Origin of the sequence: Photobacterium kagoshimensis (assembly GCF_050337045.1) — a bacterium.
Lineage (GTDB): Bacteria > Pseudomonadota > Gammaproteobacteria > Enterobacterales > Vibrionaceae > Photobacterium > Photobacterium kagoshimensis.
The window spans coordinates 230,686-288,356 of the sequence record NZ_JAKJSO010000014.1 but is presented as its reverse complement, the minus strand read 5'-3'; the positions used below and the strand labels follow the sequence as shown (position 1 = coordinate 288,356).

Below are 57,671 nucleotides of genomic sequence, written 5' to 3'. Positions count from 1 at the left end.
AGGCTCAACGCGCCTAGCCAATAGTCGGTTTACGCATAGAGGGCTTAATTAAAGACCCCAATTCAACACCCGCTAAAAATATTACAAGCGGCATATTATGAAAGTTATTTACTTACGGAGAAAGGAAGCATGAAACGATTATTTGCTACTTTATTAGCAATGTGTGCGCTCATAATGAGTACACAAACATTCGCTGCAGATAAAAGCACCTTGGTCGAGATAAAGGAACGCGGCACACTTCGTGTTGGGTTATCAACCTTCGTCCCTTGGGCGATGCGTGATAAACAAGGCGAGTTGATCGGCTTTGAAGTGGATGTTGCTCGCCGCTTAGCGAAAGATGCTGGACTAAAAGTCGAATTTATTCCTACAGCATGGGATGGCATCATCCCTGCTCTGCTTGCAGGTAAATTTGATGTCATCATCGGTGGCTTATCAATTACACCGCAACGTAATATGAGCGTGCTGTTTACCGCACCATATGCCCATTCTGGGGTACAACTTGCTGCAAACAAAACAAAAACGGAAGGTAAATCGGCTATTGCAGATTTCAACAAGCGCAGCGTAACGTTAGCGGTTCGTCGTGGTGCGTTCACAGTGCAAACCGCGAAAAAATACTTCCCCAAAGCCAAGCTTCGCCAATTTGATGATGACGCACAAGCATTCCAAGAAGTCTTAAACGGTAATGCCCATGCCGTACTCGCCTCTTCACCAAAGCCAGAGCAAATGGCGATTCAATACAATGAGAAGCTTTATATCCCATTAACTGATCGTTTGGATCGTGGATCAGAAGCGTTTGCGATTCGTCATGGTGAATTCGATCTGCTGAACTTCTTTAATAACTGGATCCTACTGCGTACCGAAGACGGCTGGCTAAAAGAGCGTCACGATTACTGGTTCACCACGCTAGATTGGCAAAACGCAGTTGCTAAAGGACAATAACGTTGGCAATGATGCAATCTAATCACATACCGGCACCTCGCGTGCCTGTATGGCAAAAACTCAATAAACTCGATATTACGCTGCTAACGCTGTTAGCGGCTTTCTTTGCGTGGATCGCTTACCGCTCCTCAATTGGCATTCATTACCAATGGAATTGGCCACGTGCGTTTGAACTCATTTTCACATCAGGTAAAAGCGGTGAACTGCCCTACTTCTTCCAAGGGTTCATCGCTACATTACGTTTGAGTCTTTGGGGTATTTTGTTTGCCGGTATTCTTGGTTTACTACTCGGTCTAGCCAGACGTTCCTCATTTACGTTATTACGATTACCGGCTCAAGCCTATATTCAACTAGTTAGGAATATTCCGCCGTTAGTTTTTGTATTCATCTTTTACTTTTTCATCTCTAGCCAGCTTGTCCCTGCTATTGGCCTTGCCGACGTACTACGCCATCACGATGGTGATATTAATGCCTTTCAAGCCTTTCTGTTTGGCCCTGCCGCCTTATGGGAAAATGTCTTTTCTGGGGTATTGTGCGTGGGTTTAATTTCAGCCGCTTACATTGCTGAGATTGTGCGTTCTGGGATTGATAATATTGCCAAAGGACAATGGGAAGCCGCGAACTCACTCGGATTAACGGGCTGGGATCGCTTCCGTTATGTCATTTTCCCACAGGCACTAACAGGCATAGTGCCGCCACTTGCGGGACAGTTTATTTCGCTGGTTAAAGACTCGTCGATCATTTCATTAATTTCGATTCAAGAGCTCACTTTTGTGGGTAGTGAAATAGCCAATTCATCTGGGCTTATCTTTGAAATTTGGCTACTCGTTGGCGCAGGGTATCTCATTTTATGTCTTGGCTTATCTCTCATGTTTGCTCACCTAGAAACACGCAGTCAACGCCACCTCCAACGATAAGAAAGCCATAATAGTCGGCTCTAATTTCCTTCTAGCAGCGTAAGCTCAAATATCTTACGCTGCTTACCCACTCTATTTCCCCCCTTCATCTCCTATCCTATCCTATCCTTGCCTTGCCTTGCCTTGCCTTGCCTTGCCTTGCCTTGCCTTTGATAACTTTAATCTATCAATACAATAAATTAATACGAATATCTTTATTAACGCGTCCCTTCTATTCTAAAACCATAGATTTTCAATGGAACAAAGCAATGAGCAAAAGTGCGTTAATCGTAGAAGGTGGGGCTATGCGAGGTATCTTCGCCAGTGGTGTGTTAGACGCCTTCATGAAAGAAGATTTTTTACCCTACGATTTTGCTATCGGTGTATCTGCTGGAGCTTCAAACCTTGTTGGCTACTTATCTCACGCACCGCTGCGCAGCTTTAATGTCATTACCACCATGGCTACGGACAAAGCTTTCTTTAGCCCTGCTCGTTTTGCCAAGGGTGGCAACCTAGTGGATGTGAAATGGCTTTGGGAGGAATCGAACAACCGATACCCTCTTGATAACGAAAAACTTTTCTCAACTATCCCCCTATATGCAGCCGTTACCAATATTGACACAGGCAATGCCGATTATTATCAGGTAAAGCCAAATACACTGTCGAAAATCATCGAAGCAACAACAGCACTGCCTATAGCCTACCGTGAAACGCCTTGCTTTTCAGGTGGCTGTTATACCGATGGCGGTGTCGCTGATTCTATTCCAGTGAAAGAAGCATACCGACAAGGTGCTCGAGATATTACGGTGATCTTGTCACACCCACTGAGCTATGAAATGAAGCCAGCAAAATACCCTTGGTTACTGAAAAAGTTGCTATCTCGCTACCCTAATATTGCTGAATCCATGGCGGTGAGAGCAAGTAACTATAATCAATCTCTGAACTTCATTCGCAATCCACCCAGTGATGCGCAAATCCGTGTTATCGCACCACCTGAAGATTTTGCCATCAAGCGACTCACGATGGATAAAGCATTGCTTAACACAGGGTATCAGATGGGTAAAAAAGCAGGCGAAGAACACCTTGCGATTCAAAGAGGCCGCTATGGCTTACATGATGAAAACTGCCATTTCTGTTTCTAACGAACGTAGTTCATACACTGAAAAATCACGAGTCATTTTTCATAAGAAATAACAATTACATTCATTAGCAAAACGTACAGTCGTTAGCATCATAAGCAATACGATATAACGCCAAAGTCCCCTACAAATAGAAGGAATTAGTCATGAGTAAAAAATTAACAACAGCGGCGGGTTGCCCTGTCGCCCATAACCAAAACGTGCAAACAGCAGGGAAAAGAGGCCCACAGCTGTTACAAGATGTGTGGTTTTTAGAAAAACTCGCACACTTTGATCGTGAAGTGATCCCTGAGCGTCGCATGCACGCAAAAGGCTCAGGTGCCTACGGGACATTCACGGTAACGCATGACATTACTCAGTATACTAAAGCCAAGATTTTCTCTGAAATTGGGAAGAAAACCGATCTTTTCGCTCGCTTTACCACAGTAGCTGGTGAACGTGGTGCCGCTGATGCTGAGCGCGATATACGTGGATTTGCCCTCAAGTTTTACACTGAGGAAGGTAACTGGGATCTTGTGGGTAATAACACGCCAGTGTTCTTTTTGCGTGATCCACTGAAATTTCCAGATCTTAACCACGCTGTTAAACGCGATCCACGTACCAATATGCGTAGCGCCAAAAACAATTGGGATTTCTGGACATCGCTACCTGAAGCGTTACACCAAATCACCATTGTGATGAGTGACCGTGGTATTCCAGCCACTTACCGCCATATGCACGGTTTTGGTAGCCATACCTTTAGCTTCATCAATAGTGACAATGAACGTTTCTGGGTTAAATTCCACTTTAAGTCTCAGCAAGGTATTAAAAACTTATCTGACGCTGAAGCCGAAAAAATCATTGGTCAAGACCGCGAAAGCCACCACCGTGACTTACTTGAGAGCATCGATAATCAAGATTTTCCTAAATGGACATTACACGTTCAGATCATGCCAGAAGATGATGCTTCTAAGGTGCCATATAACCCATTCGATCTAACTAAAATATGGCCGCATAAAGACTACCCATTAATTGAAGTCGGTGAGCTTGAGCTAAACAGAAACCCTGAAAACTTCTTCGCTGAAGTGGAACAATCTGCGTTCAACCCTGCCAGTGTGGTTCCTGGTATCAGCTTCTCACCCGACAAAATGCTACAAGGGCGTTTATTCTCCTACGGCGATGCGCAACGTTACCGTTTAGGTGTTAACCACCACAGCATCCCAGTGAACGCACCACGCTGCCCTGTTCATAGCTATCACCGTGATGGTGCAATGCGTGTCGATGGTAACCATGGTGGTACATTAGGTTATGAGCCAAACGATCAAGGTGAATGGGCTGAACAACCCGACTTTTCTGAGCCGCCGCTAAGTTTAGACGGCTCAGCTGCCCACTGGGATCACCGCGAAGATGATGATTACTTTAGCCAACCGGGTGATTTGTTCCGCTTAATGACGCCAGAGAAACAAGCGATTCTGTTCGATAACACAGCGCGTAATCTACAAGGTGTACCCGAAGAGATTCAAATCCGTCACCTTATCCACTGCTTTAAGGCCGACCCGGCTTATGGTGATGGCATTGCTAAATTACTGGGGATTGAGGCAAGTAAATACCAAGGTAAGTAGTAAAACACGTCCTTCGCGTTAGTCACCATAACGCCTTGGTAAAATAAAATATTGGCAGCTAGATTTGGCTGCCAATGCTTCCCAAGATTCACTAAATCACCGTTATTCGATCCCCATTTCTACTCTTGCCTCTCGAGAGGCATCATTCCGATACCACATAAACACCCAGCACAATACGCATAGGAATGAGACTGCGCGCCCATAATTAGAATTGTCGTATAAAGATCATACTGCGCTGTCATACAAATTTAGTTAGCCATCACAATTTTCGTCACGCAAATTATCTATATTGCACCAGAATTAGACCTAAAATGAAAACCAAACCAGATTGGTGCTAAAAATGAATAAAACACTTCTTGCCCTAGCCTTAGGTGGCTTACTTAGCTTTTCCTCTACGACTGTTATTGCATCGCAACAAGAGAGTATTCAATCAGATGTTGAGTACAGCCAGTTCACCTCTAAACGCCAAGTTGTTGATCAACTATTAAGTGACGCTGTCACTGCATTTAAGTCACCAGCACGTATTTCACATGCAGGCTTTACCGCCAAAATGCCCAGTAATATGGAAGTGGTTACCAACCGCTTACTTGAGGCCTATCAACTTGAACCTTACCGCACAGATTTATTGATCTCTGCCGCGAATGCTCAGATTTATAACAAGAACGCGGATCGTGCTATTGCCCTATTTGAACAAGTGTTAGATGTGGCACCGCAAGATGTCGATGCGCACAGTTATCTTGCAGTATGGCAACACTTCAATGGCAATGAAGCTGAATCGCAAAAACACATGCAAACCCTAATATCATTAAACGAAGGCCGCGCTGCTGATATCCAACGTATTTTTGATACTGTAAACCGCATCGTTGCTACACCGCTTAAAGAAACCTTAGGTAAAGAACATAAAGGCAATACGGCCATTATCACGCTAGGTTATGCGCTTAACCCAGATGGCAGCATGCATGAAATTTTGATCCAGCGCTTAGAGAAAACATTAGAATTTGCGAAGAAACAACCTAACTCAATGATTGTACTGACAGGTGGCGTACCGAAAAACCACAAAACTGAAGGCAAGTTAATGGCAGATTGGTTGGTTGATCACGGTATTGCGCGCGACCGTATTATTGAAGACAACTATGCTCGCAGCACAGTTGAAAATGCCCTTTACAGTAGCTACGCGCTGGCGCGTCATAACATAGACCACGCCACTATCATCAGCTCAGCAAGCCATGTTCGTCGTGGGCAGACATTGTTTGAAATTGCGAGTTGGCAAACTGGTCCACAGGACATTACGTTCGATACGGTATCCGCCGCTGATAAACCGCTGGATGATTTAAAAGTGCCAAGCCAAGGTGAGTTGTTAGGCATTTACCGCGACGCATTACGCACCTATGGCATGTGGAGTTACCGCTCGTACCCATTAGAGCAACGATAAATAGTGTTGGTTAGCGCCCCTCGCTAATCCGCTGCTAAATTGACAATCAGCTCGACAAGCAGGTCGACGATAAATCATAAAAAAGCCTCGCATCAATCTATTGATGCGAGGCTTTATAATGACATGCTACTACACAATGTTAACTCATCATAAACGATGTGCTGTTAGTAGTTTTTGCTTAATGCTGAATCAAACTTATCCGCCCACTCTGGCCATAACTTACCAAGGTCCATGTACTGCTCTAGCGTGTCAGCCACACGATCAATGCCTTGTTCGCGCATTGCATCAAAATCAGGGGTTTGCGTCGCTTCTAAACCTGCCCACGACAAAATCGCATCACAGGCTTCTTGCTGCTCAAAAATGCCGTGAAGGTAAGTACCAAAGACTTGCTTATCTACACCAAATTGCCCATCAGGACCATCCGTTAACTGGACAGGCGCATCGTCAGCAACCCCAGAAGTAACACCTGCATGAATTTCATAACCTCGGACTGGCACCGTTGGCTGAGCTGGCATGGTTAACGTACCTGTTGTTTGCTTCAACTGCTTATTTTTAGCCAATATAGTCTGTGTGGCTAAGTACCCCAGTCCATTACTCTCGCCTGCTGGCCCTTCAATACCCTCAGGATCGGCAATCTGTTCACCCAGCATCTGGTAACCACCACAGATTCCCATAACTTTACCGCCTAAGCGTAAGTGACGTTCAATGTTTTTATCCCAGCCTTGCTCACGCAAAAACGCCAGATCGCTACGCACACTTTTAGTGCCAGGAATAATAATTAAATCAGCAGCAGGGAATGGCTGGCCTTTACCGACAAACTGTAAATTCACTTGCGGGTGCATACGAAGCGGATCAAAGTCAGTATGGTTACTCACGCGGGTTAACACAGGCACAACCACATTGAGCTGCTGATCAGCAGCTTCGACTTGTTGGCTGTTAATCGCATCTTCTGCTTCAAGCATTAAACCATGAAGGTAAGGTAATACACCCAATACAGGCTTACCCGTTTTATCTTCAAGCCAGTCTAAACCCGACTCTAATAGCTTCACATCGCCACGAAAACGGTTGATCACAAAACCTTTTACTCGCGCTTGCTCTGATTCAGAAAGCAGGGCTAACGTGCCATATAGATGGGCGAACACACCGCCACGATCAATATCGGCAATGATAATCACAGGAATATCCGCTTCTTCGGCAAATCCCATGTTCGCGATATCATTTTCACGCAGATTAATTTCAGCAGGGCTGCCAGCCCCTTCAATCACAATGGTCTCATGCTCTTTTTGTAAAATAGCAAAAGACTCCATCACCGAGCTCATCACCACTTTTTTATAACCGTGGTAACTCACCGCATCCATATCTGTAATGGCTTTACCTTGGACAATAATTTGCGCACCAATATCGGTGTTTGGCTTTAGCAGTACAGGGTTCATATGAACTGTTGGCTCAATACGGCATGCTTGCGCTTGTACGGCTTGCGCTCGACCAATCTCACCACCATCTTTGGTTACTGCACTGTTTAACGCCATATTCTGCGATTTAAATGGCGCAACATTGATCCCTTTTCGCGCCAATACACGGCATAGACCAGCGGCTAAGACACTCTTACCTGCATCTGACGTAGTGCCTTGTACCATTACCGCTTTAATTGTGGGTTGCATTGTTTATCCTTGTTTTGTGCCTGATCTATCGCTCAGCACAGGTGCTACTGCTATGCGTAGCAGTTAATCATTTCAGCCTCTAAATAGAGACGTACATTCATTTAATGCGTTTACTCACGATGGAGCAAACTGTTGGCTGACAGGCCAATGCAATTGCGGCCAATCTTCATTGTTTTCATCATGAAAAATCGTAATTCGATAACGCGCAGCATAAGGTAATTGCAAGCGTTGTAAATACCGAGCGGTTTGTGGCATTTCTAAAATATGGCGAAGTAGTTGGCGCATAACCCCAGCATGGGTTACCAACAAAATCTTTTTACCTTTATGTTCACTCAATAAACGCTGCCATGCCTGAATAACCCTAAGATCGAACTCAGGCAAGGTTTCCCCCTGATGAGGCGTATGCTGCCAAGGATCTCGCCAGAACATATCCAATTCTTGCTGGTAGGTTTGCCACAGTGTTTTATGCGGCTGACCATCCCAAACCCCGAAATTCAGCTCTTTCCACTGTTCATCAAGGCCTAATGGCGCAGACATTAACGATGAAAGCCCACGGGCAAAATCACTGCAACGTTGCAATGGAGAGCTAACAATTTGGTCAACACTTGCTATATCCGCAATGGCTTGATGCATCTGCTCCAAGCCCGTTGGCGTAATCGCAAAATCAGTATGACCACGCAGACAACCATCCCCTTCAGGCAGGCCATGACGTAATACGTCTACTTGTGTCATCATTGTTTTGGCTTTAGTCGCTGACATTGTTATCTCTTTATCTTATGGCTTAAACTGTGCTGTCTTTGAGCACTTGCGGTAAGCCTGCAATCACAAATACCACTTTACCTGCTACTGCCGCTATTTCTTGATGTAGCCAACCACTTTCATCAACAAATCGTCTGGAAACTTCCCCCATAGGAACAACACCTTGCCCGACTTCATTACTGACCATAATAATACGTCCAGGCGCTTCGGCCAGCGCTGCCATAAAATCAGACTTCCTATCTTGCCAAGAAATGACATTATTTGGATCAAATAAGCAGTTTGTTAACCAAAGCGTTAAGCAATCCACCAGCAAACAATTATCTAGCTGGCTATATTGGCGAATAGCCGCAGCAAGGTCTAACGGCTCTTCAACTGTCATCCACTCAGAGGGCCGTTGCTGTTGATGGCGTGCAATACGTTCAGACATTTCATCATCACCCGCCCCTGCTGTCGCAATATAGATAACCTCTTGACCTGAAGCTAACGATTGGCTTTCTGCATAGCGACTCTTTCCTGAGCGCGCCCCACCCAATACAAGCTCTACCCCATTAAAGGCCTTTACCTTAGTCACTGTTCGCCAACATTATTTATTTCAAGTCGTGTGATTATTGTATTGATTTAACGATGAATGAGAAGCTAGACACGGCTAATGCCGTTAAAAAAAGAGAAAAAAGCCTTATATGAACGAAATCTGAATAGCCATCTCATCATTAATTCAGTTTGACTGTTGTTTAATAGGTACATCAACCAAGGAGAATGAATAATGAAAATTACAAAAAACACCCTACAGAAAACAGTTATCGCTATCAGTGCCGCACTTATCCTTGCACCAACAGCCGCTTTAGCCGATAGTCATGACAAAAATACGACCATCAATTACACCGGCCCTGTCGATACTGTGACAGTTTCAGAACTGCTAAGTGACACAGGTATGTTCACCGAGCGTAAAGCGGTTGTTGAAGGTGTACTTCTTCGTCAAATCAATGCCGACACTTACATCTTCAGTGACGGTACCAAAGAAATCCAAGTTGAGCTTGATGATGACATTCACTTGCCACAAGCCATCAATGCAGAAACCAAGTTACGCTTATACGGTGAATACGAAGGTGGTAATACCCCTGAAATCGAAGTTGACCGTATTCAGGTCATCTAACGAATCACAGAACAACAGTGTCTATTATTGCTAGAAAATACATTCTTTGCTTCAGGAAGACACGCACAAGCAGCTCCGAGTCCCCCTCGATTTTGCCACCTCACAATGAGGTGGCAAAACCTTTTAGCAGTAAAGCACTGACTGTCAGTTTTCTTTACAACATAAGCCATCATTGCTCCCCAATATTTCCTTTGTACTTTAATTACTTGATTTTACTTCTCTATTTTTATGGCACCACACTTGCAGTACAAGCAACAAGGGCAATAAGGGGCTTACGAAATTCGTATTGTGCAGCTACTTCGAAATGGTATAGAGCCCAGATGATATATTGATGCTTCTACAATCAGTCTTAACTATAAGTCAGCAAAGATACTATTGAAGGTTACACTTAAATCAGAATAACGAACCATACAGCGAACAGGAGTTCATTTTTCATGGAGTTACAGCTGTCAACTTCGTAACAAACTGTTTTATCGGGGGATTAATGTTCAAGTTATTATTCATTTTAGTGCTTAATACGCTTCCGATCTTGCTGTTTTTTACAAATTTACTACCGATTGAGTGCAGTTCATCAATGAACAGCCTACTAAATACATTTTCCGTTCAAGATACCACTTGGTTTTGCGAGCAAAACGCACAGCACAGCATCCAAAAACCATCATTTGATAATCCATTTAAAGAGACTCCATAGTATTATCCGCTACATTTTAGCCTCTCACGCACCAATCAAACACTCCGTTTAAGTATGTTCTGATGAGCATGTGACTTTATTTGTCTATGATAAATAAAGGGTGCCATCAACCAAGACCCACTCAAGCAGTCTAACTTCACTCTCGTATCATCAATGCAAGGACGCGTATTGTGAATATTCTCGTTAGCAATCTAGGCTTTGCCTTTTCAGGTATTGGGTTTATTTTCCTTTCCCTTTTATTACTTACAACCAAAAAACAGAGCCTACAGAAGAAATTACTCTTTCTGATCTGCTTATGTGGCGTACTATGGAGCCTGACCTCCTATAGTCAATTTACAGCTCAGTGGGGAATTGCCCCCGTACTGCTAACTGAATCATGCTTAAATATTGCTTTTTTCCTACTGTTAACGTCGAGCCTTTCTAATCATCAAACACTTCGACACGTTATCACCTCATCGCTTCATAAAGGGCTATTAATAGCACTTATTATCATGGCCTCTTTGGCCGCCATTCGAATATTTTCACCCATTTTGAACCTAAAATTATTCTTACTATTTCACCTTACTCAAGCCATCATCGGCTTATGGGCAACAGAGCAGCTGTATCGACGTACCCACCGTAGCGAAACATGGGCCATAAAACCTCTTTGCTTAGGCTTAGGTGTTTTCTTTGCTTTTCACTTTGCACTCTACTCCGACGCCTTATTAACCAGTTCTATAGAACGCGGTTTTTGGGTAGGCCGAGGGTGGGTAGCGCTGCTCACTATTCCACTCATATTATTAACGGCCAGGCGGGTTTCAAGCTGGGCCAGCCGTATGTATGTATCGCGTGAAGTGATTTATCACAGTACTTTATTATTGGCTGCTGGTGGTTACCTATTAGTCATGGCAATTGTGGGTTATTACCTTAAATTACAAGGGCAAGTATGGGGTTCTCTTGCTCAAAGTTTATTTTTTGCCTTAAGCGGTATTGTGTTTGCTAGCCTGTTCTTATCTGAATCATTTCGTAATAACGTTAAGGTATTTATTACTAAACACTTCTTTGCCAATAAATATGAATACCGCGTTGAATGGATGAAAGTCGCTGAGTTACTCGATGCACAAGAAAATGCCCCCTACGACAGTGCACTTCAAGCAATGGTTCGTCCATTCGGGTGTGAACAAGCATTATTAGCCATACAAGAAAATAATAAGTTTAAAATTAAAGCCGATTACCAAACCACCCAGTATCACCATGAGGCACAACAATTGCTCCATTTATTAGCCAACCATGCTGTTGAGCACCAATGGATCATTGATATTACCCAACTAAAAAATGGCGGAGAGAAAACCCCTTTCGAAATTAACACCCAGTTAGTACCTAGCGACCATCCGTTTTGTTATGTCGTTCCCCTTACATGCTCGACTGGCGTTAAGGGTGTTTACCTCTTATCTAAACCTAGCTCCACTGATCAATTAAATTGGGAAGACCGCGATCTGATGCGTGCAATCAGTATGCAGCTCTCGGTTTACCTCAACGTTTACCACACTAACCAAAAACTGGCAGAGAGCCGTCAGTTTGATACTTTCAATCGCATGTCGGCATTCTTAGTACATGATTTAAAAAATGTTGTCGCCCAACTTCAACTCATCAATAAAAATGCCATTAAGCATAAGCACAACCCTGAATTTATTGATGATGCTTTTGAAACAGTTGAATCTGCGGTTGGCCGCTTGAATAAAGTGCTTCACCAACTCAATAATAAGCGCCTAGATAAGCAGCAAACTCAATCACTTAACATCATCAGCATATTGCAAGCGGTATGTGAACATCGTGCCGTATCCTCGCCTAAGCCAGAGCTACAAATAAAACCTATCACTGATCGTTCAATCTCTAATTACCATCTGTCTGCTGATGCCGATCGCTTAAGTAACATCCTTGGCCATCTGATTCAAAATGCACAAGATGCACAAGATGCAACACAGCAAGACGGAAAAGTCTGCGTGAGCCTCGAATTATTACAAGATTATTTTGTCATTACCATTGAGGATAATGGTACAGGGATGTCGCAAGATTTTATTGAATCTCGGCTATTTAAACCCTTCGATACCACTAAAGGTAACGCGGGAATGGGAATTGGCGCATACGACGCCAAACAATTCATTGAAGACCTTGGTGGGTATATCGATGTTGAATCTACCGTAGGTAAAGGCACGCGTTTTCTGGTTCATTTTCCAGTAATAAAACAAAATCAAACCGTCATTGAAAAATAACTCACTATACTTTTAGTACCATCACATTTTAACATCGCCACTGATTTTCAGGGAGTGCTGAATGGAATCATTACTTGTCATTGAAGACGATCTCGGTATTCAAAAGCAATTAAAATGGTGTTTCACTGATTATAATGTTGTTACCGCAGGGGATAAGAAAAGTGCTATTGCCGCACTTCGTCGCCATGAACCCAAGGTAATCACACTCGATTTAGGACTACCACCTGATGAAACTAACGCCTCTGAAGGCTTAACGACCTTACAAGAAATCCTCTCTTTGTGCCCCCACGCTAAAGTTATCGTTATTACCGGAAACGATGACAAAGCCAATGCTTTAAAAGCCATTGAATTAGGCGCACATGACTTTTACCAAAAGCCGATTGATGATGAAATCCTGAATATCATTGTACAACGTGCTTTTATCATCGCCCAGCTTGAAGCTGAAAATGCAGCACTGAAAAGTACCTCACTTGACGCCAATGGTTTCATTGGGACTAGCCCTCAAATTCAGCAAGTTTGTCGAATGGTCGAACGCATTGCACCAACAGAAATTACAACATTACTGCTAGGTGAAAGTGGTACAGGTAAAGAGGTGATCGCTCAAGCTTTACACCAAAAAGGATCAAGAAATGATAAGCCTTTCATTGCCATAAACTGTGCATCCATTCCTGAAACGCTATTAGAAAGTGAACTTTTTGGCTTTGAAAAAGGGGCGTTTACAGGCGCGCATAAAACCACAAAAGGTAAAATTGAGTGTGCAAATGGTGGAACATTATTTTTAGATGAAATTGGTGATATGCCCTACCCGCTACAAGCTAAAATTCTGCGATTCTTACAAGAGAAAGTGATTGAGCGTGTGGGAGGACGGCAAGAAATCCCCGTCGATGTAAAAATTGTCTGTGCAACTCATCAGAACCTACAAGGTATGGTGTCTGACAAAACGTTTCGTGAAGATTTATTCTACCGTATCAGTGAAATTACCATAAATATTCCCCCGCTACGTGAGCGAGGTGAAGATGTATTGTTACTCGCAAGGTACTTTTTACATATAGCTAATCAGCACACTCAACGTACTATTTCAGGCTATACCGATGAAGCCATCGACGCGTTAATAACCCACCATTGGCCAGGTAATATTCGTGAACTACAAAATAAGGTCAAATCCGCTGTTATTATGGCAGATGGAAAAATGATCACAGCCGACGATCTTGCCCTCTTTACATTAAATGAAGAAAAGGTTGCCCTTAATCTTCGTCAAATAAGAGAAGAGGCCGAACGGGCAGCGGTTCATCGCGCACTGTCTATGAGTAACGGTAATATGTCCAATACCGCCAGTATGCTGGGTATCACTCGCCCAACCTTATATTCATTAATGGATAAATACACCATTCAAAAATGAAATCGATTGCTTTAACTTGAAGAACCACTTTTTGTAGTCTTTACTTACAGTAACTATTTGCGTTGTTAATAACAAAAAATATCAATTGCACCTATTGTAATTTTGGGATCGACAATTAACTCAAACCGCTCAGCGGACGTTCGGGGGATGTTATGGATAATGAGCATCAAGCTAGTAATAATACCGATGCTAACCACAAAGATTCAGCGGCAACTTTACATACCATATCTTCTGAAGAAGAGTGTTCACGCTTTTCACGTCGACGGTTTCTCCGTACATCTGCGGCTGTGTCCCCCGTACTCCTATCGCTAAAAAGCCCTACGGCTTGGGCCAATGGAATGGGCGGACAAAACTGCAGTATCATGATGTCTGGTAATGCGTCTAACCCGCAGAACTGCGTTACAGAACCACTCGCCCCTCGCGAATGGGAAGATATTTTAAGCTCTCGCCGAGATTCACCACAATACCCACTACGTCAATCCTTAAAAAGCGGTGGGATTAATGGTAACTCGCCATTCAATGGCAAATTTTTACGACCATTAAATCAATGGCGATACTCACCAACAAAAGGTTGGATGTTCAAAGTTTCTTTCCGTAAATGTAGCAATCCAAAGTTTAAGCAAACATTAAGAAACGCAGCAAATGCCAAATATAAGATCGCCCTGTCGTTCAAATCAACCTCAAGAGAGAAAGGCAAACAAAAGGATGACTTTACTATCATTCTTGAGCCACCTCGCTTTCATAATACCGTTGTGACAGCCTATCTTAATAGCTACTTTGCCCCGAGCTTAATCAGCTATAGTTATTACCCTGAACAAGTAGAAACATCAGTTATTCAAACCATAATGACAAGTGCTAACCTGATTATGGATGAGTTAAATAAAGGTAATAAACCAAAGAAAAATCTCGCCAGCATATACCACCCTTTTACTCAGTTAGTACGTGATTTAAAACGCTGGACGTAATACTCAGTAAAGCAGTAGCAAGGAATGCTATGACAGAAGCTAGGCAGCCAATACATAACGTTTGTTTTCACCCCATGTTTACCAGCCATGATTGCACTTTTAATGATGGTATTAATGGGGTGATTTTTAGCCCAGCCACATCAGAAACATTGCTGTGTGAATGCTCGGTGCTTGATTACATTCACACAATCGAGTCTTATTTTTGTCATCATACAATCTTACCTGCCGCCAACTTAGCACTAAACGATGAGCAAAGCATTATCATTGAAAAGCTGCTTAACATGCGGATTTTAATCACCTCTGACCATGTCGACACTCTCACTTTCGACAATAAACATGAAAACAACCTAACCCACTTCTCAGTTTTTGACGAGGAGTAACCATGTCCATTCTAGGTTTAATAAGAAAAGTCATACCAAATAAAAACAAACACTATACGGTTGCAACTGGCCCATTCATCATGGCTATCTCTAGCCCAATACCCAGTGTACAGCGTTATATTGAAAGCCATTATGCCAATAATCTAATGACAGAAAGTGACTCAGTTTTTATCGACTTTGCCATTCACATTGGCTTTGGAAAAGGGTTAAGACGTTGGTTTCGACAACAAGCTACGTTCATGTTTAATCATCATGAACCTTTTAAACCCCTCCCCCTCGCACAGGCCAACGCCATGTTGGAATGGGGGATGAATTGGGTTATTTCCAGTCATGCCCATCAGTATTTAATCATCCACGCTGCTACACTAGAAAAAGATGGGAAAGGCATAATTATCTCAGCACCATCGGGGTCAGGTAAAAGCACGCTATGTGCTTATTTAGCAGCAAACGGCTGGCAACTACTCTCAGATGAGTTAGCACTAATCGATCCTGAAAGCCTACAGCTATATGGATTAGGCCGCCCGATTAATCTGAAAAATCAATCTGTTGATTTAATGCGCAACTATTATGCACCGTCTGAATTTAGTTCTATTATTCAAGATACGCACAAAGGCAAAATCGGGTTAGTTAAAGCGCCTGTTGTATCTGAACTATCGGCTAAAGATGTTAGAAATACGGAAAAACGCTCTCAATTAGTCGCAATTCCAGAGCTGTTAATCTTTGTCAACTACGATCCATCTGAACCCTGTTATGTTGAGCAAGTAACACAAAGCCATGCACTTACGGAGATCATTCAAAATAGCTTCAATTTTGGCTTACTCAACCAGCAAGGTTTTACAACGGCAAAAAAACTGGTAGAGCAAACAAAAGCCATATTTATTGAATATCATAACTTTCAAGATTGTGAATCTGTTATCAAGGAGTACTTGAATGAGCGAAGCAGTAGCCCAAGCGAGCCAAGTGGAAACACTGCTTCTAGTGAATGTGCTCACATCACCTGAAAAGTTGATTCATGCCTCCCCACGTATACAAGCACAAGTTATTGCAGAGGCGCGGTATTTTAATATGCTGGCGCAATTAAAGTATGTGTGTGAACAAGCCAATATCTGGTATCAGCTCCCTCTTCGTGTAAAACAACACATTCAATCAGCGGAACACTCATTCAAGAACCAAAAACGTCAGCTTGAAATTGAACATGAAGCCATTAAAGAAGCACTAAAAGACATACCTTGCACTTGGGTATATTTAAAGGGCGCTGCTTATCAAATGTTAGCCTTGCCTGCTTTTTATGGCAGGCTGATGAACGACGTTGATATATTAGTACCTGAAGATCAGCTAACGGCTATAGAGGCGGCACTTTCAGAACACGGCTGGGTTCATAAAACACTGACGGACTATGACGAAAAGTTTTACCGTGAATGGTCCCAAGAGATCCCGCCATTACGACACTTTTCACGTCAAACCGAGCTCGATGTCCACTTCAATATTTTACCTAAACGTTTAAGCCAATCTCCAGAGTCGGCCTTTCTACTCGCTCAAACGCAACAGCTTAAAGGAGAAGATAAAGCCGCGACACTCACTCCAGCGGCATTATTACTTCATAGCGCCATCCACTTGTTCTACGAAAGTGAATATCATAAAGGTATCCGAGACCTCTTTGACATACACTTATTAATTAACGAATTTGGTAATAACAACGCGTTTTGGAATCAACTAACTCTATTGCAAGACCAACTCGGAAATGCTGAGTGTACTTTTTACGCCCTACATTTTAGTGAAGCTATTTATCACACAGCGATACCTGAGCATATAAAGACCTATTACTTAGATCATAAACCCAACATCTTAGCCTTCACACTGACTGAACCCGCTTTTCATTATGCTTTTACCTCCATGTATCCTCTTCACCATCATGCTGGCCATCATCGCGCCCTTTCAACCTTGTATATACGCGGTCATTATAAGCGTCTACCTATTTATAAATTAATTCCTCACCTTATAAAAAAATCCCTTTTCAAGCTGCTTCCAGAGAAGAAAGAAGCAAACATGTTTGACTAAGAACAACATTCCCTCCGTTTATATCATTTTTATTAAAAATAATTCACTGCACATTAACTTGTTAACGCAATCCGTTCTGCACAAACAAATCAAAAGCGTAAACCATTGAAACAAATAAAGATATAAATTTAGATATCCGCACCAAGCAATATTCATCATGTTACTCATAATAACTTATATGTCAGCAACTCCCAATCAAACAGTGATTTTTATTTTGACATTCGAAACCAAACCAGTATGATTCAACGCAAAACCAAATACCTAAACATTTAAAGGTCAGATAATGAAAAAGGTTCTTTCTGTAGCAGCAGTAGCTCTAGCACTTTCAGCAACAGCAGTACAAGCAAACGAAGGCGTTTACGTTGGTGCTAACTACCAGTTCAACAAAATCACAGCAACAGAGCTTAACGACGTTTTTAAAAACGACACGAATACTCTAAACTTCATCGCAGGCTACGACTTCAATGAATTCTTTGCTGTTGAAGGTAACATTGGCTTAGGTATGAGTAGCAACTCAGAACCTTTTGACACTGGTACATTCAAAGAATCAATTTCTGGTAAAAATCAAGACGTTCGCTTTAAAGGCAAAATTGGTAACAAACAAGGCATGTCGTACGGTATTCATGCAGTAGGCAAACTTCCAGTTCACGAAATGTTTGGTTTATTTGCAAAAGTTGGTTACTCAAGCATGAGTTACGAAACAAACATTTCTGCTAAAGAAACCTTCTCTGATACAAATCTAGGCAAAGGCACAGAAAAAACTAACATTGGCGGCCTAAGCTATGCTATCGGCGCTGAGTTCAATGTAATGCCTGAGCTTGCAATTACTGCAGAGTACGGCGCATTCGGCGAATCTAAAGAAGTTCTACCAAAAACCAAATTCAAAGCATCTGGCTTCAACATTGGTATGAAGTACAAGTTCTAATTTGAACTTAACTTTCTCGGCACTATGCTGAGCAGATGTAAAAAAGCCGCTGCGTATGACGTAGCGGCTTTTTGTTATTCGTGATGAGTGCGCTACATGCAGTTACGCGTAGACTCTATCTAAGAAGTGCTCAATTTTTTCTGTCACAAGCTCTGGTTGCTCTAGGTTACTAATATGTCCGGCTTTCGGGATCACGAAGTAACTACTGCCCTTAATTGTGTCATGCATTAACTGTGATTCTAATGGTGTACGCGGCTTATCTTCTGCACCTACCATGATCAGCGTCGGTAGCGTGAACGTCTCAAGATCGTCAAATGCATCACGGCGGCCAAAGACTTTTCTTCCGATAGTCGCAACATCAACAGCACGCTGCCCAGTTAAACTTGATAGATGTTCACGGAAATGTGCAACTAATTCTGGTGAGTCATTTTCTGCGTTATTGGCAAAAAATAGTGGTACAACAGCATCAAGAATCGGTGCAGGCACAGATTGAGCAGCCGTGATAGCGTCTAGCATACCAAAGTACTTCGCGTGAGTAACTTCAGGTTCAAAACCAACAAAGGTGTCCATCAACACTAATGACGTTACACGCTGTGGTGCTAACGCCACTAAATCTGCGCCCCACATACCACCAACGGACAAACCAATTATCGAGAATGTGTCGATTTCAAGGTGATCCATTAAGGCTAATAGATCTTGTGCATAGTCTTGCAGCGTGACCGTTTGTGCTGGCGCAGCATCAGAAGCACCGTGAGCCCATAAATCAGGCACAATACAGCGATACTTTTGACTTAGCACTTCAATCTGTGGCGCCCACATTGCGTGATCCCACAAATAGCTGTGGCCCATCAGAAGGACGGGTCCCTCACCCTGATCAACATAATGCATTGTGCTGTCGTTGATAGTAAATTTATTCATTCCTTGCTCTCTTTCTTAGTGGACACTCGACGTTTGTTTTACACTAATTTCGCTAAGTCAGCAGGACGGTAATAAACCGATTTCAAGACTTTACCTTGACGGATCAACTTACCTTCCAGCTCAACATCTTTTGCACACTTGGCAATAATGAAATTGCCCTTTTCGCTCGCCGCAATCTCTACACCTGATTTCGCATAAAACTGCTTAGTGTCCTCAAATTCAGTCATATTGCGGCACACTTTACTCATGTTGCTTGAGTGTACTTCGTCCCAACAAGCAACAAAGTTGATATTACGGCGGCTAGCAATGTTAAGCAGCAGGTCAATCAAGTAGCTGATCCCAATATTATCTTCTACCTTAGCGTGTCCAAGGTGAACAAGACGCCCCATAAGGACATAAACCGTATCAACAATGGCATCGGCTTGCTCATCTAATGCTGTTGCTTCTGCAAGCTCTGTCATTTCTTCAATTGCTAGCGAAGTATGCAACTGATCTGCTTTGTCATCTAAGGTCGCTGGCGAATCAATATCAAGATCAAACGTTGCGCGAAATTCAGTGATATCACGGTATAAGTGATCGAAAAGAGTTTGATCTAATAATGAAAGGTTCATGTTTTGTTCCTATAAGACGTCTTTCTAAAAGGCTTCACAACTGTGAATGCATGAATAGTAAAGCAAACGACGGTCAGATACAAAAACAAACGGCAACAAGGTAAAACCTCATGATATTCATGAGGTTAATGATTTAATTTAATAGGAAGTAGAAAGGATAATTACGAATGGGTTTTCATTAATGCTTTGAACCAATGTTTTTTCTTTAAGGGAGACTCTACCGCTTCATCACTTTCATCGAGTACACGATCACCAAAACTATCGCGACTATCCTTAGCAAGGTGGCTATTATCCCCTTCTGATAAATATTTTCTTTTTTGGCGAATCATTTTATCCAGTTGGCGAATAGTACTTATTTTTCTTTGAATTACATTCTCTAATACTGTGGTTACTTCGTTCAGCGTTTTTAACGCATCTGTATGAGCAAACTGATGATCACTGTTTTGTACATCATTTTGAGGCGACTTATGGCCTTCTGTCGTCAAGGCAGCTTCTTGCTTTGAGTCTGATGCTATAGACGTTGATAAAGAACCTGAAAGCTCCCCACCCATCTCCTCTATCACTTGCGTTATATCATCCAGTGTTATCACCGCTAAATCAGCCATGAAAGCATACAAAAATAAACGATCGGCAAAAATGTTTATTTTACGTGGGATGCCGCTAGTGTAAGACGCAATTTTTTCAAAAATAGCGTTATCAAGCTCAGGATGACCATCCCAGCCAACTTGTAACAATCTATGCTTAATGTAATCACGCGTTTGTTCTTCATTAAATGGCTGTAAATGACATGACGCTATAATTCGCTGTCTAAACTGCTCCATCTCTGGCAGCTCAATAATCCCCTTTAACTCTTCCTGCCCAAGTAAAAAACTTTGAATTAACGGCTGATCATCTAACTGAAAATTCGATAACATCCGCAATTCTTCAACGGTTTCAGCAGGCAAATTCTGCGCTTCATCAACAATCAACAGTGCCCTTTTTCCTTGGCTATGTAGCTGCAACAAATAGGTTTCAAGCTTTTTAAGAATGTCCGCTTTGTTAAGCCCTTCTACCTCAAGATTAAATTTAGCGGCAACCAAACGAACCAATTCATCAGGCGATAAACGCGTTGTGGCAATTTGGACAGCGACAATAGAGTCATCAATCAAGGCTAACAAATTTCGTGCGAGGGTCGTTTTTCCTGTGCCTATTGGGCCAGTAATAACAATAAATCCTTCACCTTGCGACAAACCATATTGAAGATACGATACGGCTTTATCATGATGCGGACTCGCAAAGAAAAAACGAGGATCGGGGCTTAGCTTAAAAGGCTTATCCGTTAAGCCAAAATGCGATTCATACATAATTAAAAGCTCATCCTTACGTCATAATAGAGTCGGTTTTCATCGTATTCGTAAATAGAGGATGAAGACTGCCGTGAACTATATCGATAACCAAATGAAGAGGTCAGTTTCTCGAAATGTTGATAACTTCCGCCAATATCTAAGGTATGGTAATCATCATTCTGGTTCGCTCCTGCAATGCGTTCAAAATCATATTTTGCATATTCATACGCACCATTCACTTTAAACCGTCGAGTCAAATTATGGCTTGCACTCACCCTTGTTCCGTATGAGCGCTCTTCTTGATTTTCTGAAAAAACAGTTAATGCTTCCTCTTGACGACCAAATACCGATAAGCTGTATTGCGAGCGGCGTAAATCTAATGTCGATGTCCAATCTAATAAACGAACCAAAGTAATATCTTCTGGTCTATCGCCGACAGTAAAGTTTGTTCGATCAAAACTAACTGGCTCTTCGGTATAACTAATTGTATTGGTGACTCGACGGTTACGATGGCTAAATAATAACTCGTAAGCATCGCCAAAAAAGCGCTTACCGTATTCAAGATACAATCGCGTTCTAGGTGTTGGATTGAAATTAACGGACCCCGCCCAAAAGTCAGGGTTGATATCATCTTCTGAAAAGTTATAGCTTAATTCAGCATAAGAACGTTTATGCCAAAAGTAACGAATACCAGGCCCCCAACTCACCGTTTTACGGCTATTAAGGTTAGTTGTCCCTTCTAGATTCTCATAATTCAAACGCAGTAACGGAGAAAAACCATGTATAGTTTGCAGCCCTAGCGTTTCACTCAATGCGGTATAACGTGTATCACCAAGTTCATCTTCACGGGCTTTTTTATAATCATAAGAAGCATCAATTTGCCAAAATACATCTTTAATACTTTGCCCATTGGCAAAACTTACCGATGCACCGTAACCATTATAATCCCCAAGCCTATCCCCACTTCGACTTGCTCGCGTAAAAATTCGGCTTTCTAAATCTATTTGGCTTAGAGGGTTACTGCGGTAACCAAAGCCAATTTCACCTCGTTGATTTTCTACTGTATTACCCGAAAAAATATCGGCTGCAGCATCCTCGTCAAGTGAACGGGCAACATTCTGAATACTGGCATTGGCATCAACAAAAAAACCACTATGAAATAAGCCCTTTTCAGCCACAAAATCTAAGTTATTGTATAAATCATCACGCTCATTATCATCGCTGTATAATAACTGCCTGATTTGATAATCAAAGTTAAAGTAACCTTCAGCCCCAACAACATCAGCTTTTAAGCCCGCGCCAAGCGTAGCGATGACACTTTGGATTTGCTCCGGCTCGCGATCTACGTTATCAGTAAATACCAGTCCAGCCTCCACGCTGGGAGTAAAAGTCACATCAGCACTATAGCCACTCATCGAAACAAATGACGCAACACCAATGACATAAATACTAGGATTTCTTCGCTTTTGAGTCATAGCCATATCCATATCCGTATTGACTATACGCTCCGCGTACGGCTTTATTCATAATAAAACCAATTGCCATGTCCTTATTTAGCTGCGAAACAGCAGCTTTTACATCTGCAATTTTGGTTTTATCCTGTTCTACAACAATCATTGCCTGCCCAAGAAGCTTAGATAAAGTAACCGTCTCAACAACGCCAAGTAGCGGTGGACAATCAAATACAACCACACGATCGCTGTATCTTGAAGCTAGTTCTTTGGCCAATACTTCCATTTTACTACTAGCAAGCAACTCATTATTTAAGTGATGAAATGCACCTGCTGGCATCAGCTTTAAATTAGGTATCGAAGTGGGATAGATAATGTCAGAAAGCTGCGAAACATTACCTACGAGATAATCAATTAAGCCTGGCTTATCATCAATGTCTAACGTATGGCTCACACTCGGCTTAATCACATCCGCATCAACCAGTAGTACCGTTTTATCTTTTTCCGAAGCTAAGCTAAGTGCCAAGTTAACCGCAGAAAACGTTTTCCCTTCATCTGGTAGCGCACTTGAAACCATAACAAGGTTACCGTTTTGATGAAAAGCAGCACCGCTACCGAATGCGTTTTCGAGTAATTTCTGCTTAATAGAGCGAAATTCATTGTTAATTTTGACATTAACAGCCTCGTCGGTATGCATCACCATACCCATATCTTTTAAGCGTTCTGTATCAATATAAATAGGTTGATGGATAATCGGCTCTTCTGCCGCTAATAACTTGTCAGAAACTAACGCTTGGGGAGGACTATCCGTTGCTTTAACGCTGCTCCTTTCGTCAGATGCAGAAACAGACGCCGCAGCATTGAATGCACCAACCTTTTCCTTCGCCTCTTTTTGAACTTTCATTGCCGCGGTAATAGAGTTCGGTTTTTCTGCTGACTGACGATGTTTTCCCATCGCTTTTTCTATGGTACTCATAACAACTCCATAATCGACAGAATACGCGAATGAATAGATGGCATCAGGTTCAACACCATAAAGCATATAAATATTCCGATTAAGCCAACGACAATAGCGCCAAAAATATAGACTTTACGTTGATTATTTTTTACTAGGCCTGATTGCTCTGTGGGTGATACCGCACCAAAAACAGGTAAATGCGTGGCTTGATACAGCTGATTAGCCGACGTAACAACAGGTGATACTTGGCTGCTCAAGAAAGAGACCCCAGTTCCAGCACCTAGCCCGACAACCAGTACCATACTCAACAATAGCGGCCTAATGGGACCGGAAGGCTCGGTCGGCACGCGTGGAGGATCAATCACTCGGAATTTAATATCATCTGAAGCGGCCCCTACACTCTGCGAAATCAGCGCTGACTCACGACGAGACAGTAACTCCTCATACTTATTCTTGGTAATCTCGTAACTTCGCATTAAATTGGTCATTTTAGCTTCAACTTGAGGTAACTTAGCCAGCCTTTCACGTAAAAAGCCGACTTTTTCGTTAAAACTCGATAACCGAACTTTTAAAGAGGCCTCTTCGTTCTCAAGCTGCCTGATCATCAACTTAAGATCATTAAATAAGTTATCCCCTCGACTTCCTGTCGTCGACGCCGTTTTCTGAGATGCTGATTTTAATGCTTTCAAATCTACAATCTGACGACGTGTTTCCTTCACATCAGGGTGTTTTTCAGTAAAACGAAATAATAAAGCATCCAAGCGAGACTCTAACGCTTCCAGTCGTTCGTCATATTCGGTACGAATACCAGAGTAATTTTTTGATGCTATCGAACGTTCGTTGCTTAATTGCGATCGCGCTGTAGCCAGCTGAGTTTTTACTTCACGTAGCTTTAATTGAGTCGCTTCCAACTCTGATTCAAGTTGCTCTAAACGGTTATAGTAATTTTGTTCAGAGCCTGGCATATAGCCTGCATTTTCCTGTTTAAACCGTGCCAACCCCGTTTCTGCTTTAAGTAATCGCGCTTCATAATCTTCAATTTGACTTGCAATAAACTGGCTAGCTTGGTCGGTATCCTGTCGTTTTTCGCCTAGCGCATTTTCAACAAAGACATTGAGTGCAGACTGCACGACATCACGAACATAGCGAGGATCATCACCTGAATAACTGATCGTAAATAGATTTTCACGCCCTGCTGAGCGAATCTTGATATTAGATTTAAGATCTTCCAAGATCTCTTCATATTCTTCGTTATTGGTTGCTCGAATATCAGCATCCGTATCACGGGCAATGGTTTCAAGGTTTGACCGACTCAGTAGGGTTTTAACCATTAACGCCACTTCTTGAGAAGGATCCGTTTCAATAGTTAGGCCACGTAGCAAAGGTTGTAAGATTGATCGAGTATCGGCATAAACTCGCGCATTCGCTGTGTACTGATTAGGCATCATGGTGACGAATAGCCAGCCAAGGGGGCATATCACCCAAGCTGCAATAATCGCATAGCGGCGTTTTAACCACACACCGCGAGCATACTGGATCAGAATATCAAGCTGTTCTTGCATCTGCTTCCCTTCCCTGATTAGAACCAAGCTTCCGGTATAATAATAATATCGCCAGGAAGAATATCGACGTTCGCTTGGATCTGGCCATCACGCAGTAGATCGCCCATATTCAACCCATACTGACGCTGCTGACCATTAACAACACGAATCAGACGTGCATCATTACCATCGGCATATTCAGTTAGACCACCAACTTCAACCATGACATCAAGCAAGGTCATATTTTCACGATAATTAATCGCTTTCGGTTTTGACGCCTCACCAATTACCCGTACTTGCTCGCTATAAGGGCCAACAAAACCTTGAACAATCACTGTCACAATAGGATCACGGACGTATTCCGCTAACCGCATCTCTAAGCTACGCGCTAAATCAGTTGGCGTGCGACCAGAAGCGGGGACATCGTCAACCAAAGAAGTGGATAGCATGCCATCAGGGCGAACTGTAAACGTGCCAGATACTTCAGGGTTACCCCAAACAAAAATATTTAAAGAATCGCCAGGGCCAATTAAATATTTATATTGATTGATATTTTGCGTAAGAGAAGCTTGCGGTGTCGATGAGGGTAGCGTCGGTAAATCATTAGAAGAACAGCCTCCAAGAAATAGCACTGATGCACATGCTATAGCTCCTGAAACAGTTAGTGAACAGCCTTTTTTCTTCATAACAGCATCCATCCTGCTCTGATTTCGTCCAAATACCCTAATAAACAATTAACTAGGGCGTACTTATTACTATGGTTGAGAAGGTGTCATTTTTCCATTGAACTTATTTAACTATATATGATTTTTTTATTTTGCAGATTTTTTATAGTCGTCAATAATCAATTAGGTAGGAGATGATGAGTAAACATTATATATGGTTCATTATTTGGATTTTAAAGTAACGTTTTATAGGTAAGGATATCTATGTCGCACTCACGATTTCACGACTTAAACTTAAGTAATGCTACGCTTATCTTTGCTGATATATTGGTGCTATTCTCTATTTTCACTTTCGGTTTAGTTGGAATCGACTACTTTTCAACACTATCACTTCCTCATTATGGTGACGTTACTTTCTTCATTCACTTGATGCTATACACTCTCCCTTTACAAGTAGCCATGCTTGCTGTTGGCTTATATAACGAAAAGCTTCGCGAAACGTTCAATGGTATTGCTATTCGCCTTATTGTCGCCCTTTTCCTTGCTTATGTTTTAGCAAGCGGCATCTATTTCATTCTACCGTTACCGTCTTTGCCTGGCTTTAGTCGAGAACTTATCTTCTTCTTAACTTTCATTGGCTTAATAACCTCTCGCTTTATTGCCATATCAAGTAATTATGAAAAAATAGGTCAAATAAGAGTATTGGTGATAGGCGCTGGTGAACGGGCAAGTTTGATTGAAAAATGCATGCGTCGTAAATCTGATCGCGTCCATGTTGACATACATGGCTATGTAAAAATCGATGGTGACAGTGACTTACAAACGCCAAAGGGTACAAAGTTTGAGCTAGACGGCCCGCTGAATGAATTCGTTAACAAACACAAGATTGAAGAGATTGTCATCGCTGCGGATGAACGTAGAGGTAACCTCCCCGTCGACAGTCTTTTCAACTGTAAAATTGAAGGTGTTTTAATCACAGATATTATTGATTTTATTGAAAGAGAAACAGGCCAAATTGCAGTTACACATATTTATCCATCTTGGGTGATATATAATGATAAAAAGCCTGCTTCTTTTATAGCTAAGACATTGAATTGGCTATTTAATAGTTCTGTAGCTATTTTAATCTTACTCTTTTGTTGGCCTCTTATTTTACTTGCCTTTTTATTTATCAAGTTCGAAGACGGTATTTCATCACCAACTTTATATTCGCAACAGCGAATTGGTTTAAAAGGTAAACCGTTCACAATATATAAGTTCCGGAGTATGTCTTTAGACGCCGAGAAATATGGTATTAAATGGGCACAAAAATCTGACCCTAGAGTAACCAAGGTGGGGCGCTACCTGCGTAAATATCGAATAGATGAACTACCTCAATTGTTTAACGTTTTTCGAGGTGATATGTGCTTTGTTGGCCCTCGCCCTGAGCGCCCTCAATTCTCTGAGCAATTTGAAGAGTCGATACCCTATTACAACCACCGCCATAATGTAAAACCCGGTCTTACGGGGTGGGCACAGCTAAAATACCCCTATGGATGTGGTAAAGAAGATGCGATAGAAAAACTCAAATTTGACCTTTACTACATCAAACATCGTAGCTTTTTCCTTGATTTACTCATACTTGTGCGCACTTCTGAAATAGTGCTATTTGGCAAAGGACACTAGTTCTTGATGTTCCAGCGCTTATTCTAGAGGGTTTTCCATGAAAGAACCGAACAATGGCTATCAAGTACCAACTAATGCATTAACTATTGATGTGGAAGATTATTTCCATGTTGAAGCATTTTCGTCCGTTGTAAAGCGTGCCGATTGGGGAAACAAGTACCCGCTACGTGTCGAAAACAATACTCATCATATTTTAAATATGCTCGACGAACATAATGTTCGAGCTACATTTTTCGTTTTAGGCTGGGTAGCAGAAGCATGTCCTAATTTGGCACGGGCCATTGTTGCCAGGGGGCATGAATTGGCAAGCCATGGCTTTGCGCACCAACACGCAAACAAACAAACACTAGAAACTTTCAGGCAAGACATAGTACGAAGTAAACACTTGTTAGAAGACCAATCTGGCGTGCGTATAAATGGCTATCGCGCCCCGAGCTTTTCTATTGGTCAAAAAAATACCTGGGCGTTTGAAGAGCTCCACAATGCTGGTTTTCGCTACACCAGTAGCACTTACCCGGTTAAACACGATATTTATGGCACCCCTGAATGGCCTCGATTTAAATACCTAAGACCAGAAGGCATAATCGAAATCCCAATTCCTACCCTCGATATACTTAACCGTAATATTCCTATTGGCGGCGGTGGCTACTTCAGACTCTATCCTTATGCCTTGAGTCGCTATTTCATTGAACGTTTTAGGCAACAAACTCAACAGCCTTTTAGCTTCTACTTTCATCCATGGGAAATTGATCCCAAGCAGCCTCAAATGCACGGTATTTCAGTGAAGTCTCGTGTTCGTCACTACTTAAACATACATCGAATGGAGGCACGTATTCACCGTCTGCTCAACGATTTTCAATGGGATACTATGTACAACGCTTATCAACTACACGGATTAGTTAATGATGAAAAACCTAGCGATCAGGAAGATAGCAAACAACGACTTTTCAGCCTGGGACAGCTACGTTGATAATCATAACGACGGAAGCTTTTTCCACTTAACAGGGTGGCAGCGGGTTATAAGTAAAGTTTTTGGTCATCGTCACCATTATTTATTAGCAGAAGATAATGAACAGCTTGTTGGTGTCTTACCGCTTTTCGAGCAAAAGAGCCTACTCTTTGGTCATGCTCTTATTTCTACCCCTTTCTGTGTGTATGGCGGGGCAATTGCCGATAACGATACCATTAGAAAAGCACTTGAAAAAGCCGCTTACGAATTAGGCTGTTCATTGAATGTAGATTACGTAGAGTTAAGGGATAAAGAAGAAAAAGAGTGTGATGAACCATGGCAATCGCATTGCCACCATGCCACATTTTCATGCCAGCTAGCAGCTGATCCTGACGCAATTCTCTCGACAGTCAAACGCAAGCAAAGAGCGGTTATCCGCCAATCCAATAACAACAGCTTACAAGCAGATATCAGTAATAATCCCGATCTATGCTACCAAGTGTATGCCGAGTCGGTTAGGAATCTTGGCACGCCAGTGTTTCACCAAAAACTCTTTAGTGAATTAAAGCAAACCTTTGGCGAGCGCTGTGAAACGCTGGTGATCAGAGACGGTGAGAATACACCGGTATCAAGCGTTTTAAGTTTTTACTATAAAGACCAAGTGCTCCCCTATTATGGCGGAGGCACGGCAGACGCACGGCAGCTCAAAAGTAATGACTTCATGTATTACCAACTCATGTGTACAGCCAAGCAAAAGGGCGCGCAAGCCTTTGATTTTGGTCGTAGTAAAATAGATTCTGGCGCTTACAAATATAAACGTCACTGGGGGATGAATGAACAACCACTGCATTACCGAATTGCTTTAGTAAAAGCACAATCATTGCCCAACTTATCACCGAACAATCCAAAGTATCGTTTTTTCATCCAAGCATGGCAAAAACTGCCTCTCGGCATTAGTCGTCAATTAGGCCCAATGCTATCGAAATATTTAGGGTGAACAGTATGAAAGAGCCACTATTATACCTATGCCACCGCATTCCTTTTCCACCTAACAAAGGCGATAAAATTACAACCTGTAATGTGCTTAAATTTTTAAGTCGCCATTTCGATGTGTATCTTGGCTGCTTTATTGATGATCAGTTTGATCAGCGCTATGTCTCTGACGTACAAGCACTCTGTGCAGACACCCTCTTTATCCCGTTAAATCCGTCTGTTGCTAAAGTCAAAGGCTTACGGGCTTTCTTAACGGGAGACCCTATTACCGTACCTTACTATTCGCATCAAAAAATGCAGCGCTGGGTTAATAAGGTAATTACAACCCATGGTATAGAAAAGGCATTCGTCTATTCAGGCTGCATGGCACAGTACTTATTAGCGCCACCAAAACCGATACACAAGGTGATTGACTTTGCTGATATAGACTCTGATAAATGGCGCCAATATGCCCATCAAACTAAAGGGATCATGCGCTATGTTTATCAGCGTGAACATACAAGATTAGAAAATTTTGAAAAAAGTGTCGCTGACAACTTCGATATCAGCTGTTTTATTTCCGAAACTGAAGCCGATCAATTTAAGACAATGGTGAGTACACCAACAAAATCAAAAATTCAAATCCTTGAAAACGGCATCGACTGCTTTTACTTTTCACCAGATCAACCTTCAAAACTGTCAGAACCTTATGTATTAGAAGAACAAAACTACATCGTTTTCACGGGTGCAATGGATTATCGCCCCAATATTGATGCCGTGCTGTGGTTTGTTAACAATGTGTGGCCTCAGGTGCTTATAAGCCATCCCGATAGTTATTTTTATATTGTTGGTTCAACCCCGCCCAAAGCGGTGTTAAGCCTCGCACAACAACCCGGTGTTGTCGTAACAGGACGGGTAGAAGACATTCGCCCTTATATGCAACATGCAAAAGCAGCCATTGCGCCAATGCGTATGGCACGTGGCATCCAAAATAAAATATTAGAAGCGATGGCAATGGCAAAGCCTGTACTGTCATCGTCAATTGGGATGGAAGGGCTAGAAAACTACCCCACCCAATACCTTTCAGTTGAAGACTCCCCTGAAGATATTGCAACTTGGATCATCGAAAAATTGGCGCATCCAGCACTTGTTGCTACTGAATCTCGCCAATGGCTAGAGGCTAATTTTAGCTGGGACGCCAAGCTCACTCCGCTACTCAGTTACTTAGGAGCGAGCCATGAATAACTCTATTCTATTGCGGTTAATGCTACCTTTGGCGGCATGGGGACTGGTTTTTTCGAGCTCTTTACAAACCATGGTCGGTGTATGGATGCAATCGAAAACCTATGAGCACTGTTTTTTGATTGTGCCTATTTCCCTTTGGCTTGTATGGCAAAAAAGACAAGAGATTCGCAAACTGCCGTACACATCAAGCTGGATCCCTCTCGCCTTACTGATTTTACCTGCCATGCTATGGCTATTAGGTCGAGCCGCTGACATCTCTTTATTCGAACATGTTGCAAGCGTGATTAGCTTGCAACTCATCCTTTGGGCTGTCATTGGCACCCCAATGGCAAAGCTACTGTGGTTCCCTATTCTGTTTCTTATTTTTGCCGCACCTTTTGGAGAGGAACTCGTCCCAAGCTTACAAATAATCACAGCTGATCTCTCCGTTTTCTTTTTGAACCTGTTCAACATACCGGTATACCGAGAAGGACTTTACCTCACCATCCCTAATGGTCAATTCCATGTTGCAGAAGCGTGTTCAGGGATCCGCTTCCTTATTTCGAGTATTGCGCTCGGTACACTTTTTGCTTATTTACAATTTAACCATTGGTGGAAGCGTCTCCTGTTCACTGGCTTTTCCTTTATCTTCCCCATTATTGCGAACGGGCTGAGGGCCTTTGGCATTATTACTATCGGCTACCTCACAGATATGGAGCACGCAACTGGGGCAGATCACCTCGTTTATGGCTGGGTATTTTTTAGCTTTGTTATCTTGGTCATTTTCTTCACCGCCAATATTTTTGCAGATCCACCAGCAAAGGAATCAGATTTTTCACTTCATTCTGTATCTGAAGAAAAAACAAATAAAAGCCTGAAAGTTATCGGTAGCCTAACCATGGTTTTACTAAGCTTAGGGTTATGGGAACAGTCATTTACGTCAACAGAGGCCGTCACGGCTTCAACAAAAGAGATGCCGAAAAATGTCGCTCCCGTTGCCCAGTCTGAATGGGGAATTCAATTTCAGCATGCTCAGCAGCATGCATTAGGACAAAGCCAAGATGGCACTATTGAATACTTCAATGCGATATTTAGCCTGCGCCAAGATGAAGGTGAAGTCATCCATAATAGCAATCAGTTATTTAGCAAAGACAATTGGAAAAAAGTCACATCGAAAGTTGTTCATTTAACCCCGGAACTTGACGCAACTGAAGTGACTGTAGCGAATAACGCAGGCAAGAAAATGAAGATCATTTATTGGTATTGTATTGATGATTTTTGTTCAAGTAAGCCTATAGATATCAAACTAGCGCAAGCGACTCATTTAATTACAGGACAAAACGCAACCGCAGAAGTATTAGCAATAGCCAGTACAACCTTAAATGAAAGCACAATAAGAGAACTAGCAAAACAATGGCAATAGCCACGATGATGGACGTTCACCATAAAAGGATTATCTATGTGTGGAATTGCGGGGATTTTTAATCTTTATCAATCAGCCCCATTACAGCCAGAACTGCTTAAAACCATTAATCGTCGTCAAAGTCACCGTGGCCCAGATGATGAAGGGTATTATTTTGACAGCTACATAGGCCTCGCTCATCGCCGTCTATCCATCATCGACTTATCTGGAGGCCACCAGCCACTCTTTAATGAAGATGGCAGTATAGCGGTTGTGTTCAATGGCGAAATCTATAACTTTCAGTCTTTGGTTGCCGAGCTCAAACAGGCTGGGCATATATTCAGCACTTACAGTGATACCGAAGTCATCGTCCACGCTTGGGAAGAATGGGGAGAAAGTGCGGTCACTCGTTTCCGCGGCATGTTTACCTTCGCCATTTGGGATACCAACCGCCGCCAATTATTCATCGCCCGTGATCGACTGGGCAAGAAGCCACTTTTTTACAGCCAAACACCGCAGGGCCAACTTGTTTTTGCCTCTGAGCTTAAAGTATTACTGGAACATCCCGATGTGAGTCTCGCACTTCGTCCTGAAATGACAGAAGACTTCTTCATGTATGGCTACATTCCTGATCCAAACACCGCGTATCAACATATCTACAAACTGGAAGCGGGGCATACCATGCTGTTAACACCTGGCGAACAACTAAGGACAACGCCTTATTGGGATCTCTCTGCCCCTGAAAGCTGCATCAGCTGGGAACAAACTCAAAACACTCTGATTGAACAGCTAGAAGAAGCCGTCAAGATACGCTTAATTGCTGATGTTCCTTTAGGGGCGTTTCTCTCTGGCGGTGTCGATTCTAGCGCCATCGTGTCCATGATGGCACGGTTGCAAAATAACCCCGTAAATACCTGTGCAATAGGTTTCAACGAAGCCGAATATGACGAGAGTGAGTACGCGCAACAGATTGCCCTGCAATATAACACCAACCATACTTCGCACATTGTCGATGCTGATGATATAAGCCTGATAAAGCAGTTAAATGATATTTATGATGAACCATACGCCGACAGTTCCGCTTTACCCACTTACCGAGTCTGTCAGCTAGCAAGAAAATCAGTTAAAGTCGCGCTATCAGGAGATGGCGGTGACGAAATATTTGGCGGATACCGCCGACATAAGATGCACTTAGCGGAACAAAAAGTCCGCCAGATGATCCCCTCTCGTTTCCGAAAGCCAATATTTGGCTCATTAGGTCGATTATACCCAAAAGCAGACTGGGCACCGCGGCCTTTACGTGCAAAAACGACCTTTCAATCACTCGCACTGAATCAAGTTGAAGCCTATGCTAGCTCAATCTCAAAGCTGCGTGTCGATGAACGTGAGCAGTTATTTAGCCCTCAATACCGCCAACAATTGAACGGCTATAACGGTATTGATCAGCTCACCCATCATGTCAACAAGGCCCCGACCGACGATCCGCTCAAGCTGATCCAATACTTAGATATAAAAACCTGGCTCGTTGGCGATATTCTTACCAAAGTTGACCGAGCGAGCATGGCTAACTCGTTAGAAGTGCGTGCTCCCCTGCTTGATCACGAATTTATTGAATGGGCTTATTCCGTCAACAGCCATGACAACATCCGCAATGTGCAAGGAAAAGGGGTACAAGGAAAGTATGCCTTCAAGAAGGCCTTAGAACCCTACGTCAATCAGGATATTTTGTATCGCCCTAAAATGGGGTTCTCCATGCCCATTAGCCAATGGTTTCGCACCTCACTCAAACAGACATTACACAATTCAGTGTTATCAACCAATATGCTAGACAGTGGCTACTTTAATGTCAGTCAACTAAAGCAGATGCTGCAAGAACACAGCGATGGCTACCGTGATCATGGCGCATCCTTGTGGTGTCTACTTATGTTTTCTCAATTCATGATGAAGCAATAGGAGGCAGTCGCGATATGAATATATTAACGATCTCAACCCTGTTTCCAAATAGCCAAGATCCTAAGCATGGTGTATTTGTCGAAACACGTTTAACACATTTAAAAAAGCACTACCCAGACGTCAATGTTACCGTTATCGCCCCTGTACCTTGGTTTCCATTCAAGTCCGCTTATTTTGGTCAATATAGTCTCTATGCTAATACACCACTTTATGAGCAGCGCAATGGGTTTGATGTCTACCACCCTCGTTATCTTGTTATACCCAAAATAGGCATGACACTCACACCAGCAACCCTCGCCTATTGTATTGAAAACCAAATACAGCAATTACTCGATCAAGGGCTAACATTTGATGCGATTGACGGCCATTACTTCTACCCTGATGGCGTAGCGATTAACCAAGTTGCTAAACACTTCAAGCTTCCGTTTACTGTTACCGCTCGCGGAACCGATATTAACCTGATCCCTCAATTTAAAAAGCCGAAACGCCAAATTCAACAAGTGCTACAAGAAAGTAATCACAACATGGCTGTCTGTGAAGCACTACGGCAAGAGATGCTCACACTCGGCGCAAAACCAGACCAAGTCAGTACCTTGCGTAATGGCGTAGATTTAGAATTGTTTGACTTTAGCGATGAAACGAAACAACAGCAGCTTCGTGAAGAATTAGATCTCCCCCTTGATAAAACTATTGTCATTTCTGTTGGCTGGCTGATTGAACGTAAAGGGCATCATCACGTAATCCGTGCTATCAATGATGTACCGAATACACTTTTATTGATTGCAGGAAATGGCCCTGAAGACAAAAGCCTTAAACAATTGGTTGAGTCACTAGGATTGGAAGATCGCGTGCGCTTTCTTGGTCAGCAGCCTCAAGCTGTACTGTGTAAATATTACGGCGCTGCCGATATGTTAGTTCTAGCATCCAGTCGCGAAGGCTGGGCCAACGTATTATTAGAAGCCATGGCGTGTGGGACACCTGTTGTTGCAACCAAAATCTGGGGCTCGCCTGAAGTTGTTCAACATGCGCATGCCGGACTCTTAGTGGAAAGAGAGCCTCAACAAATAGCGAAAGCCATACAGCAACTTAACCAGAAAACATTCACACGGCTCGATACCCGCCAATACGCAGAACAATTTGATTGGCAAAGTACCTCAGATAAACAGTACCAAGTGTTCAGTGAATTAGTGAATTAGTGAATTAGTGAAAAGGTTACTCACGGATGAAGATACTCTACCACCACCGCATTGCATCCAAAGATGGCCAATACGTCCACATTGATGCCATTGTATCGGCACTTCGCGAACAAGGGCATACCGTTATAATGGTTGCCCCAAACATTGCCGAACAAAGTGATTTTGGAAGTGATGGAGGCTGGGTGTCTCGTCTACGCCATAAGTTACCAAAGTTTATCAGTGAACTGCTGGAGTTTGGCTATTGTTTCTATGATTTCATTAAACTCTGCCAAGCCATCAAAAAACATCAACCCGATGCCATTTATGAACGCTATAACCTCTATTTACCGTCGGGTATTTGGGCCAAACAGCTGTTTAAGCTCCCACTTATTCTTGAAGTAAATTCCCCGCTTTACCAAGAACGCATGAACTATGGTGGCGTAGCGTTTGATATGCTGGCGAAATGGTCTGAGTATTATACTTGGCGAAATGCCGACCGCATTCTACCTGTGACCGAAGTCCTTGCGGGCTATGTTAGAGACGCAGGTGTTACCAACCAAAAAATCACCGTCATTCATAACGGTATTGATAAACGAATCTTCTCGCCTGCGCTTAACAATAAACGTCATACCCGTTTTGAAAATAAACTCGTGGTCGGTTTTGTCGGTTTCTGCAGAGAGTGGCACCAATTAGATCAAGTGCTCACCATGCTAGCGCATCATCAAGCAGACAATGTGATGTTCCTGATTGTGGGTGATGGACCTGTGCTTGAAGCACTCAAAGACCAAGCTAAAGCCATGGGGATGATTAATCGCATTCACATTACAGGGTTAGTTAGCAGAGAAGATATGCCCTACTGGTTAGAACAAATAGATATCGCCATTCAACCCGCCGTCACGCCTTGGTGTTCACCATTAAAATTGATCGAGTATCTTGCCACGGCAAAGGCCATTGTTGCGCCTAATACACCGAATATTCGTGAACTTATCACCCATGAGGTCAACGGCCTTCTGTTTGAACCCAACGACATGCAAAATTTATTAAAAAAAATAGAACAGCTCATTGATGACAAACCACTACGAAATAAGTTGAAACAAAACGCAATACAAACGATAAACAACAAAGAATTAGAATGGATCTTAAATGCCACCAAAATTAGTTTTCTAATCAATAGTGAATTGTCGGCTTCATCTCAGCCTTGTCCATCAGTAGAGGTGAAATAATGCCTAAAATCCAAATTTGTGTTTTTGCCTATAACTTAGAGCATCAACTAGAGAAATCCATTCATAGTATAATTACGAGTCTAGGCAGCTATGAAGCAGATATCTACATCATGGCGAATGGCTGTAAAGATAACACCGTCGAAGTAGCAAAAAAAATCGCCAACAATAATCATAATATTCACATCGTTGAATTACTTTTCGGTGATAAATCCAATGCATGGAATGTATTCACCTACGAATATTATGACAAAGGTGCAATCCCAATATTTGCAGATGGTGATTTAGAATTCGAGAAAGATGCTATTAGCAACCTAATTAACTTTCATTTAAATAACCCTATATATAATAGCATTTCAAGTTTTCCATCAGACAATGGAAGAAGTGCAAAAAGCTGGAGAAAAGAGCTCGTAGAAAAACACCAATTTACAGGTGCTTTATATTTATTATCGAAAGATTTTATAGCAAAAATAATCAAATGCGACCTAAAGCTACCAATACACCTTATTGGTGACGACAGCATGCTTGGTTACCTATCAGCGACTAACTTAGAACAAAATAGCGATCATCCAGAAGAACGTATAGGAGTCTGTCAAGATGCCATTTTCAAGTATGATCCCTTAAATGTGTTTTCTTTCGCGGATATAAAGCTATACCTTAGACGCCGCACCCGATACTCCATTCGCTATATGCAACAAACTTGTATAGTGCCTAGGCTCAAAAAGCATGGGCTTCAAGTTATGCCTAAAGACGCATCTTCCTTACCGAGACAACATTTACCTGCAATTCGCTGGAACAGTTCGAATATGCTTTTTGATATTATCGCCAAATATCAACTAACTCACTAAATGTTAGCTAAATTCAGCGCTGATGCGCTCCTACGCTTCGTTGACTCTAAGTGCAAATAAAGACTATTAGTTACAGCAACTAAAGCCCAGAATAACTCTAAATAGGCTAACGAAAGCGCAGCTCCAGCGGCACAAAAAGCAAGAAATGAGACTTTCAATAACTTAGCAAGATCATATTGCCAATGCTTTTCTCTATCTTGCGAGTAATACCGTTCAATACTTGATAGCTGAAGATATGTCAGCAGCAATACCAAAGCAAATATCATAAACCCTAGCCAGCCATGATCCCCAATCACTTGGAAATAAATACTATGTGCCGCTAAGCCTTTTTCACCAGGCTCTGGTGAAGGAATAAAACTCAAGGAATCAATATTTAGCGCTATTAATTGCCACAAATGAGCATGTTGAGCCGCTTTAAAGCCACCACCGAATACAGGGTGATCCATCGCCATTAACGTGTGAATTTTCCACGATGTTACCCTATGCATGAATGAACCATCTTGATCTGCCTGTTCTATGGTATTCATTCGATCAAACCAGCTCTCGGGCAAATAAAACAGAGCAACAGACAATATTAAGCATATGGCTATCAAGGAGACAACTTTATTGCCACTTCGCATCCAGAAATACCCACCAATAATGATCAATCCTAATAGACCACCACGAGAATGGGTACCTAATACAGAAAGCACACAAAGCGCTGTGATACCGCAAAGCACGTATTTTAATATTTTGTTTTTTTCTTGAAAGAACAAATAAATAGCTAAAGGAATTGTCATGCAAAGTGCAACAGCTAGGTGATTATTATCACTCAATAAATGACGATTAGGCCCTGCTATTTTATGGCCACCTAAAGATGCAATAAATTTAAGCCCTTCAACACAACCATAAAAACCAATAGACAATACTATCGCCCAGATAACCATATCAAAGTGTGCTTTTTTTCTTACAAGCAAGCAGACAAAAATAAAGGTCAGTATAATTTTAAAAAACTTGATCCATTCAAGCCAAACCAACTCAAAATAAGCGAGAGTAAACTGTGTGGTTAGCAATGTGTGGAAGCAAAAAATAAGTACGCAGACAAACAAACCGGTTATTTTAAAATCCGGTTTATTTCTTAGAAAGCAATACCCTAGCATCGTCAGCAGAGCAAAAGCTGTATTGTAACTAAATGACGCAGCAAAACCACCTAGCCAATGCGTAGGGACAAATAAGCCAGACCAAAGCCATAGCGACAAGGCTATAAATGGTCGCCTGATAGCAAATACAAGCATAAATAAGAACGCGACAACAAATACAATATCACGCATTAATCGCCCTTACTTTTTGTTTTCTTTGTAAATTGCCAGCACAAATAAACTAATAGCATAAGACAAAACAAAAAAAGTAATGATTCCATACTTCATCCTTGAAGAGCGTGACACCTCAAGTATCACTATCTTGTTGCATATTTATATTGTACTTATTTGCTTTAGTTACGAGACAAACTTGCACAAAACATACTCTGCATCCATCCTAAATATAGGATGACTATGCGTGGTAAACCAAGTTTTATCCATAACAAATACAAACGTATAGTCTGCCCAATTACACTAATTTATGTGCAAGTAAGGATGCTTATTATGATTGTTCGCTCTCGTTCTCCGCTCCGTTTAGGTCTTGCAGGTGGTGGCACTGATATCTCTCCATACTGCGACCAATACGGTGGCTGTGTATTAAATGCAACTATCAATATGTACGCACATTGCACTATCGAATTGCACTCCCCTGAAAAAGGCATCTCTTTTATTGCTCAAGATATTGATGTTAACTATCACTCTCCCTTACTCAACTATCTCGAACTAGAAGGCGAACTCCTTCTTCATAAAGCGGTTTACAACCGTATTGTCAGTCAGTTTAACGACAATAAACCCTTAGCGGTCACTGTCTATACCCATTCCGACGCCCCTCCGGGCAGTGGTTTAGGTTCATCTTCGACTATGGTTGTCACCATTATCAGTGCGTATCAAAAATTACTCAATTTACCACTCGATGAGTATGAGATAGCGCGTATGGCTTACGACATTGAACGTATCGATTGCCAACTTTCAGGGGGCAAGCAAGACCAATATGCAACAACGTTTGGTGGATTTAACTTTATGGAGTTTTACGAGAACGAACGTGTTTTAGTTAATCCCCTTCGTATTCGCCAACCCATTATTAATGAGCTTGAAAGCCAGCTAATGCTTTATTTCACAGGGGTTTCACGCTCATCTGCACAAATCATTGAAGACCAAGTAAAAACGACAACCTCTACAGACAAGAAGCCACTAGAAGCCATGCATGAGGTTAAAAAGTTTGCGTTTGAAATGAAGGAGCGCTTACTCCATTCCGACATCTGCGGCATGTCAGATCTCATGCAAGAATCGTGGAACGCGAAAAAAGCCACATCGGATTCGATTGCGACACCCCATATTAATTTGATTGAAGATCGCGCGATCACTTCAGGCGCTAAATCACTAAAAATATCGGGGGCGGGAGGCGGCGGCTTCATGATGCTATTCGTCGACCCCATCCATCGACTCAGTGTCGAAGAAGCACTTTCAGATTTAGACGGCACGATTCAGCCCTTTCACTTTACTTGGCAAGGAACGCAATCATGGAAAGCTTAACGTATTTTAACGAGCAGATCCGAGCTTCAATCGCAACCAAGCAATTGATACTTGATCGCCCAGAGGTACTAGAAGCGATGGCTCGCGCTGGCGAAATATGCCTAGACGCTTACCGATCAGGTCACCAAGTGTTACTAGCTGGCAATGGTGGTAGCGCTGCGGATGCACAACACATCGCCGCCGAATTTGTCAGCCGATTTGAATTCGATCGCCCTGGCCTGCCTGCGCAAGCGCTTACAACTGATACCTCGATAATTACTGCCATAGGAAACGATTATGGCTTTGAAAAACTGTTTGCTCGCCAACTTCAAGCCAATGGTAAAGAAGGGGATGTATTCATTGGCATTAGCACATCAGGAAAATCGCCTAACATTTTGCAAGCAATCAAGATGGCAAAAGAAAAAGGCATTACGACGATTGGGCTAACAGGTGACAGCGGAGAAATGAAGGCCATGTGTGATTTGTGTATTTCTGTCCCCTCTACCCATACTGCCCGAATACAAGAGTGTCATATCCTCATTGGTCATGCTATCTGCGGGTTTGTTGAAAAAGGATACTTCAATGGCTAAGGCAACAACCTCTGCGGTTATTCTATGCGGTGGCCTTGGAACGAGGTTAAGCACAATCACCAGCAACAAGCCAAAACCTATGGTGGACGTTGCAGGTGTTCCCTTTCTTGAGCATCAATTTAACTACCTTCTTTCTCAAGGGATTACGCGTGCTATTTTAGCCGTTTCACATTTGAAAGAGTGCATTATTGACTACTTTGGCAGCCAATATAAAAACCTTCATATAGAGTATGTAAGCGAAGATATTCCGCTTGGTACTGGCGGGGCAATTAAGAACGTTTTAACCCACATCGAGTTTCACCCCCATGAGAGTATTGTCATTCTTAACGGTGATACATTCGTTGAATTTAGCTTACCGGCATTAACGCAAGACTGTGCGAATCACCTCCTCGTGATTGCAGCCAAATCTGTGGATGACACCGCTCGCTATGGCAAATTGACCATAGATGACAGTATGCTTGTCACAGGGTTTCACGAAAAAAAAGCAGGGACTCGAGGGTATATCAACGCGGGGGTTTATATGACGAGCCCTGAATTATTAGCCGCTTTACCTGATCTTGAACATTTCTCATTTGAAGAAGACTTTCTCCACCATGAGATTGCTCATCGCTCAATCGGGGCTAGTATCCTGAGTGGTTTCTTCATTGATATTGGCATTCCTGATGATTACTACGCTTTTTGTGATCTCATGGGATCAGGTCAGATCCAATGTCCTTCATAAGGAAGGTAGCATCCGCCTCATTCTGGTTAACCATCGCCTCATGGGTATCTTCTGCCGTAGGCTTAATCACCATGCTCATTTTTGCTCGAATTCTCTCTATCGAAGAGTTCGGGCTTATTGCAACAGCAACCTTAGTTACCGCTTTTTTTGATCTTTTTTCACGGCTAGGGACCGAAGCTTATTTGATTAAAGAGGTTGATCCTGATACCGAAGATATCAATACGGCTTGGACAGTCCAACTCCTTATCAAACTGCTGATTGCATTAGCCATTTTTAGTTTTTCAAGTTGGACCGCTTTCTACTTTAGTGAGCCAGAGATTGAAGGTATTCTTAAAGTACTCGCGCTTATTCCTTTATTACTTGCTTTTTCCAATATTGGGATTGTCTTGCTTAAAAAAGAAATGGCATTTAAAACCCTCATGTACTGGGATATTTCAGCAAAACTATCTTCTTTTTTTATCACGCTTATTTTAATCATGGTGCTCAATAGCTACTGGGCTTATATATGGGGAATGGTCAGTTATTTCATCATTCTTTCTGCTAGCAGTTATTACTTTTCAAAATACCGCCCAACACTCTGTCTAACGCGATTACACAAACAACTCTCGTTTTCTCAATGGACCCTTTTAAAGGGCATCGTTAATTACTTCAACAACAAGTGCGATCAGCTCATTATTTCTAAATTTATCGGAACATCAGCTTTAGGTGCATTTAGTATCACTCAACGCATTTACGAGACAGCTTCTGATATCCTCGTTTCACCTTTTGTTGCAACTCTTTACCCAGGGTTAGGACAACTTGATAGAAAATCACCGCAGTTCTCCACCATTTTTCATAACACATTAATTGCAACCAGCGCCGTTATTATCTTATTGGCTAGCCTGTTAGCGATTAATGCTGAACAACTGGTCACCCTTGCATTAGGTAATGCTGAAAAATGGCACTTGGTCGTTAACCTTTTGCCCCTCGCAGCCCCACTTTTAATCACCCGAATACTGTCATTTGCGCTTTTTGACGTATTAACACTTCTTGATAAGATCAAGTTCCTATTCAAGTTTGAATTGGTAACTGCCATTGTCTCCAGCATTGTGTTGCTTCTCGCCGTATATTGGGGGAACATCGAAACCCTTGTTATCGCTAGAATTATTCTAACTGCCATTAGCTGCTTGGTTTTACTTGTTGTCTTACAGCGCCTTATCTCTCTCTCTGTTACCAGCTACTTGATCGAATCTATACCTATGATTATCGCTACGGGTATCGCCTATCTGATTACAACGCCATTTCAGGATTTACTCGTTAACAAAGTGAACAATTTATTGTGCGTATTCGCGACAAGTCTTGTTTATACCTCAATTTACGTTGCTATCTTACTTAGTTTTATCAGCCTATTTAAACACCGCTCTGCGACCTATGCGCTTATTTCATTTCAACTTAGCAAACTAAGAGTCGTTGTTTGGCAAAAATTAACAACGTCAGGCAGTAATCAAACGTAATAGTGCCCGTCAAACTAAAGAGGAAGAAATGAAACCTTCTATCAATAGTATTAAAACCTACTTTGCCGCAGTTGGCCTTTTTGCACATATTGCGCTCGTTTTTCTGGGTTACAGTGTCTATAGCCAAATAAGTCATCGTGCAGAGCCGCTACCACAAACATTGCAACGTATCGGGCATACCATAAACAAAGAATACCCTAGCGTTGCTATCGCTGGTGATACCTTGCTAGATGCAGGTGAAACCTTACATAGCAAAAACTTTTTTTGGCGCGAATTTGATAGTAAAAATTGGCCAACTGTTGGCCCTAACTTCGCAACAGCTTATGCGGATCTTCCTGATGTAAGCCGATCTATCTTGGTAGATAATGAACAAGAGATCATTAAAGCGATTAATACTGCCCAGCCTGGTACTGAAATCATTATCAAAAATGGCGACTATTACCTGGAACAAAAACGTATCAATAGCAGTTTGACTTATCCGACCTCGAAAAGCCCCATCATTGTTAGAGCTGAAACCGCAGGAAAAGTTAACCTTGAGCTCACTACGCTGGAAGGATTATTTCTTAATAGACCTAATTGGATCATTACAGGGTTACGTTTTATCGGTAACTGCCAACCTCACTGCGAACACGCCATCCATATTGTGGGGCATGCCGATAACCTACAAGTGAGCCATAATGAGTTTGTTGATTTCAACGCCGCAATCAAGGTCAACGGGGTTGACCGTAACTACCCTGATTTTGGCAAGGTATCTCATAATTATTTCTACTTTACCGAGCCGAGCGAGTCATCTAGCTCGGTGACTCCGGTTAATCTTGATTCAGGCAACAGTTGGGTACTCAGCAACAACATTATTAGAGATTTTATCAAGCTAGGCGGCAATCAAGTGAGCTACGGCGCCTTTATCAAAGGGGGGGCTAATAATGGGGCTATCGAGAACAATTTAATCGTCTGTAATAGTACAAATAATGATTATGGTGGCTATCAAGTAGGGGTTTCTTTAGGTGGCGGTGGCATGAAACGTGCAACCAGACGGGATAAAGCAAACTATGAAACAAACCTCTCTGTCATACGTAATAATATTATGATGCATTGCAATGATGTCGGTGTTTATATCAACCAAGGCAAAGATACCATAGTAAATAACAACATACTCTACAACACCAATGGCATTGATGTTCGCTTTAAACAGTCCACAGCTTTAGTGACCAATAACATTTTGAGCGGCGATATCAGAAAACGGGATAAAGGTGTAGCGGAAACAATAAGCAACACGGTATTACGTAAAGATTTTTGGCGCGGAGGTGAGCAGCTTGATGGTTGGTTCAAAGCCCCTGCTGTTGGTAACTTTACGCCATCTAAAACACTTGCTAAATCAGAGGTACCATACCCGTTTCTAACGACCAGTGAATCAACCGGTAAGAAACCAATTTATGATTTTTGTGGAAACACAATATTAGATAACGATGCCTTTATAGGGGCCTTTAAAGATGCGCTTAACTGCTTTAAGCCATAATTCGCTTTGCGCTTCTTGCCATATTTTGCAGCGAGCGTGCAAAGTGTGGTTGGTGATACTCTATTATTGCAAGTTGCTGCTGACTATTTGAAAATGTTTGTTTGTATCGGGCATCGCCCCCCATAAAATCATACATTTTCATGTCAGTATTAAGCGCTTGCTCTATCAGTAAATAATGGGCCACTAAGCCCGGCTTTAACTGAGGATCATCGTTATAAGAGAGCGCACTCAGGTAAAAGTAAACAACGCCATTCAGATGGAAATTATAAATAATTCCGATTTCATTTTCCCCCGCACTCAGGCTGTGAATTTGAATCATACCTGATGCAAAATTATGACGAATAAATGCCTGATGAAATCGAACAAAAGCAGGATTAGCAAAACCACTTTGTCCAGGGGCACTGCCCCAGCGCTGTATATGGTTATGTTTGGCGTTATCAAAAAACATTAATGCCTGCTCGCACGTATTCGCAGTGTTGATTTCTACTAACCCACTACGTTCATACTTTTTGATACTGCGCTTTATTTGTTTACGCGCACTTTTTGATAACGATTCAATCAATCCCGTCTGTTCATGCTTTATACGTAGCAAATCAACCTGATAACTCGGGCTTTCCCATACGGTCAAAGGCGTCATCGCACATGTAGGATCCGCCATCAAAGCACAGTGAAAAGCCACCTCATGGCTGCTCGCCCCAATCGAGATGCAGTCTCTTGGTTGTAACTTTCTTTGAATCGCTCTAAACATCGCGTCTCTCGTCAGTGTTTGATTATCCTGAGCAAGAAGAAAGTCATTATATTCAATCCAAATTTGGTCGGCAGCTTGTTCGCCTAATCGATGTAAAAAATAATGATCATAATTTTGTCCTAACCAATTTTTTTTCTGCTTTTTGGTAAAAATGGCTAACCCCACAATCTGATTATTCACTCGCGCTGTTAATAACCAAAAATCTCTCACCATAGTATCAAGCCAAGGCCCTATCCAACTCCAACCAACAAACGGATTAGGCGTTGCCTCATATTCAAGCGCCAACCATCGCAATTTTACTATTCCAATCGAGGGATTATGTGACCATTCACATTCAATATTGGTTGAGGGATCTATTCCATTCATCTCTTATACCTGTCGCGTCCACTGCCTTTTATTAAGAGTAGCAATCAATAATACAAAGCACTGAACATCCTTTAATTCTTTACGCTGACCAACTTATTTAGGTCTATCATAAAAATGTCCAGCAATTTTTTGTCATCACAGGGATGCTTATGACTCATAATAAAAGCAAAACTTTCACACGACTCGCTTTAGCTAGTTTCATAACGCTTTCTTTGGCGGCATGTAATGATAAATCAACGGAAGAATACCTTGAGCAAGCGCAAACCTATCTTGAAGATCAAGACACCAACGCAGCCATCATCGAACTTAAAAATGCGATAAAACAAGCCCCAAAAGACAGTCAAGCACGACAGATTCTAGGACAAATTTATCTTGAACGAGGTAATTTTGCGTCAGCAGAGAAAGAACTAGAGAAGGCCATACGACTGAAAGGCGACAGCGATACATTAACGCCTCTTCTTGCTCAAGCATTGCTAGGACAAGATAAAACAGAGCCTCTAATCACCTTAGTTGATCAAACACGAACAACAGATCAAAGTATCAAAACAGAGTTACTCGCATTTAAAGCGCTAGCCCTACTTAAGCAAGGGAAAATAGACGATGCCCAATACACCCTGTCACTTGCTGAAAATGCAGGGCAAGACACGCTTTACCAATCGATCGGCCGTGCCACGCTAGATGCGGCTAATGAGAACATTGACTCGGCACTTTACATTGTAAATAACATCGTTAAAGAGCACAGCACAAGCAGTGATGCATGGTTACTTAAAGGGCACCTAGAAACAGCCAAAGGTGATAATAAGGCAGCGGCGCGAAGCTATCAGAAAGCGGTTGAGTACGCTCCCGATGCCATTCAATACACCCTTTATCTCGCTCAAGCACTTGTGCGAGATGAAGCATATAAAGACGCAGACAAATACGTTAGCAAGCTAATAAAGATGTCTAACAATCACGTTCTTGTTAATGAACTCAAAGCGAGTATCCTCTATGCCGAAGGCAGCAATGATGAAGCAAAAACACACGCAGATCTGGCCATTCAAAATGGTTCTCAGAATGTGGCGACGTACCTGATTTCTGGTGTTGTTGCCTTCCAGCAAGGAAAATTTGAACAAGCGAATGAACACTTCAAAAAGATAGATCCACTGGTACCAGCCAACCACTTCGTCAAACGCCTTTATACTATTACGCAGTTTAAGCTTGGCAATATAGATGATGCGATGAACACCCTGAATAATTTTAATGGCCAAACAGAACAAGACAGCACGTTCCTTTCATCGATGAGCGTTGAACTCGCCCGCTTAGGACGTGAAGATGAAGCACTAACCCTCGCGCAAAAAGCATCAGCCAATGGTTCAGGTAACAGCCAAGTAAAACTCGGACTCATTCAACTCGCAAACAATGACACCAGTGGGTTAGATACTCTACAACAAGCACTAAATGTTAACCCTGATTTGAAAGAAGCTAAGCTTGGGCTCACTTACTTTTACTTAAAAATGGGCAAGATAGATGATGCAGAAAAAACCATTGATGAATGGTTAACAGAAAGCTCTGCAAATGCCCAAGCCATGCTATTGAAAGGCTTGGTTTATCAAATTAAACAACAACCAGACCAAGCGAAAAATTGGTACCAAAAGGTATTAGCAACCGACAGTGAAAATATCCAAGCACGCCTTGCGGTTGCACAGCTTGCCGATAAAGAAGAAGGCCCTGACGCTGCTTATTCAGAAGCAATGAAAGCGTACCAGCTTGAACCCACTAACCCTATGGTTTTCCGCCATGTTGTGCGCTTCGCTTATCAGTCGGATCAAATGGCTGACTTAAATAAAGTCATCGGTAAACAGCTTTCTGAATCCCCAAATAGCGATGCATTAAAAGTTCAAAAAGCAACAACATTGGCCGTTAATACCGAGTATCAACCTGCGATTGAACTGCTTGAAACGATTTCGCCCCACAACCAAAGCAGCAGCTCTTTACGCTTACTCGCTGATCTCTATAACCAGCAGCAAGATTATGATAACGCACTGACCTACTACAGCCAATGGCTAGCGAAAGAGCCATTAAATCCAAATGCATACATTAAAAACATTCAACTTAATGAGCTAGTCGGGCGTGTCGATAACAGCTTAAAACTCACGACCAAAGCTCGTAACCTTTTTATCAATGACACCCGATTTACACTAATGCAGGCAGGCTTACTGCTTAAAGAGGGAAAAAGTGCACAGAGTCAGGCTTTATTAAATCAACAGCCCGATGAAGTGAAACAAACAGCCTATTACCTCCGTTTGCAATCAATGATCCACTTACAAAACAAAGCCTACCCTGAAGCCATTAATGCGTTAGAACAGCGCTATGACACACTTCCAAATCAAGATTCAGCAGCAAGTTTAGCGATGGCTTATGAAATGGCAGGTAAAACAGACCAGGCGATTACATTCTTGAAGTCAGTCATCAAAGAGTATGGAAATAAAGCCGATGCGCTACAAATTCGATTAGCTGATTTACAGGTTAAATACCGTCCCGATGAAGCAATTGAGCAGTATGAGACGATTTTGGTTCGAGAGCCGAACAATATTATCGCGCTTAACAACATCGCTTGGTTATACCTTGAAAAAGGTGATACCGACAAAGCCTGTCGCTCTGCCAATAAAGCGCATGAGTTAGCCTCTAAACGCGGAAACATCCCTGAAATACTGGATACCTACGGCTACTGTTTATTAAAATCAGGTCAAATAGCCCCGTCGCTTCAGCTACTTAAAGAAGCCTATGCGAAGAAACACGATGATGCAGAGATTGCACTTCACTATGCCGAAAGTTTGTTGGAAAACAAGCAAGACGATAATGCAAAAGAGGTATTAGAAAAAATCAGCACCACAGATCCTCGCTTGATAGCAATAAAAGGCCAACTTCAAAATAAGTTAAGTGCGGTGAATTAATTCAACACTCAGCCAAAACATACCGCCCGATATAGGTCGGTTATACCATTTAGGTTACCCAAATAGCATTGAAGAAAAATATATAAAAAATCCGCCGTATAAACGCAGGGACAATCATGAAAACGACCAACAGGTTCCAGCCCTTGTTCTTTTTGCTGTTAATCATCGCTATGAGCATCTCTTTTACAGCGACAGCAGCATTGCCAGACACCATCAGCAAAGTGAAACCTGCCATTGTCGGTATTGGGATCTACAATAAACTCGCGACACCACGAGCACAATTACTCGGCACAGGATTCGCCGTACGTATTTCAAATCAGTCCGCAACAAGTCAAATCATCGCAACCAACGCCCATGTCGTTCCAAGCCAGTTATTGAATGATGGTAAAACACAGTTTGTTGTTTTTGTTGGGCAAGGTAAGAGCCCCGAAGTGCGCAATGCGCGCGTTATTGCCCGTGATGAAAAGCATGATTTAGCTTTGTTAAAAATATCAGGCCAAGCTATACCCACGCTATCAATCGCCACCTCTCAGGTACGGGAAGGCGAAGAGTATCCCTTTACCGGGTTCCCTATTGGCGCCATTCTCGGGTTATACCCTGTAACTCATAAAGGTATGATATCTAGCATAACACCCGTGGCCATCCCAGCGCGAAGTGCCAAAGAGCTCACCATCAAACAGCTAAAACACCTTAAAAACCCATATATGGTGTATCAACTTGATGCAACCGCTTATCCTGGCAATAGTGGTAGCCCTGTTTATCACCCAACCTCGGGCAAAGTGATTGCTATTGTGAATAAAGTACTCCTTAAATCCACCAAGGAATCAGCCCTAACCAATCCCAGTGATATAACTTACGCGATCCCAGTAAAACACTTACAGCAACTTATTCAGCGTACAACCTTAAATTGAAGCATGAAATCATATTGGATGGCGCCTCAATTCAAAGTGATAAAGCCCTATTTAACTTGGGGGTGCTTTAGTAGTTATTTCATTTTTATTACGCTGATTTCTTTATCAGCAGGGGCAGAAAAAAACAGCCTGTTAGATTTAAAACAATACGGGATTTTATTTCTAGATAAAATGCTTCATCTGGGGGCTTATGCTGTCTTTGCCCTTCTTGCGAGTCAACTTGGCTTAACCTACCGAGGGTTTAAATTTTCTTGTGTCGCTCTGGCGAGCTATGGGCTATTTTTAGAGTTTTGCCAAGGGCAATTTATTCTAAACCGTGAAGCATCGTGGTTAGATGCAATAGCGAATATGGCTGGTATCATTCTTGGGTTTATGATGAGCTATAAACACACTAGACAGAGCAGCGTATAGATAATTTCAGAGCGGAATATCAATATAAAAAAGGCCAGCTTTCACTGACCTTCGTAATCTTACTGTTTCACTATAAAATTGATGTAACAGTTGCTTGCATTAAATTCCAATACTCGGTAATTCAGGGAACGGACCTAAACCAAAAGCAGCTCGATCTGCATAAAACTGGTTACCACTTTGATAGAGCGCTGAATCGTTCATCTGCCCTACAAATTTATTTTGCGTCACTACTTTGGAAACACCTTTCGCGCTGTCTGAAATACCAAAGAAATGGTTACCGCCATTACGCTCTAAAATAATAATATTATCTGAAATTTCTACCGAGTGTGAAATGGCAGGATCAACAGGGTTCACTTCATAGCCATAACCAATCAATTGATTATTCGCCGAGTTTGGGCCTTGTTCTAATACACTTGCTCGGATCACCAGCTTACCAGCATTAGGTACATCGACTAAACGGCTATCATTACCTGTTAATGATGCAATCTCACTATATTCAATGATGGTTTCTTTAGCTCGAGATTTAATTTCATGCCCTTCATCTTTAGAGCTATAAAACTTGCTGTATCGAACTTCTAACCGATCGGCTTTATTTACATAAATCGCGTGCGCTCGTCCAGCCTTACCCAAATTATTAAAGCGGCTGTACTCAATACGAATAATGCCAGAACCATCATTCGCTAAGATCCCTTGTTCACTATCGTGAAAATAGGAAGATTTAAGCAGCAGGTTTTTCCCTTCTTGGCGTATACAAGCGCCATTTTGATCAGGGACAGTCACACCACTGCATTCTATTTGCTCCATCGTAGTGTCATTACCTTGGATCACAAAGGTCGCTTTCCCACTCACAGCGCCACCAACAAAGTGTGTATTGGTACTCCCTTGAATAGTAACGTTACTCGGTTTTATCGTCATACCTTGTCGGTAAGTACCATTGCCAATCACTAAAGTACTATTATCTTTCAGCGCATTTTGCGCATCCGTGATATTGGTATAGCTTATACCGTCCACTTCAAAAGTATTATCAGGCACCGCGGGGGTTGGTGGCACAGGCGTTGGTGGTATAGGTGGCGGAGTCGGTGTTGGTCCTGGATCAGGCGTTGGGTTAGGAGTTGGACCAGGTATTGGACTCGGCGTAGGCGTAGGTCCAGGCACGGGAGTATCACTTCCTGCACTGCCCCCTTGGCAAGCTGTCAGCCCCATAACGCAGCTTAACAATACAGCGTATCGCAATTTGTTATTTTTATTTGTCTTCTTCAACATACTAATCAACCGCTTCCTGTCCTGAACCATTATCAATTTAAACGAAGCGATTCTATGCGGCTATAACTTGGCAATGTCAGCAATATGTAAGAAGACATTGTTCAATTAATATCCCTTTGTTTCACAACAACATTTATCGACAAAAACATAAAAAGCTTTAATAACAGACAGATAGAGATAAAAGCCAGTAAACTCAGTCAAACATAGCTGTTGAATGCCTTTTTATACGGGCACTTCTAACGCTGCATTTTTGTATAGGCACCTTCGATGAAGCATTCCTGACAATAAGAAACCTTAACGCTGGTATCTATCTTGAGTCTCACCAACAACAAACACAGCACTCCCAGCCCTAAAACTAGCCATTTTTGTGTTTTATTGGCTTTAACTGTACAAATTCCCTTCGTACATTCACAATTAGTCACCACAGCCACTGATTATTCCTCTATAATCAGCGACCGTATTTTTGGTCAGGCGCTGTTTCTCTTTCTACGATGAAAGCCATACAACAGCCATCTGCTTTAGGAACAAAGAATGTCATTTTCATCACAAGGTTTTTCACCTGATATTGTGCGCGCATTAACCGAGTGTGGTTATGAAAAACTCACTCCCGTTCAACAACAGGCTATTCCACACGCTCGCCGTGGCCACGATATCCTTGCACACGCACAAACAGGCACAGGTAAAACCGCTGCATTTTCTTTGCCTATTATTCAGCAGATTTTTGACAAACAAAAATCACGTAGCCGTTTTAATGTTCGTGCGCTAATTCTGGCACCAACGCGTGAGCTAGTTGACCAAATCGCCCACAACATCGAAAGCTACACCAAGTACACTGAGATTTCAGTGGCTGCTGTTTTTGGTGGCGCAAAAATGTCATCGCAAGAGCGTAAGCTAGAAGCGGGTGTCGATATTCTGGTAGCAACACCAGGTCGCCTAATCGAACACATTGAGCTGGGTAACGTCAGTTTTGCTAACCTAGAGTTTTTAGTGTTTGATGAAGCAGACCGTATGCTAGATATGGGCTTCATTAACGCGATTCGCACCATTATGGGCGGTATCAGCCAGCATCCTCAAACGATGCTATTCTCGGCGACATCGTCAGCGCAGATGAACGCATTAGCACAAGATTTATTGCGTAAACCAAAACGCGTTATTGTTTCGGCTGAAAACACAACAGCAGAAACCGTTTCACACGTGGTTTACCCTGTTGATGAAGATCGTAAGCGTGAACTGCTGTCTGAACTGATTGGTAAGAAAAACTGGCAACAAGTGCTGGTATTTGTGAACTACAAAGAAACAGCAAACCAAGTGGTTAAAGAGCTTAAGCTTGATGGCATCAAAGCTGTTCTTTGCCATGGTGATAAAGCGCAAAGCGCACGTCGCCGCGCATTAGAAGAGTTCAAAACAGGCAAAGCTCGCGTAATGGTAGCAACAGAAGTTGCAGCTCGTGGTCTGGATATTCAAGGCTTGCCACACGTAGTTAACTACGACATGCCATTTCTTGCAGAAGACTACGTTCACCGTATTGGTCGAACAGGTCGTGCTGGCCAACAAGGACATGCTGTTTCTTTTGTTAGCCGTGAAGAAGAGCTAACACTAGTACAAGTTGAAAAACTTATTCAACAACGCATTAAACGTATCCAACTTGCGGGTTATGAACCAGCAGACCGTGATGCGCTATTGCTTAAAATGAATACTAAGCCAGCATTTAAAAACCGCCAGGGCCGTACTAACAACCCTGAAGAGCAAGGTTCTGCAGAACGTCGTCTTCGCTTGCGCCGTGCTATTCAAAGCAAATCTAGCAAAGTGACTCGCCTTAAAAAGTAGAGCAATTAATGCTAGTTAGCTAAATGCAAAAGCCCGCTCTCATGATAGCGGGCTTTTTTCATTCACTGTCTTAATCTTTACTTAATTTAAGCACTTGCATTATTAACGATGGCTGACGTCTTCGTACTCACCATCAATCACATGACGACTGCCTTGATGTGCTGTGTGCATGTGAGCGCGGTTAAATCGAGTTTCCGTATGTGCGTAAGCAAGTTTACGCTTGATGAATGGTGTTGTAAGTAAGGCTGCAACACTAATGAAAAGACCCATTACCGTTGCCATAATCAATGTAAATGCACCTACAATCAGTGCCACAATGCCAGTCAATATATTCTTCATCGTCTATGCCTCTTCTTTATGTTCTTTCAGACTAACTGAACAAAGATGAACCATATCTGAACATACCATATTATTTTCTATCCGCACTATCTCCTAATTCCTGCAGTATAAAGTCAATAAAGCTTCTCACTTTTGACGACATGTGTTTGCGGCTTGGGTACATCATATACACATTAATGGTTTGCAATTTAAAGTCAGTAAAAAGTGGGACTAATAAGCCCTGCTCTATTTCAGTGCCTAAATTGAATTTAGGCAACCTTGTAATGCCCTGTCCCGCCAGACAGAGGCCGAGTTCCATCTCTGAACTATTGGTCAGTACTTTGCTATGTACCTGAACGTGATGGTTCTGATTATCTTGGTCAATAAATTGCCATACATTCGGTGTTTTCAAGTTGCTATAGCTAATACAGCGGTGATTCACCAAATCCGTTGGGTGTAACGGTGATCCATAGCGCTTTAGGTAATCTGGTGAGGCTAATATAAGCGCATGAGACTGGAAAATTGGACGGCATATTAAGCTTGAATCTTCAACAACTGCAGACGCTCTTATCAAAAGATCAAATCCCTCTGCCACCATATCAACCCGACGATCATTCAAATCCAGTTCTAAATTCACTTCAGGGTACTGCGCCATATATTTAGCAACAACAGGGCGGATTCGAGATATGCCTAAGCTGATAGGACATGAAATCCGTAACAAGCCTCTTGGTTCTAGTTGCCCGCCTGTCATCGCTAATTCAGCCTGCTCTGCATCAAAAAGTAACTGCTGACATTGCTGAAAGTAAACTTCACCTTCTGATGTAAGGCTTAATGATCGCGTCGTACTATGCAACAAACGCACGCCTAAGCGCTCTTCCAGTTTATTGATCTCTTTACTGATATAAGACGTTGAGTGGCCGCTATTTTCAGCAGCTTTGGTGAAACTCCCGCTATTAACAACCTCGACAAAAATGATCATCCCATCAAGTAAATGTGCGTTAAACGCCATAATTTCCCTCTCACATAACAAGCAGGGCTAACGTAGCCAAGGCACACTTTATTACGCCCACGACCTCATTAACAGTCATTTGGAAATAATCTATCCACAATATGGCTATTAATGATTTTTAAGATGTAATTTATAGTTAGTTCATCGGCAACAATCTAACCAATTTATTTCATATACTGGATTAAATGCATTCAACTCGTCAGCGTTACGAACAGTGATAATGCTCAACATCCAAAATACAACAGTAGAATTTTAAGGAATCATCATGAAAGTATTAGCATTCGCGGCAAGTAACAGTAAGCAGTCGATCAACAAGCAATTAGCAACAGCAGCCAGCCAGCTTGTCAGTGGGGCTGAAGTTGAAATATTGGATATCAATGACTACGAAATGCCGCTTTTCAGCATGGAACGTGAACAAGAACTCGGTCAGCCCGCTCAGGCACAGGCTTTCTTTAAAAAGATTGGTGAAGCAGATGCACTGATCATCTCCTTTGCTGAACATAACGGTTCTTACACTGCCGCTTATAAAAACCTGTTTGATTGGACATCACGTATCGATCAAAAAGTTTTCCAAGAAAAACCAATGTTACTGCTTTCAACCTCACCAGGCCCAGGTGGTGCAAGCAGTGTATTAGCAGCAGCTGTAGGCTCTGCTCCCTATTTTGCCGGCGATGTAAAAGCACAGCTCTCTGTACCGAGTTTTTACGACAATTTTGATCCTGCGACAGGTACAGTAACGAACCCAGCGATCTTAGATCAGCTTAAATCGGCGGTTGCACAACTTAGTTAGATTGCTATTAGTCGCAACGCATAGTAAAAATCCCCGCAGACCTAGTCAGTAACTAGGCCTCGGGGATGTATGCTATCTATATAAGGGCGTTATAACCTAAACTAAAGAACCGCACCAGATACAGTGTAATTCAGCGGCCGTGTCGGTGGCTGAATCGTTAGGCTAGCGCGTATTTCTTCACCACACATTACAACGGCTTCTTGTGGAGAATCGCTCTGCTTCACGTTGACATGGATTTTATTCATATAAAAGTTGCTAAAGCGGCGATTACTCAATTTATAGCTAAGTTGTTGGCCATTTGCTAGCGTCACTTTTAGCTGGCAGCGCTGACTTGTTTCAGCAATATTGTCAGCAGGGTAAACAAAACCATAAGCACCGTGTAAAGCAGGATAAATATAGCTGTTCATACTTCCTGTTGGATCATAGTAGCCAACAATTGTCGTCACTGGCACACCAAAATCTGTTGGTATTCTCGCCACTTTTTCTCGCCCTTGCGGCAACCACTGCCATGACTGACCATTTGAACGATAAACCCGCGTTTCGTCCATTGCCAACCGTATAGTTTCACCATTCGCTGTCATAGCGCTACTCCAAGATGACTGGCGCTTCAAAGACACAACTTTACCTTGGTTCGACGCATCAGCTTGTGGCAAATCTACCCGCGCAATGTAATGGCCATTATACGAATTCAAACTAATGTCATCGTTAAGCGCAAAGTTTTCCGTCAATAATTGAGCGGTAATAATCGCATCTAGCCCTGTTAAATCGGCTATTTCGACGCTATCAATATTCCTGTCATTGTTTACAAACTCATCCATAGTGCTGGTTGTCGCATTCCAGCGTTTAAACCCTGTTGAAGCGCTTGGGTCAAATACCGCCCTGCTTTCTAAGAAAGTTTGAATTGCTTGTAAACTATAGGGAGTATGCAAAGTGTATTTAGATATTGGAGAGGTCGCAACACCGCTAGCCATTGCATCGGCATTAAATCGATACCCCTCAAACGGCGCTACGCTTCCACCACAACACTCCGCTGTTCCCTTACTGGCAACATCAAAGTTTACGACGAAACGATTCAAGCGGGCGTCCCAGCCCCATGCTGAATTAATATCAGATGCCGGACGATGCAATGAGCCATCAGGGCCGCCAGGGTAATGACCCAGCCCAAAGTTATGACCGAGTTCATGACTAAACTCATTTCCTTCAGAGTTATCGAGCGTCACCATGCCATTGCCGCCCGAGCCACCATGTACCACAGTCCCATTTTTATATTTACCAATGGCATTATGCGCTGTGATTAAAGCAGAGTGATATGGGTGCCCACTTTCACTCGCACCATCAGTACTGTTAATGCCATAGTTAGCATTATCAATTCCGTGTGAAATTAATATTTTACCGATATATTGACGCATATCACCCGTATGCCAGCCGCCTGAAACAGCAGAATGGTCCGTGTAAGTCACCCCCGTAGGCAACACGACTTCACGTAAATGCAGGGGCTCATATTCACTCACAATAAGGCGACTAGCCGGTATTTTTTGAAAATAGTCTTTATGCAGTGCGGGATTCGTAGCAAAAGGGAAAGCATTACGTGGTGGTGTTAAGAAGCCCAAATCGATCGTGTTTATAATCACTTCACTTGGGGCCCCTACTTTTAATTCATTAAGGTAACCAAAGTCATTACCCTGCTTGAATTGCAACCATAACCCAGGTTGAACCCATGCTGCAGGTAAACGTCCAGACCACGTATTGTCTGCGTACGCAATATTGTTTGTTTTCATATCGTCTTTAGTAAACCAACGCCCCTCATGATAACGGTAAGTTACTGTTGAACCGAACGCATAAACAGTGCTGTCACCGTTGGCATAAACGCGAGTCGAATAGCCCGAGTTAACAACAAGCTTTATTGTCTTACCATTAAAATCCGGATTTACCCCTTGCGGTAAGTAAATACGCCCCGCCCAATTACCATTACTTAAAGTAAGTGTAATCAAATCGTGAGAAACAAGACGCGATGCTAAGTACTCTCCATTTTCATGCTGCGCTTGTTCGGCAAATTCAGCGTTTGTCGAAATATATAACGGATTAATAAAATCCGATTGTTCAAAATCACGCTCGACCAGCCCACCTGCTTCAACGTACCAGTCATGCTTAGGCAATTGATCAGGCGAATCTAAATTCACAACGCCGAGTTCCTCACCATTTTTGTCATAAGCAATTACCATAATCGGCTGTTGGTTCTCTTGAGTAAGGGGCTTTACCAATAATAATGTATCGCGAGTCCCTACTAGATGTGGCCTAACATCATTGTTGATCCTTAATCGATACGGCGTTATTACATTCTGCGCAAAATCGATTTGTGCCCTGAACTGACCAAGTAAATCATTTGAAGGGGTTTGAGTATTGAAAAATACACGCGGAGGGTTATTTTCACCAAGATCTGCAGCTAACGCAGACATTGGTGATGTCAGCAATGGAATTGCTAACCAAGCAAACTGATTAAATTTCATAGTCGTCCTATATATTTAATTATTATGATTATTCTCAGCTATTCAACTTTCATTTAGTAAATCTAAACGTGAAGTAAAAGTGAACAACTGGATATTAATAATGTTATTTCTCAATAAGTGACATTACAAATAAAACCAACGCAAATAGAAGCAAGATCATACTTCTGTGGAATATTTATTTTGCTCCCCATCGACATAGAACAATGGCTGTAGCTTAGTAATCACAGCTCCCGAACCGCTAACAACCGTACTTATAATCAATAGCGCTCTTGTATGAGAATTTTATAAAATATCGACAAACAAATAATTCTTTTTTTAATGCGCGAGTTAACTAGCAAACAATTGTTACTAGTTATTACACTAATATGACAATCAATAGACCGCGGAATACCAAAGGGGGATTCACAGTGTTCGCCACCTGTATAGAATGTAATTTTACATACCATAAGAACACTTACCATCCCTTACGAAGCTAGCTATGTAAACTCCGCCATTCCTAACTGTTAATGCT

The 57,671-nt window shown here is 42.2% G+C and carries 49 protein-coding genes (1 of these 49 running past the window's edge); 33 read left to right on the top strand and 16 right to left on the bottom strand.

Going from position 1 to position 57,671, the window contains the following annotated elements:
- The 6 genes from L4C35_RS13435 to L4C35_RS13410 form a co-directional block, all read left to right on the top strand.
- Window positions 1-24 carry the final stretch of an amino acid ABC transporter permease gene (locus tag L4C35_RS13435; RefSeq protein ID WP_428463350.1) on the top strand. It extends 786 nt beyond the left edge of the window, so the window shows 24 of its 810 coding nt (coding positions 787-810); the start codon falls outside the window, past its left edge; it ends in the stop codon at window positions 22-24.
- A gap of 105 nt (window positions 25-129) precedes the next feature.
- Window positions 130-939, top strand: coding sequence for a transporter substrate-binding domain-containing protein (locus tag L4C35_RS13430; protein ID WP_428463349.1), 810 nt, complete (start codon window positions 130-132; stop codon window positions 937-939).
- Window positions 940-947: 8 nt separating this feature from the next.
- Window positions 948-1,856, top strand: coding sequence for an amino acid ABC transporter permease (locus tag L4C35_RS13425; protein ID WP_428463348.1), 909 nt, complete (start codon window positions 948-950; stop codon window positions 1,854-1,856).
- A 248-nt stretch (window positions 1,857-2,104) separates the two neighbouring features.
- The gene (locus tag L4C35_RS13420; RefSeq protein WP_428463347.1) at window positions 2,105-2,977 is read left to right on the top strand and encodes a patatin-like phospholipase family protein; all 873 of its coding nucleotides are present in this window, start codon (window positions 2,105-2,107) and stop codon (window positions 2,975-2,977) included.
- Between the two features lie 143 nt (window positions 2,978-3,120).
- Window positions 3,121-4,575 (top strand): catalase KatE2, encoded by a 1,455-nt coding sequence (gene katE2, locus L4C35_RS13415; protein ID WP_428463346.1) that lies wholly within the window; start codon window positions 3,121-3,123, stop codon window positions 4,573-4,575.
- A gap of 340 nt (window positions 4,576-4,915) precedes the next feature.
- Window positions 4,916-6,007, top strand: coding sequence for an ElyC/SanA/YdcF family protein (locus L4C35_RS13410; RefSeq protein ID WP_428463345.1), 1,092 nt, complete (start codon window positions 4,916-4,918; stop codon window positions 6,005-6,007).
- Window positions 6,008-6,171: 164 nt separating this feature from the next.
- Here the strand turns inward: L4C35_RS13410 and L4C35_RS13405 are convergent, their stop codons facing one another.
- From L4C35_RS13405 to cobU, 3 genes are all read right to left on the bottom strand, one after another.
- A complete protein-coding gene (locus tag L4C35_RS13405; protein WP_428463344.1) occupies window positions 6,172-7,668 on the bottom strand; it encodes a cobyric acid synthase in 1,497 nt (498 codons plus the stop codon).
- A 114-nt stretch (window positions 7,669-7,782) separates the two neighbouring features.
- Entirely contained in the window at window positions 7,783-8,427 is a 645-nt protein-coding gene (locus L4C35_RS13400; RefSeq protein ID WP_428463343.1) for a histidine phosphatase family protein, read from the bottom strand.
- Window positions 8,428-8,449: 22 nt separating this feature from the next.
- A complete protein-coding gene (gene cobU / locus L4C35_RS13395) occupies window positions 8,450-8,998 on the bottom strand; it encodes a bifunctional adenosylcobinamide kinase/adenosylcobinamide-phosphate guanylyltransferase (RefSeq protein ID WP_428463342.1) in 549 nt (182 codons plus the stop codon).
- A gap of 192 nt (window positions 8,999-9,190) precedes the next feature.
- On the opposite strand from cobU, the gene L4C35_RS13390 reads away from it, so the two are divergent.
- The 8 genes from L4C35_RS13390 (at window position 9,191) to L4C35_RS13355 (ending at window position 18,250) form a co-directional block, all read left to right on the top strand.
- The gene (locus tag L4C35_RS13390) at window positions 9,191-9,580 is read left to right on the top strand and encodes a YgiW/YdeI family stress tolerance OB fold protein (protein WP_428463341.1); all 390 of its coding nucleotides are present in this window, start codon (window positions 9,191-9,193) and stop codon (window positions 9,578-9,580) included.
- A gap of 861 nt (window positions 9,581-10,441) precedes the next feature.
- Window positions 10,442-12,523, top strand: coding sequence for an XrtA/PEP-CTERM system histidine kinase PrsK (gene prsK, locus L4C35_RS13385; RefSeq protein WP_428463340.1), 2,082 nt, complete (start codon window positions 10,442-10,444; stop codon window positions 12,521-12,523).
- A 61-nt stretch (window positions 12,524-12,584) separates the two neighbouring features.
- Window positions 12,585-13,922: a PEP-CTERM-box response regulator transcription factor gene (gene prsR / locus L4C35_RS13380; protein ID WP_428463339.1), complete on the top strand. Its 1,338-nt coding sequence runs from the start codon at window positions 12,585-12,587 to the stop codon at window positions 13,920-13,922.
- 152 nt (window positions 13,923-14,074) lie between these two features.
- Window positions 14,075-14,887, top strand: a complete 813-nt coding sequence (locus L4C35_RS13375) for a hypothetical protein (protein WP_428463338.1) — start codon at window positions 14,075-14,077, stop codon at window positions 14,885-14,887.
- Between the two features lie 29 nt (window positions 14,888-14,916).
- On the top strand, window positions 14,917-15,267 hold the full coding sequence (locus tag L4C35_RS13370; protein WP_428463337.1) for a hypothetical protein: 351 nt from the start codon (window positions 14,917-14,919) through the stop codon (window positions 15,265-15,267).
- Window positions 15,268-15,269: 2 nt separating this feature from the next.
- Window positions 15,270-16,268 carry an HprK-related kinase A gene (locus L4C35_RS13365; RefSeq protein WP_428463336.1) on the top strand — a complete coding sequence of 333 codons (999 nt, stop codon included), beginning with the start codon at window positions 15,270-15,272 and terminating at the stop codon, window positions 16,266-16,268.
- Window positions 16,198-17,325 (top strand): nucleotidyltransferase family protein, encoded by a 1,128-nt coding sequence (locus L4C35_RS13360; RefSeq protein ID WP_428463335.1) that lies wholly within the window; start codon window positions 16,198-16,200, stop codon window positions 17,323-17,325. Before L4C35_RS13365 ends, L4C35_RS13360 begins: the two co-directional genes overlap by 71 nt.
- A 283-nt stretch (window positions 17,326-17,608) precedes the next feature.
- Window positions 17,609-18,250, top strand: coding sequence for an outer membrane beta-barrel protein (locus L4C35_RS13355; RefSeq protein WP_428463334.1), 642 nt, complete (start codon window positions 17,609-17,611; stop codon window positions 18,248-18,250).
- A gap of 102 nt (window positions 18,251-18,352) precedes the next feature.
- On the opposite strand, the gene L4C35_RS13350 is transcribed toward L4C35_RS13355, so the two are convergent.
- From L4C35_RS13350 to L4C35_RS13320, 7 genes are all read right to left on the bottom strand, one after another.
- A complete protein-coding gene (locus L4C35_RS13350; protein ID WP_428463333.1) occupies window positions 18,353-19,168 on the bottom strand; it encodes an alpha/beta fold hydrolase in 816 nt (271 codons plus the stop codon).
- A 38-nt stretch (window positions 19,169-19,206) separates the two neighbouring features.
- The gene (locus L4C35_RS13345; protein WP_428463332.1) at window positions 19,207-19,779 is read right to left on the bottom strand and encodes a nucleoside triphosphate pyrophosphohydrolase family protein; all 573 of its coding nucleotides are present in this window, start codon (window positions 19,777-19,779) and stop codon (window positions 19,207-19,209) included.
- A 161-nt stretch (window positions 19,780-19,940) separates the two neighbouring features.
- Entirely contained in the window at window positions 19,941-21,122 is a 1,182-nt protein-coding gene (locus L4C35_RS13340) for an XrtA/PEP-CTERM system-associated ATPase (protein ID WP_428463331.1), read from the bottom strand.
- A gap of 2 nt (window positions 21,123-21,124) precedes the next feature.
- Window positions 21,125-22,591: a TIGR03016 family PEP-CTERM system-associated outer membrane protein gene (locus L4C35_RS13335; protein ID WP_428463330.1), complete on the bottom strand. Its 1,467-nt coding sequence runs from the start codon at window positions 22,589-22,591 to the stop codon at window positions 21,125-21,127.
- Window positions 22,554-23,531, bottom strand: a complete 978-nt coding sequence (locus L4C35_RS13330; protein WP_428463329.1) for an XrtA-associated tyrosine autokinase — start codon at window positions 23,529-23,531, stop codon at window positions 22,554-22,556. Before L4C35_RS13330 ends, L4C35_RS13335 begins: the two co-directional genes overlap by 38 nt.
- Window positions 23,528-25,075 carry an XrtA system polysaccharide chain length determinant gene (locus L4C35_RS13325; protein WP_428463328.1) on the bottom strand — a complete coding sequence of 516 codons (1,548 nt, stop codon included), beginning with the start codon at window positions 25,073-25,075 and terminating at the stop codon, window positions 23,528-23,530. The genes L4C35_RS13330 and L4C35_RS13325 overlap by 4 nt, the downstream gene beginning before the upstream one ends.
- A 17-nt stretch (window positions 25,076-25,092) precedes the next feature.
- Entirely contained in the window at window positions 25,093-25,740 is a 648-nt protein-coding gene (locus L4C35_RS13320) for an XrtA/PEP-CTERM system exopolysaccharide export protein (RefSeq protein ID WP_428463327.1), read from the bottom strand.
- Window positions 25,741-25,983: 243 nt separating this feature from the next.
- Between L4C35_RS13320 and L4C35_RS13315 the strand changes: the two genes are divergently transcribed.
- From L4C35_RS13315 to L4C35_RS13275, 9 genes are read left to right on the top strand one after another with little or no spacing between them, the layout of a single operon-like run.
- A complete protein-coding gene (locus tag L4C35_RS13315; RefSeq protein ID WP_428463326.1) occupies window positions 25,984-27,384 on the top strand; it encodes a TIGR03013 family XrtA/PEP-CTERM system glycosyltransferase in 1,401 nt (466 codons plus the stop codon).
- 37 nt (window positions 27,385-27,421) lie between these two features.
- Window positions 27,422-28,354: an XrtA system polysaccharide deacetylase gene (locus L4C35_RS13310; RefSeq protein ID WP_428463325.1), complete on the top strand. Its 933-nt coding sequence runs from the start codon at window positions 27,422-27,424 to the stop codon at window positions 28,352-28,354.
- Window positions 28,287-29,330: a FemAB family XrtA/PEP-CTERM system-associated protein gene (locus tag L4C35_RS13305; RefSeq protein ID WP_428463324.1), complete on the top strand. Its 1,044-nt coding sequence runs from the start codon at window positions 28,287-28,289 to the stop codon at window positions 29,328-29,330. The genes L4C35_RS13310 and L4C35_RS13305 overlap by 68 nt, the downstream gene beginning before the upstream one ends.
- A gap of 5 nt (window positions 29,331-29,335) precedes the next feature.
- Complete coding sequence (locus L4C35_RS13300) at window positions 29,336-30,550, top strand: TIGR03087 family PEP-CTERM/XrtA system glycosyltransferase (protein ID WP_428463323.1); 1,215 nt, start codon at window positions 29,336-29,338, stop codon at window positions 30,548-30,550.
- On the top strand, window positions 30,543-31,952 hold the full coding sequence (gene xrtA, locus L4C35_RS13295) for an exosortase A (RefSeq protein WP_428463322.1): 1,410 nt from the start codon (window positions 30,543-30,545) through the stop codon (window positions 31,950-31,952). Before L4C35_RS13300 ends, xrtA begins: the two co-directional genes overlap by 8 nt.
- Before the next feature lie 36 nt (window positions 31,953-31,988).
- Entirely contained in the window at window positions 31,989-33,884 is a 1,896-nt protein-coding gene (locus L4C35_RS13290) for an XrtA/PEP-CTERM system amidotransferase (RefSeq protein ID WP_428463321.1), read from the top strand.
- Window positions 33,885-33,898: 14 nt separating this feature from the next.
- A complete protein-coding gene (locus L4C35_RS13285) occupies window positions 33,899-35,080 on the top strand; it encodes a glycosyltransferase family 4 protein (RefSeq protein WP_428463320.1) in 1,182 nt (393 codons plus the stop codon).
- Window positions 35,081-35,106: 26 nt separating this feature from the next.
- Complete coding sequence (locus L4C35_RS13280; protein WP_428463319.1) at window positions 35,107-36,282, top strand: glycosyltransferase family 4 protein; 1,176 nt, start codon at window positions 35,107-35,109, stop codon at window positions 36,280-36,282.
- Complete coding sequence (locus L4C35_RS13275) at window positions 36,282-37,127, top strand: glycosyltransferase family 2 protein (protein ID WP_428463318.1); 846 nt, start codon at window positions 36,282-36,284, stop codon at window positions 37,125-37,127. The genes L4C35_RS13280 and L4C35_RS13275 overlap by 1 nt, the downstream gene beginning before the upstream one ends.
- Here the strand turns inward: L4C35_RS13275 and L4C35_RS13270 are convergent.
- Complete coding sequence (locus L4C35_RS13270; protein ID WP_428463317.1) at window positions 37,124-38,437, bottom strand: putative O-glycosylation ligase, exosortase A system-associated; 1,314 nt, start codon at window positions 38,435-38,437, stop codon at window positions 37,124-37,126. The two genes, L4C35_RS13275 and L4C35_RS13270, sit on opposite strands and share 4 nt — an antisense overlap.
- A gap of 312 nt (window positions 38,438-38,749) precedes the next feature.
- Here L4C35_RS13270 and L4C35_RS13265 point away from each other — a divergent pair, with 312 nt between their 5' ends.
- From L4C35_RS13265 to L4C35_RS13245, 5 genes are read left to right on the top strand one after another with little or no spacing between them, the layout of a single operon-like run.
- A complete protein-coding gene (locus L4C35_RS13265; RefSeq protein ID WP_428463316.1) occupies window positions 38,750-39,778 on the top strand; it encodes a GHMP family kinase ATP-binding protein in 1,029 nt (342 codons plus the stop codon).
- Window positions 39,766-40,347, top strand: a complete 582-nt coding sequence (locus L4C35_RS13260; protein ID WP_428463315.1) for a D-sedoheptulose-7-phosphate isomerase — start codon at window positions 39,766-39,768, stop codon at window positions 40,345-40,347. The genes L4C35_RS13265 and L4C35_RS13260 overlap by 13 nt, the downstream gene beginning before the upstream one ends.
- Window positions 40,340-41,068: a nucleotidyltransferase family protein gene (locus tag L4C35_RS13255; RefSeq protein WP_428463314.1), complete on the top strand. Its 729-nt coding sequence runs from the start codon at window positions 40,340-40,342 to the stop codon at window positions 41,066-41,068. The genes L4C35_RS13260 and L4C35_RS13255 overlap by 8 nt, the downstream gene beginning before the upstream one ends.
- A complete protein-coding gene (locus tag L4C35_RS13250; protein WP_428463313.1) occupies window positions 41,056-42,561 on the top strand; it encodes an oligosaccharide flippase family protein in 1,506 nt (501 codons plus the stop codon). Before L4C35_RS13255 ends, L4C35_RS13250 begins: the two co-directional genes overlap by 13 nt.
- Before the next feature lie 28 nt (window positions 42,562-42,589).
- Window positions 42,590-44,077, top strand: coding sequence for a chondroitinase-B domain-containing protein (locus tag L4C35_RS13245; RefSeq protein ID WP_428463312.1), 1,488 nt, complete (start codon window positions 42,590-42,592; stop codon window positions 44,075-44,077).
- On the opposite strand, the gene L4C35_RS13240 is transcribed toward L4C35_RS13245, so the two are convergent.
- Window positions 44,067-45,191, bottom strand: a complete 1,125-nt coding sequence (locus L4C35_RS13240; RefSeq protein ID WP_428463311.1) for a GNAT family N-acetyltransferase — start codon at window positions 45,189-45,191, stop codon at window positions 44,067-44,069. The genes L4C35_RS13245 and L4C35_RS13240 overlap by 11 nt on opposite strands.
- A 149-nt stretch (window positions 45,192-45,340) precedes the next feature.
- On the opposite strand from L4C35_RS13240, the gene prsT reads away from it, so the two are divergent.
- The 3 genes from prsT to L4C35_RS13225 all read left to right on the top strand — a co-directional run bounded on the left by prsT (window position 45,341) and on the right by L4C35_RS13225 (window position 49,446).
- Window positions 45,341-48,124, top strand: a complete 2,784-nt coding sequence (gene prsT / locus L4C35_RS13235) for an XrtA/PEP-CTERM system TPR-repeat protein PrsT (RefSeq protein ID WP_428463310.1) — start codon at window positions 45,341-45,343, stop codon at window positions 48,122-48,124.
- A 116-nt stretch (window positions 48,125-48,240) separates the two neighbouring features.
- Window positions 48,241-49,035: a S1 family peptidase gene (locus L4C35_RS13230; RefSeq protein WP_428463309.1), complete on the top strand. Its 795-nt coding sequence runs from the start codon at window positions 48,241-48,243 to the stop codon at window positions 49,033-49,035.
- 3 nt (window positions 49,036-49,038) lie between these two features.
- Window positions 49,039-49,446 carry a VanZ family protein gene (locus L4C35_RS13225; RefSeq protein ID WP_428463308.1) on the top strand — a complete coding sequence of 136 codons (408 nt, stop codon included), beginning with the start codon at window positions 49,039-49,041 and terminating at the stop codon, window positions 49,444-49,446.
- Between the two features lie 99 nt (window positions 49,447-49,545).
- On the opposite strand, the gene L4C35_RS13220 is transcribed toward L4C35_RS13225, so the two are convergent.
- Window positions 49,546-50,709 (bottom strand): right-handed parallel beta-helix repeat-containing protein, encoded by a 1,164-nt coding sequence (locus L4C35_RS13220; protein ID WP_428463307.1) that lies wholly within the window; start codon window positions 50,707-50,709, stop codon window positions 49,546-49,548.
- 531 nt (window positions 50,710-51,240) lie between these two features.
- On the opposite strand from L4C35_RS13220, the gene L4C35_RS13215 reads away from it, so the two are divergent.
- Window positions 51,241-52,536: a DEAD/DEAH box helicase gene (locus L4C35_RS13215; RefSeq protein WP_428463306.1), complete on the top strand. Its 1,296-nt coding sequence runs from the start codon at window positions 51,241-51,243 to the stop codon at window positions 52,534-52,536.
- 102 nt (window positions 52,537-52,638) lie between these two features.
- Here the strand turns inward: L4C35_RS13215 and L4C35_RS13210 are convergent, their stop codons facing one another.
- Both L4C35_RS13210 and L4C35_RS13205 read right to left on the bottom strand, forming a co-directional pair.
- Window positions 52,639-52,875 (bottom strand): hypothetical protein, encoded by a 237-nt coding sequence (locus L4C35_RS13210; RefSeq protein WP_428463305.1) that lies wholly within the window; start codon window positions 52,873-52,875, stop codon window positions 52,639-52,641.
- 70 nt (window positions 52,876-52,945) lie between these two features.
- Window positions 52,946-53,863 carry a LysR family transcriptional regulator gene (locus L4C35_RS13205; RefSeq protein WP_428463304.1) on the bottom strand — a complete coding sequence of 306 codons (918 nt, stop codon included), beginning with the start codon at window positions 53,861-53,863 and terminating at the stop codon, window positions 52,946-52,948.
- Window positions 53,864-54,128: 265 nt separating this feature from the next.
- Between L4C35_RS13205 and L4C35_RS13200 the strand changes: the two genes are divergently transcribed.
- Window positions 54,129-54,653, top strand: coding sequence for an NADPH-dependent FMN reductase (locus L4C35_RS13200; RefSeq protein WP_428463303.1), 525 nt, complete (start codon window positions 54,129-54,131; stop codon window positions 54,651-54,653).
- Window positions 54,654-54,754: 101 nt separating this feature from the next.
- On the opposite strand, the gene L4C35_RS13195 is transcribed toward L4C35_RS13200, so the two are convergent.
- Complete coding sequence (locus tag L4C35_RS13195) at window positions 54,755-57,160, bottom strand: M66 family metalloprotease (protein ID WP_428463302.1); 2,406 nt, start codon at window positions 57,158-57,160, stop codon at window positions 54,755-54,757.
- Between the last annotated feature and the right edge of the window lie 511 nt (window positions 57,161-57,671).

Excerpts from the sequence above, each read along its gene's own strand:
- L4C35_RS13430 (WP_428463349.1), top strand. The coding sequence starts at position 130 with ATGAAACGATTATTTGCTACTTTATTAGCAATGTGTGCGCTCATAATG.
- L4C35_RS13425 (WP_428463348.1), top strand. The coding sequence starts at position 948 with ATGATGCAATCTAATCACATACCGGCACCTCGCGTGCCTGTATGGCAA.
- L4C35_RS13420 (WP_428463347.1), top strand. The coding sequence starts at position 2,105 with ATGAGCAAAAGTGCGTTAATCGTAGAAGGTGGGGCTATGCGAGGTATC.
- katE2 (WP_428463346.1), top strand. The coding sequence starts at position 3,121 with ATGAGTAAAAAATTAACAACAGCGGCGGGTTGCCCTGTCGCCCATAAC.
- L4C35_RS13410 (WP_428463345.1), top strand. The coding sequence starts at position 4,916 with ATGAATAAAACACTTCTTGCCCTAGCCTTAGGTGGCTTACTTAGCTTT.
- L4C35_RS13405 (WP_428463344.1), bottom strand. The coding sequence starts at position 7,668 with ATGCAACCCACAATTAAAGCGGTAATGGTACAAGGCACTACGTCAGAT.
- L4C35_RS13400 (WP_428463343.1), bottom strand. The coding sequence starts at position 8,427 with ATGTCAGCGACTAAAGCCAAAACAATGATGACACAAGTAGACGTATTA.
- L4C35_RS13390 (WP_428463341.1), top strand. The coding sequence starts at position 9,191 with ATGAAAATTACAAAAAACACCCTACAGAAAACAGTTATCGCTATCAGT.
- prsR (WP_428463339.1), top strand. The coding sequence starts at position 12,585 with ATGGAATCATTACTTGTCATTGAAGACGATCTCGGTATTCAAAAGCAA.
- L4C35_RS13375 (WP_428463338.1), top strand. The coding sequence starts at position 14,075 with ATGGATAATGAGCATCAAGCTAGTAATAATACCGATGCTAACCACAAA.
- L4C35_RS13370 (WP_428463337.1), top strand. The coding sequence starts at position 14,917 with ATGACAGAAGCTAGGCAGCCAATACATAACGTTTGTTTTCACCCCATG.
- L4C35_RS13365 (WP_428463336.1), top strand. The coding sequence starts at position 15,270 with ATGTCCATTCTAGGTTTAATAAGAAAAGTCATACCAAATAAAAACAAA.
- L4C35_RS13360 (WP_428463335.1), top strand. The coding sequence starts at position 16,198 with ATGAGCGAAGCAGTAGCCCAAGCGAGCCAAGTGGAAACACTGCTTCTA.
- L4C35_RS13355 (WP_428463334.1), top strand. The coding sequence starts at position 17,609 with ATGAAAAAGGTTCTTTCTGTAGCAGCAGTAGCTCTAGCACTTTCAGCA.
- L4C35_RS13350 (WP_428463333.1), bottom strand. The coding sequence starts at position 19,168 with ATGAATAAATTTACTATCAACGACAGCACAATGCATTATGTTGATCAG.
- L4C35_RS13345 (WP_428463332.1), bottom strand. The coding sequence starts at position 19,779 with ATGAACCTTTCATTATTAGATCAAACTCTTTTCGATCACTTATACCGT.
- L4C35_RS13340 (WP_428463331.1), bottom strand. The coding sequence starts at position 21,122 with ATGTATGAATCGCATTTTGGCTTAACGGATAAGCCTTTTAAGCTAAGC.
- L4C35_RS13335 (WP_428463330.1), bottom strand. The coding sequence starts at position 22,591 with ATGGATATGGCTATGACTCAAAAGCGAAGAAATCCTAGTATTTATGTC.
- L4C35_RS13330 (WP_428463329.1), bottom strand. The coding sequence starts at position 23,531 with ATGAGTACCATAGAAAAAGCGATGGGAAAACATCGTCAGTCAGCAGAA.
- L4C35_RS13325 (WP_428463328.1), bottom strand. The coding sequence starts at position 25,075 with ATGCAAGAACAGCTTGATATTCTGATCCAGTATGCTCGCGGTGTGTGG.
- L4C35_RS13320 (WP_428463327.1), bottom strand. The coding sequence starts at position 25,740 with ATGAAGAAAAAAGGCTGTTCACTAACTGTTTCAGGAGCTATAGCATGT.
- L4C35_RS13315 (WP_428463326.1), top strand. The coding sequence starts at position 25,984 with ATGTCGCACTCACGATTTCACGACTTAAACTTAAGTAATGCTACGCTT.
- L4C35_RS13310 (WP_428463325.1), top strand. The coding sequence starts at position 27,422 with ATGAAAGAACCGAACAATGGCTATCAAGTACCAACTAATGCATTAACT.
- L4C35_RS13305 (WP_428463324.1), top strand. The coding sequence starts at position 28,287 with ATGATGAAAAACCTAGCGATCAGGAAGATAGCAAACAACGACTTTTCA.
- L4C35_RS13300 (WP_428463323.1), top strand. The coding sequence starts at position 29,336 with ATGAAAGAGCCACTATTATACCTATGCCACCGCATTCCTTTTCCACCT.
- xrtA (WP_428463322.1), top strand. The coding sequence starts at position 30,543 with ATGAATAACTCTATTCTATTGCGGTTAATGCTACCTTTGGCGGCATGG.
- L4C35_RS13290 (WP_428463321.1), top strand. The coding sequence starts at position 31,989 with ATGTGTGGAATTGCGGGGATTTTTAATCTTTATCAATCAGCCCCATTA.
- L4C35_RS13285 (WP_428463320.1), top strand. The coding sequence starts at position 33,899 with ATGAATATATTAACGATCTCAACCCTGTTTCCAAATAGCCAAGATCCT.
- L4C35_RS13280 (WP_428463319.1), top strand. The coding sequence starts at position 35,107 with ATGAAGATACTCTACCACCACCGCATTGCATCCAAAGATGGCCAATAC.
- L4C35_RS13275 (WP_428463318.1), top strand. The coding sequence starts at position 36,282 with ATGCCTAAAATCCAAATTTGTGTTTTTGCCTATAACTTAGAGCATCAA.
- L4C35_RS13270 (WP_428463317.1), bottom strand. The coding sequence starts at position 38,437 with ATGCGTGATATTGTATTTGTTGTCGCGTTCTTATTTATGCTTGTATTT.
- L4C35_RS13265 (WP_428463316.1), top strand. The coding sequence starts at position 38,750 with ATGATTGTTCGCTCTCGTTCTCCGCTCCGTTTAGGTCTTGCAGGTGGT.
- L4C35_RS13260 (WP_428463315.1), top strand. The coding sequence starts at position 39,766 with ATGGAAAGCTTAACGTATTTTAACGAGCAGATCCGAGCTTCAATCGCA.
- L4C35_RS13255 (WP_428463314.1), top strand. The coding sequence starts at position 40,340 with ATGGCTAAGGCAACAACCTCTGCGGTTATTCTATGCGGTGGCCTTGGA.
- L4C35_RS13250 (WP_428463313.1), top strand. The coding sequence starts at position 41,056 with ATGTCCTTCATAAGGAAGGTAGCATCCGCCTCATTCTGGTTAACCATC.
- L4C35_RS13245 (WP_428463312.1), top strand. The coding sequence starts at position 42,590 with ATGAAACCTTCTATCAATAGTATTAAAACCTACTTTGCCGCAGTTGGC.
- L4C35_RS13240 (WP_428463311.1), bottom strand. The coding sequence starts at position 45,191 with ATGAATGGAATAGATCCCTCAACCAATATTGAATGTGAATGGTCACAT.
- prsT (WP_428463310.1), top strand. The coding sequence starts at position 45,341 with ATGACTCATAATAAAAGCAAAACTTTCACACGACTCGCTTTAGCTAGT.
- L4C35_RS13230 (WP_428463309.1), top strand. The coding sequence starts at position 48,241 with ATGAAAACGACCAACAGGTTCCAGCCCTTGTTCTTTTTGCTGTTAATC.
- L4C35_RS13225 (WP_428463308.1), top strand. The coding sequence starts at position 49,039 with ATGAAATCATATTGGATGGCGCCTCAATTCAAAGTGATAAAGCCCTAT.
- L4C35_RS13220 (WP_428463307.1), bottom strand. The coding sequence starts at position 50,709 with ATGTTGAAGAAGACAAATAAAAATAACAAATTGCGATACGCTGTATTG.
- L4C35_RS13215 (WP_428463306.1), top strand. The coding sequence starts at position 51,241 with ATGTCATTTTCATCACAAGGTTTTTCACCTGATATTGTGCGCGCATTA.
- L4C35_RS13210 (WP_428463305.1), bottom strand. The coding sequence starts at position 52,875 with ATGAAGAATATATTGACTGGCATTGTGGCACTGATTGTAGGTGCATTT.
- L4C35_RS13205 (WP_428463304.1), bottom strand. The coding sequence starts at position 53,863 with ATGGCGTTTAACGCACATTTACTTGATGGGATGATCATTTTTGTCGAG.
- L4C35_RS13200 (WP_428463303.1), top strand. The coding sequence starts at position 54,129 with ATGAAAGTATTAGCATTCGCGGCAAGTAACAGTAAGCAGTCGATCAAC.
- L4C35_RS13195 (WP_428463302.1), bottom strand. The coding sequence starts at position 57,160 with ATGAAATTTAATCAGTTTGCTTGGTTAGCAATTCCATTGCTGACATCA.